At 46.1% G+C, this 57,671-nt stretch carries 42 protein-coding genes (1 of these 42 running past the window's edge); 21 read left to right on the top strand and 21 right to left on the bottom strand.

The window, feature by feature from the left end; translation table 11 throughout:
- Positions 1–373: 373 nt before the first annotated feature.
- The 3 genes from ileS to H8K55_RS19320 form a co-directional block, all read right to left on the bottom strand.
- The gene (gene ileS / locus H8K55_RS19310; protein ID WP_186943710.1) at positions 374–3,253 is read right to left on the bottom strand and encodes an isoleucine--tRNA ligase; all 2,880 of its coding nucleotides are present in this window, start codon (positions 3,251–3,253) and stop codon (positions 374–376) included.
- 177 nt (positions 3,254–3,430) lie between these two features.
- Positions 3,431–4,399 (bottom strand): bifunctional riboflavin kinase/FAD synthetase, encoded by a 969-nt coding sequence (locus H8K55_RS19315; RefSeq protein WP_186943711.1) that lies wholly within the window; start codon positions 4,397–4,399, stop codon positions 3,431–3,433.
- 291 nt (positions 4,400–4,690) lie between these two features.
- On the bottom strand, positions 4,691–6,943 hold the full coding sequence (locus H8K55_RS19320) for an HzsA-related protein (protein ID WP_186943712.1): 2,253 nt from the start codon (positions 6,941–6,943) through the stop codon (positions 4,691–4,693).
- 332 nt (positions 6,944–7,275) lie between these two features.
- Here H8K55_RS19320 and H8K55_RS19325 point away from each other — a divergent pair, with 332 nt between their 5' ends.
- Together H8K55_RS19325 and H8K55_RS19330 are read left to right on the top strand one after the other, a co-directional pair.
- The gene (locus tag H8K55_RS19325) at positions 7,276–8,922 is read left to right on the top strand and encodes a hypothetical protein (protein ID WP_186943713.1); all 1,647 of its coding nucleotides are present in this window, start codon (positions 7,276–7,278) and stop codon (positions 8,920–8,922) included.
- A gap of 407 nt (positions 8,923–9,329) precedes the next feature.
- Positions 9,330–10,724, top strand: coding sequence for an HD-GYP domain-containing protein (locus H8K55_RS19330; protein ID WP_186943714.1), 1,395 nt, complete (start codon positions 9,330–9,332; stop codon positions 10,722–10,724).
- 65 nt (positions 10,725–10,789) lie between these two features.
- On the opposite strand, the gene H8K55_RS19335 is transcribed toward H8K55_RS19330, so the two are convergent.
- Positions 10,790–12,169, bottom strand: coding sequence for a GGDEF domain-containing protein (locus H8K55_RS19335; RefSeq protein ID WP_186943715.1), 1,380 nt, complete (start codon positions 12,167–12,169; stop codon positions 10,790–10,792).
- Between the two features lie 307 nt (positions 12,170–12,476).
- On the opposite strand from H8K55_RS19335, the gene H8K55_RS19340 reads away from it, so the two are divergent.
- A complete protein-coding gene (locus H8K55_RS19340) occupies positions 12,477–13,226 on the top strand; it encodes a substrate-binding periplasmic protein (protein WP_186943716.1) in 750 nt (249 codons plus the stop codon).
- 23 nt (positions 13,227–13,249) lie between these two features.
- On the opposite strand, the gene H8K55_RS19345 is transcribed toward H8K55_RS19340, so the two are convergent.
- Positions 13,250–13,579: a DUF2322 family protein gene (locus H8K55_RS19345; RefSeq protein WP_186943717.1), complete on the bottom strand. Its 330-nt coding sequence runs from the start codon at positions 13,577–13,579 to the stop codon at positions 13,250–13,252.
- 281 nt (positions 13,580–13,860) lie between these two features.
- On the opposite strand from H8K55_RS19345, the gene H8K55_RS19350 reads away from it, so the two are divergent.
- Entirely contained in the window at positions 13,861–14,178 is a 318-nt protein-coding gene (locus H8K55_RS19350; RefSeq protein ID WP_186943718.1) for a hypothetical protein, read from the top strand.
- Positions 14,179–14,350: 172 nt separating this feature from the next.
- On the opposite strand, the gene H8K55_RS19355 is transcribed toward H8K55_RS19350, so the two are convergent.
- From H8K55_RS19355 to H8K55_RS19375, 5 genes are all read right to left on the bottom strand, one after another.
- Positions 14,351–16,474, bottom strand: a complete 2,124-nt coding sequence (locus tag H8K55_RS19355; RefSeq protein ID WP_186943719.1) for an amidohydrolase family protein — start codon at positions 16,472–16,474, stop codon at positions 14,351–14,353.
- 206 nt (positions 16,475–16,680) lie between these two features.
- Positions 16,681–17,193 (bottom strand): TPM domain-containing protein, encoded by a 513-nt coding sequence (locus H8K55_RS19360; protein ID WP_186943720.1) that lies wholly within the window; start codon positions 17,191–17,193, stop codon positions 16,681–16,683.
- A complete protein-coding gene (locus tag H8K55_RS19365) occupies positions 17,193–18,116 on the bottom strand; it encodes a TPM domain-containing protein (protein ID WP_186943721.1) in 924 nt (307 codons plus the stop codon). Before H8K55_RS19365 ends, H8K55_RS19360 begins: the two co-directional genes overlap by 1 nt.
- The gene (locus H8K55_RS19370) at positions 18,116–18,703 is read right to left on the bottom strand and encodes a LemA family protein (protein ID WP_186943722.1); all 588 of its coding nucleotides are present in this window, start codon (positions 18,701–18,703) and stop codon (positions 18,116–18,118) included. The genes H8K55_RS19365 and H8K55_RS19370 overlap by 1 nt, the downstream gene beginning before the upstream one ends.
- An 88-nt stretch (positions 18,704–18,791) precedes the next feature.
- A complete protein-coding gene (locus H8K55_RS19375; protein ID WP_186943723.1) occupies positions 18,792–19,247 on the bottom strand; it encodes a NanQ anomerase/TabA/YiaL family protein in 456 nt (151 codons plus the stop codon).
- Positions 19,248–19,501: 254 nt separating this feature from the next.
- On the opposite strand from H8K55_RS19375, the gene nhaD reads away from it, so the two are divergent.
- Positions 19,502–20,788 (top strand): sodium:proton antiporter NhaD, encoded by a 1,287-nt coding sequence (nhaD, locus tag H8K55_RS19380; RefSeq protein ID WP_186943724.1) that lies wholly within the window; start codon positions 19,502–19,504, stop codon positions 20,786–20,788.
- Between the two features lie 17 nt (positions 20,789–20,805).
- Here the strand turns inward: nhaD and H8K55_RS19385 are convergent, their stop codons facing one another.
- A complete protein-coding gene (locus H8K55_RS19385) occupies positions 20,806–21,138 on the bottom strand; it encodes a DUF3579 domain-containing protein (protein WP_186943725.1) in 333 nt (110 codons plus the stop codon).
- Between the two features lie 476 nt (positions 21,139–21,614).
- Here H8K55_RS19385 and H8K55_RS19390 point away from each other — a divergent pair, with 476 nt between their 5' ends.
- From H8K55_RS19390 to H8K55_RS19405, 4 genes are all read left to right on the top strand, one after another.
- Positions 21,615–23,090: a M20/M25/M40 family metallo-hydrolase gene (locus tag H8K55_RS19390; RefSeq protein WP_222612547.1), complete on the top strand. Its 1,476-nt coding sequence runs from the start codon at positions 21,615–21,617 to the stop codon at positions 23,088–23,090.
- Positions 23,091–24,197: 1,107 nt separating this feature from the next.
- Positions 24,198–26,831 (top strand): TonB-dependent receptor, encoded by a 2,634-nt coding sequence (locus H8K55_RS19395; RefSeq protein ID WP_186943726.1) that lies wholly within the window; start codon positions 24,198–24,200, stop codon positions 26,829–26,831.
- 194 nt (positions 26,832–27,025) lie between these two features.
- Positions 27,026–27,802 (top strand): hypothetical protein, encoded by a 777-nt coding sequence (locus tag H8K55_RS19400; RefSeq protein WP_186943727.1) that lies wholly within the window; start codon positions 27,026–27,028, stop codon positions 27,800–27,802.
- 30 nt (positions 27,803–27,832) lie between these two features.
- Positions 27,833–28,624, top strand: a complete 792-nt coding sequence (locus tag H8K55_RS19405; protein ID WP_230408727.1) for a helix-turn-helix domain-containing protein — start codon at positions 27,833–27,835, stop codon at positions 28,622–28,624.
- On the opposite strand, the gene H8K55_RS19410 is transcribed toward H8K55_RS19405, so the two are convergent.
- Complete coding sequence (locus tag H8K55_RS19410; protein ID WP_186943728.1) at positions 28,597–30,885, bottom strand: patatin-like phospholipase family protein; 2,289 nt, start codon at positions 30,883–30,885, stop codon at positions 28,597–28,599. The two genes, H8K55_RS19405 and H8K55_RS19410, sit on opposite strands and share 28 nt — an antisense overlap.
- A 116-nt stretch (positions 30,886–31,001) precedes the next feature.
- Positions 31,002–31,712 carry a histidine utilization repressor gene (gene hutC, locus H8K55_RS19415; protein ID WP_186943729.1) on the bottom strand — a complete coding sequence of 237 codons (711 nt, stop codon included), beginning with the start codon at positions 31,710–31,712 and terminating at the stop codon, positions 31,002–31,004.
- Positions 31,713–31,959: 247 nt separating this feature from the next.
- Between hutC and hutU the strand changes: the two genes are divergently transcribed.
- The 6 genes from hutU (at position 31,960) to H8K55_RS19445 (ending at position 39,679) form a co-directional block, all read left to right on the top strand.
- Positions 31,960–33,651, top strand: a complete 1,692-nt coding sequence (gene hutU / locus H8K55_RS19420; protein ID WP_186943730.1) for a urocanate hydratase — start codon at positions 31,960–31,962, stop codon at positions 33,649–33,651.
- Positions 33,652–33,819: 168 nt separating this feature from the next.
- Positions 33,820–35,361, top strand: coding sequence for a histidine ammonia-lyase (hutH, locus tag H8K55_RS19425; RefSeq protein WP_186943731.1), 1,542 nt, complete (start codon positions 33,820–33,822; stop codon positions 35,359–35,361).
- Between the two features lie 167 nt (positions 35,362–35,528).
- Positions 35,529–36,161: a HutD/Ves family protein gene (locus H8K55_RS19430; protein WP_186943732.1), complete on the top strand. Its 633-nt coding sequence runs from the start codon at positions 35,529–35,531 to the stop codon at positions 36,159–36,161.
- On the top strand, positions 36,148–37,377 hold the full coding sequence (gene hutI, locus H8K55_RS19435; protein ID WP_186943733.1) for an imidazolonepropionase: 1,230 nt from the start codon (positions 36,148–36,150) through the stop codon (positions 37,375–37,377). The genes H8K55_RS19430 and hutI overlap by 14 nt, the downstream gene beginning before the upstream one ends.
- 226 nt (positions 37,378–37,603) lie before the next feature.
- The gene (locus H8K55_RS19440; protein ID WP_186943734.1) at positions 37,604–37,996 is read left to right on the top strand and encodes a response regulator; all 393 of its coding nucleotides are present in this window, start codon (positions 37,604–37,606) and stop codon (positions 37,994–37,996) included.
- Positions 37,997–39,679, top strand: a complete 1,683-nt coding sequence (locus tag H8K55_RS19445; RefSeq protein ID WP_186943735.1) for a diguanylate cyclase — start codon at positions 37,997–37,999, stop codon at positions 39,677–39,679.
- Positions 39,680–39,829: 150 nt separating this feature from the next.
- On the opposite strand, the gene parC is transcribed toward H8K55_RS19445, so the two are convergent.
- The 4 genes from parC to H8K55_RS19465 all read right to left on the bottom strand — a co-directional run bounded on the left by parC (position 39,830) and on the right by H8K55_RS19465 (position 46,440).
- Positions 39,830–42,157, bottom strand: a complete 2,328-nt coding sequence (gene parC / locus H8K55_RS19450; RefSeq protein ID WP_186943736.1) for a DNA topoisomerase IV subunit A — start codon at positions 42,155–42,157, stop codon at positions 39,830–39,832.
- A gap of 251 nt (positions 42,158–42,408) precedes the next feature.
- Positions 42,409–44,400: a DNA topoisomerase IV subunit B gene (locus tag H8K55_RS19455; RefSeq protein WP_186943737.1), complete on the bottom strand. Its 1,992-nt coding sequence runs from the start codon at positions 44,398–44,400 to the stop codon at positions 42,409–42,411.
- Between the two features lie 240 nt (positions 44,401–44,640).
- Positions 44,641–45,810 (bottom strand): vWA domain-containing protein, encoded by a 1,170-nt coding sequence (locus H8K55_RS19460; RefSeq protein ID WP_186943738.1) that lies wholly within the window; start codon positions 45,808–45,810, stop codon positions 44,641–44,643.
- A gap of 24 nt (positions 45,811–45,834) precedes the next feature.
- Positions 45,835–46,440 (bottom strand): GNAT family N-acetyltransferase, encoded by a 606-nt coding sequence (locus H8K55_RS19465; protein ID WP_186943739.1) that lies wholly within the window; start codon positions 46,438–46,440, stop codon positions 45,835–45,837.
- A gap of 263 nt (positions 46,441–46,703) precedes the next feature.
- Between H8K55_RS19465 and rpsT the strand changes: the two genes are divergently transcribed.
- Positions 46,704–46,967: a 30S ribosomal protein S20 gene (gene rpsT / locus H8K55_RS19470; RefSeq protein WP_186890178.1), complete on the top strand. Its 264-nt coding sequence runs from the start codon at positions 46,704–46,706 to the stop codon at positions 46,965–46,967.
- A gap of 170 nt (positions 46,968–47,137) precedes the next feature.
- On the opposite strand, the gene H8K55_RS19475 is transcribed toward rpsT, so the two are convergent.
- Together H8K55_RS19475 and H8K55_RS19480 are read right to left on the bottom strand one after the other, a co-directional pair.
- Positions 47,138–47,569: a DUF192 domain-containing protein gene (locus tag H8K55_RS19475; RefSeq protein WP_186943740.1), complete on the bottom strand. Its 432-nt coding sequence runs from the start codon at positions 47,567–47,569 to the stop codon at positions 47,138–47,140.
- 149 nt (positions 47,570–47,718) lie between these two features.
- Complete coding sequence (locus H8K55_RS19480) at positions 47,719–48,264, bottom strand: pseudouridine synthase (RefSeq protein WP_186943741.1); 546 nt, start codon at positions 48,262–48,264, stop codon at positions 47,719–47,721.
- Positions 48,265–48,541: 277 nt separating this feature from the next.
- Here H8K55_RS19480 and icd point away from each other — a divergent pair, with 277 nt between their 5' ends.
- Positions 48,542–49,795 carry an NADP-dependent isocitrate dehydrogenase gene (gene icd / locus H8K55_RS19485; RefSeq protein ID WP_186890175.1) on the top strand — a complete coding sequence of 418 codons (1,254 nt, stop codon included), beginning with the start codon at positions 48,542–48,544 and terminating at the stop codon, positions 49,793–49,795.
- Positions 49,796–50,175: 380 nt separating this feature from the next.
- Here icd and H8K55_RS19490 read toward each other — a convergent pair whose 3' ends face one another.
- The gene (locus H8K55_RS19490) at positions 50,176–50,505 is read right to left on the bottom strand and encodes a hypothetical protein (RefSeq protein WP_186943742.1); all 330 of its coding nucleotides are present in this window, start codon (positions 50,503–50,505) and stop codon (positions 50,176–50,178) included.
- Between the two features lie 92 nt (positions 50,506–50,597).
- Complete coding sequence (gene cspE / locus H8K55_RS19495; RefSeq protein WP_126129050.1) at positions 50,598–50,801, bottom strand: transcription antiterminator/RNA stability regulator CspE; 204 nt, start codon at positions 50,799–50,801, stop codon at positions 50,598–50,600.
- Between the two features lie 464 nt (positions 50,802–51,265).
- Here cspE and clpS point away from each other — a divergent pair, with 464 nt between their 5' ends.
- From clpS to H8K55_RS19515, 4 genes are all read left to right on the top strand, one after another.
- Positions 51,266–51,574 carry an ATP-dependent Clp protease adapter ClpS gene (gene clpS / locus H8K55_RS19500; protein WP_186943743.1) on the top strand — a complete coding sequence of 103 codons (309 nt, stop codon included), beginning with the start codon at positions 51,266–51,268 and terminating at the stop codon, positions 51,572–51,574.
- Positions 51,571–53,871 (top strand): ATP-dependent Clp protease ATP-binding subunit ClpA, encoded by a 2,301-nt coding sequence (clpA, locus tag H8K55_RS19505; protein WP_186943744.1) that lies wholly within the window; start codon positions 51,571–51,573, stop codon positions 53,869–53,871. The genes clpS and clpA overlap by 4 nt, the downstream gene beginning before the upstream one ends.
- A 394-nt stretch (positions 53,872–54,265) precedes the next feature.
- A complete protein-coding gene (locus H8K55_RS19510; RefSeq protein ID WP_186943745.1) occupies positions 54,266–55,528 on the top strand; it encodes a dicarboxylate/amino acid:cation symporter in 1,263 nt (420 codons plus the stop codon).
- Positions 55,529–55,636: 108 nt separating this feature from the next.
- Positions 55,637–57,671 carry the 5' portion of a S9 family peptidase gene (locus H8K55_RS19515; protein WP_186943746.1) on the top strand. It continues 371 nt past the right edge of the window, so the window shows 2,035 of its 2,406 coding nt (coding positions 1–2,035); it begins with the start codon at positions 55,637–55,639; its stop codon lies off the right edge, out of view.

Genomic DNA, 57,671 nt, shown 5'->3' on the forward strand with positions numbered 1-57,671 from the left:
ACCATTTTTGCCGCGGTAGTAGGTGCCAACTCCAGTCGCACTACGCGCTCCTTACGCAGGCACCTACTACCGCAAAACCATACAACCAACTACAAGAACAGACAATCTATAAGACAGCATACAAGGGGCAGGGTGTCAAAGCATGCTTTGACGGGGATTCAGATTCGGATAGCGTCGATTGAGGCATGATCGCTAATGCAAAAAATCGATCAGCGTTTTCATTCGACTTATTCGTTTCTGAACTTCCCTCACCCTAGCCCTCTCCCGCTTGCGGGAGAGGGGACTTGTTCTTAAGCAGGGCGGGTGCAACCCGCGCGGATTCAGACTTTATTGCCTTCCGAGCAGCGCGGGTTTCACCCGCCCTACATTTACATCAAGCGTACTTACGTTTCTCACCCGCACCAAACAAATTGCTATTACAACGACCGCACAGTGTTGGGTGCTCTGCATTTACGCCCACATCAGCGCGATAGTGCCAGCAGCGTTCGCATTTTTGATATTTGGATGCGTTGACGACGACCGTTTCTGCTGCTTCGCTCGCGACTTGTTCTACGCTCGCGGCTGAAGTGATCAAAGCAAACTTCAAATCATCTTCCAGGCTACTCAATACGTCAAATTTGTCGCCGCTGGCTTTGATCAATACTTCCGCTTGCAGGGAAGAACCAATCGCGCCCGAGACACGCACTTCTTCTAGTTGCTTAGTCACGTCTGCACGTACCGCGCGCAAGCTTGCGTACTTCGCTTCCAACGCTTCGCTGTTCGCAATCGCTGGTAATTCGTAGTAAGTTTGCGTGAAGATGGTTTCATCGCTGCCTGCAAAGGCTTCTGCACTGGCGAAACTTTGCCATGCTTCTTCTGCGGTGAAAGACAAGGTAGGCGCCATCAAGCGCAATAAGCTTTGCGTGATGTGCCAGATTGCTGTTTGTGCAGAACGACGTGCGAATGAAGTTGTGCCGCTGGTGTACAAACGGTCTTTCAAAATATCGAGGTAGAAACCACCGAGATCTTCTGAACAGAATGATTGTAATTTGGCGACTACTGGATGGAATTCAAAGGCCTCGTAATGCGTCAATACTTCTTTTTGCAAAGCAGCCGTGTGTGCGATTGCGTATTGATCGATTTCCATCAAATCATTAACCGCAACCGCATCTTTGCTGAAATCAAAATCAGAAGTATTCGCCAATAAGAAGCGCAAAGTATTACGCATGCGGCGATAAGATTCTGTGACGCGTTTTAAGATTTCGTCAGAGATAGAGATTTCGCCAGAATAGTCAGAAGACGCCACCCACAAGCGCAAGATGTCGGCACCTAAAGTATCGAAAATCTTTTGCGGTGCTAAGGTATTGCCCAAAGATTTAGACATTTTTTTGCCTTCGCCATCGACCACAAAACCGTGCGTCAGCAAAGCTTTGTAAGGTGCGTGACCATCGAGCATGGATGCAGTCAATAAAGACGAATGGAACCAGCCACGATGTTGATCTGAACCTTCTAAATACAAATCAGCAGGGTAAGCCGATTGTGTTTTGTGTGAGCCGCGCAAGACTGTGAAATGCGTGGTGCCAGAATCAAACCACACGTCTAAAGTGTCGCGATTTTTTTCATACAGCGGCGCTTCATCACCGAGCATTTCTTCTACGGTGATTTTTTGCCAGGCTTCGATGCCTTCTGCTTCAACGCGCTTGGCGACGAGTTCTAATAACTCTGGCGTGCGTGGATGAATCTGGCCAGTTTCTTTGTTCAGGAAGAATGCCATCGGCACGCCCCATTGACGTTGACGTGATAAGGTCCAGTCTGGGCGATTCGCGATCATGCCGTGCAGACGGGCTTTGCCCCATGCCGGGAAGAAGGCGGTTTCATCAATCGCTTTTAATGCAGTTTCGCGTAAGCTGGCACCGCCATCGGCTGGTGTGTTGTCCATGCTGGCGAACCATTGTGAAGTGGCGCGATAGATGATCGGTGTTTTATGACGCCAGCAATGCATGTAGCTGTGGTCGAACATTTTTAGCGAGAACAAAGTACCGGCTTCGCGCAATTTATCGCAGATCGGTTTGGAGGCTTCCCAGATCGTCATGCCTGCAAAGAAAGGCAGCCAAGATGCGTAACGCCCATCGCCCATCACAGGGTTGAGCATGTCGTCGTCTTTCATGCCATGTGCTTTGCATGACTGGAAATCTTCGATACCGTAGGATGGGGCAGAGTGAACCACGCCGGTACCGGTTTCGGTGCTGACGTAGTCGCCTAAGTACACTGGTGAAAAGCGATCATAGCCTTCGTGTGTTGAAGACAATGGATGCTTGAATTTGATTTCAGACAGTGCTTCACCAAGGCAAGTAGCGATGATTTCGGCTTGCATGCCCCAATTGGTGAAGGCAGTTTCGATCAAGTCTTTCGCCATCAAAATCAGGCAAGGCTCGCCATCACGTTCGGTTTTGATCAGAGCGTAAGTGATCTCTGGATGCATGTTCAAAGCTTGATTCGATGGGATGGTCCACGGTGTTGTGGTCCAGATTACGCAATAACCTTTTTCCAGTGGCAGCTTGTCGAGACCGAAAGCTTTGGCTAATTTATCGTGCTCAGCGAAAGGAAAGCCGACATCGATGGAGGGATCGCGTTTGTTTTCGTATTCAACTTCTGCTTCCGCCAAAGCAGAGCCGCAATCGAAACACCAGTTGACTGGTTTCAAACCGCGATACACATAGCCTTTTTCGAATAACTTACCAAGTGCACGGATTTCATCGGCTTCGTTACCAAAGGCCATGGTTTTGTATGGATTGTCCCATTCACCCAATACGCCTAAACGGATGAAGTCGGCTTTTTGACGCTCGATTTGAACTTCGGCGTAAGCACGGGCTTTTTCTTGGACTTCGGCGACGGGCAAATTTTTACCGTGTAGTTTTTCGATCTGGATCTCGATAGGCATACCGTGGCAATCCCAGCCTGGTACGTAAGGCGCATCAAAGCCAGCCATCGTGCGTGCTTTGATGATCATGTCTTTCAAGACTTTGTTGACAGCATGGCCGATGTGGATATCGCCATTCGCATACGGAGGACCATCATGCAAGATGAATTGTGGACGGCCTTTGGCTGCTTTACGCACGCGTTCGTAAATTTTCTTTTCTTGCCAGCTTTTTACCCATTGCGGTTCGCGTTTAGCGAGATCACCGCGCATAGGGAAGGGTGTTTCTGTCATGTTGACAGGGTATTTGCTAGTAGGTTTTCCGGCTTCTTTTTTCGCTTGCTTTTCGTTAGACATAGTTTTCTTCGTTTAAATTAAATTTTGGAATTCTTTGGGTGAAGGTTCAAAAGCTTTGCCGCAGAGGCGCAGAGCACGCAGAGGTTTTTTTGAGGAATCTCTCTGCGTCCTCTGCGCCTCTGCGGTTAAGCTTTCTAGTTTTTCATCCTATATTTTTATGAACCTGCCGAGCGTTCTTCAAATTCGGTCAGTCGCAGAGCCGACACGTTGTTGAAAGTAGCTGCGTGCTTGATCGGCATCGCGGTTGATCGCGGCAGTTAAGGTCGGCAGATCGATATATTTTTCTTCATCGCGGAGTTTCTTTAAAAACTCAACTTGTATTACTTTTCCATAGGCATCGACCATGTGATCGAGGATGTGGGTTTCGAGTAAGACCCGACCGCTATCGTCGACCGTTGGGCGTACGCCCATACTGGCAACAGCGGGTAAAGGCTGCTCACTTAGGCCATGCACTTGCACCACAAAGATGCCCATCACTGCTGGTTTGTGATGAGCAATGCGAAGATTGAGTGTAGGAAAGCCAAGAGTGCGTCCCAACTTTTGACCATGTACAACATGACCAGAAATTTGATAAGGGCGACCAAGCAGATGTTGTGCTTCGGTGAAGTCACCAGCCGCTAGGGCAGTGCGTACTGCAGAAGAAGAGATGCGTTTGCCGTCACGTTCTACTGTGCTCAAAGTTTGCACTTCAAAACCATAACGTTGACCTGCCTCTATCAAGGTGTTGATGTCGCCTGCGCGTTTTGCGCCAAAACGAAAATCATCACCGACCATCACTAGTTTGACATGCAGGCCATCGACCAAAATCTTTTGGATGAATTCTTCGGGGCTGAATGCCGCGAAGTGGGCATTGAAATGTTCGACGATCACGCGGTCTATGCCAGCTTGATCTAGTGCGGATAAATTGTCGCGGAGGTTGGCGATACGGCTCGGAGCTTTCGACAAGTCACCTAGCATTTGCGCAAAGAAGGCGCGCGGATGCGGTTCAAAACTCATTACTGCAGCTTCGATGTTCAGGCGTGTGGCTGCTGCGCGCAAATGAGACAGTAATGCCTGATGCCCAAGATGTACGCCATCAAAATTACCAATTGCCAAAGCGCACGGTGCACGAGCGGCGGCATTTGGGAGTCCACGGAAAACCTTCATAGGTCAAAAAATTCTTATGTAAATTGCGAGTTGAGCTGTATTGTTTGATTCGACTTTATGCGCTAAGTCGATGCATTTCTGCAGAGCAAAAATAGAGCTTAACAAAAACCCTTGATTATAAAGGCTTTTCACAGTGAATTTAGGTGATTTTGTGTGCCTTATTGCAGTGCAGGTAAGGGAATTTTCAAAATGAGCCTTACATAGCAACGAGATATGTATGCCCGTTTCATATTTTTTGTTGGTTTTGCGGGCTATTTCTCGTCTTTTAATGGAAGATGGGAATATGTTCTCTTATTTATTAACTTTCTTCCAATGCTGCAATAGACTTCTTAGTGCTTCTGGCTGATTCATCGGCGCGGGGAAGTTTGCTTGGTCACGTTGGTTTACTCCATGGCAAGAAGCGCAGACCCGGATTTCACCTGCTTTAAAGCTGACCCAATTTCGTTCCCTGACGATGGGTGTGCCTTGCGGGTCGGTGGTTTGCCAGGTTAAAGCACGCGCCGCTGGTACGAAGGCCGCGGTCGATCCATCTTTGGCAATCACTACACTACTTGCCAAGGAGGGATTGAGCGTATTGTCAGGGTTAAATTGACCAAAGTTCTTGATGGTTTGCGCCAAATGACGTCTGCCGGGGCGATCCGCATAAGCGCGTATCTGCTCAGCCTGCAGTATCTGAAAATGTTGAATGGAATACACTTTGGCATCTGGCGCATTAATCGCCGTTTGTTTGACGCCGCCTGGCACTTGCAGATTGTAGGCTTGCTGCAAATCTGCGCGATCACGACTGGTTTGATTACGAGTAATGATGAGTGCGAGATTTTGTGTTTGTAGCCAGTGGCGTAGTTGCGTTTCATCGACTTGTTCTGCTTGCAGAATCGCACGTTCTGGTGATTCTAGGCTTGCCAGTTTGGCTGGCAATATGCTGCGCGGTCGTAATTCCACTGCTTCTAGTTCCCATAAGTCTCCACTGTATTGAACTAGTTTTCCTTGATCCCACCAACTCAATTTTTTATGTAAGCCCGCCGTGAGATAGTCTCCAGTGCTATAGAGTTGGCGTTCGTCATTCCAAGTCAACCAGCGCAAACGCAAATCGGGCAAACTGGCTTCATGTTCGGGAGGTAATGCGAGACTGGTGTGACTGGCGATCAGGCGTCCATCTGAGAGCGGTAAGGGATTGCGGTAACGGCCATCTTTTAGGTTGTCACTTTTGTCGATTTGCGTCACTGCCGTGACTTGCATTTGCTCGGGATTAAGACCAGGTCGTGCCGTTAATTTGACAATGCTATCGCTGGTGAATGAAGCTGATTCGCGTGCATTGATGCCAAAAAATACGCCAGGTTCTAATGGATCTTCACGCAAATGAAAAATGCCACCTTCGCGGCGTAGTGAAAGACGGTTCGCATGAAATTGTTCGAGAGTGCGATTGCTCAAGTTTTTATCGCTTGCAAAACTTGGCGTCAGGTAGCCAAAGGACAGCTCGTGTAGGCCGACGTGATTCACCGTTTCTTCGTTCGCACCGTCTTGATCAATTTGCCAGATCGTAAAGAAGTTGCTGCGAAATGCATTCACCTTACCGTAAGAATTAGTGCTGCCCACACGTGATTCCGGGAAAATTTCTTGTCTATGTGGCAGTTTGTGTGCGTTGACTGTTTCGTCCGAAAAATTGAAAGATCGAAACGGCAGTGCAACACCATTATGTTCGGCATCGCGGTCTCTATCTGCCAGCTGATCTTGTTGTAAGTGATCCCAGCGCGTGAAAATAACTCTTCCAAAGCTATCAATTAGCGGATTAAATGCGCCGCTCGGTGTGTGGCTGAGCAATTGCAATGCGCCGTTGGTGGGGTTGAGTTTCCAGATGCCGGTAATACTCGGTGTGGCCTCGTATTCATCTAACTGCGGATACAGATGAAGTTCGCCGTTGCGTGGGCGATCAGAAGTGAAAATAATATTGCCATCGTCAGCATATAAGGGCGACAAATTATTGAAGCGCGCATCCTGATGGGTAACTTTGGTGATCTTGGCGGCTTGATGCCGACCTAAACCTTCCACTTCATACAGTTGCCAGCGATAGGGGTTGTCGTTTTGATTCTTAGAGGGAGAACCAAGTAACAGACTGAAGATTGCTTTCTCGCCACTTGGATGCGCAGAAGGTTCGCGCACCGCGATAGCTTTGCTAGCTTGTAGCCCAGAGTTGCCAAGGCCAGCTTCTCGCGTCAGGTTGCGCACATGACCATCGGTGTAACGGAGCATTAAATCACCACCACGTGGTACATCCTGTACTGTGGTGCGGTGATTCGCGAACGCGGATAGACGTGTATTTCTGTCGTCCGCAGTTGGGACTTGCGTGACGAATAATATGGGATAACTAATTTTTTCTATAGCTTTTGGTGCAGGCGAAGGTGTGCTTGTATCTATATCTTTCGCATTGAGTGGCTCAGCCGTCGTTGCCGCAGCGCTGCCTTGTTGTTCGTTGCGTTGGCAAGAGCTTAGGCAAATTGTAAGTAAGAAGACGAAAGAAAAGTGGAAAGTAAAATTCTTGAGCATTTTGTGCAGAGCAAAATTAATTGGGTCAATCTCGATCAAACTGTGGCTGAGTTATCACAATAAGTCGCTTCGCTGTTATCGAAAAACGTGAATCAGAAAATTGATTGCGCCTATTTGCGATTTATTGCGCTTGATTTGTTCAGTGTGGTTGATCTTACTTGAGTTTTTTCGGATTTTGCGTCAATCTTGGCATTAAATATATAAATAGGACTTACGTAATATCTTTGTTGTGATTTTGCGTGAATCTTGAAAAAAGTAAGACAGCAAATTTTTTAAAGTGAATTTTTTAAAAATATTGACTGAATTATTAACGAGACTACCGAGAAAATATTATGTTTGAAACTAATTCAAAATTTCGTTCGCGCAAAGGCCTTGCGTTGACCAGCTTGGCGACCTTGGTCGTCGCTTCTATTGTGGTTGCTTGCGGCGGTTCAGGTGGATCTCCGGTGGTAACAAATCCTGGAAATGGCACTGGCACTGGTACAGGAAATGGTACGGAGACCGCTTCTGGTATAGGGAATACAACGGTCGTTGGCCCCCCTTGGTTAAATTATGGTGGTAACGCTCAGCATGATGCATTGTCCACTGTGGCGACGCAGGCGTTTTCGAGAATTGTGTGGCGGGCTCCAGTCGATCTCGCACCTAAGTATTCTGCTCAGGGTTATTTGCTGGTGCACTATGGCTCCCCTGTGATCACTGCAAAAAATACTGTAATTTTGCCAGTGAAAACGGCATCCGATCCAGTCTATCGATTTGAAGCGCGGAACGGTGCTGACGGTAAATTGATTTGGTCAGAAAATACCGACTACATCATGCCGTCCTCACGTTGGACTCCTACCTATAACGTTAATCTAACTCCGAACAATCGAGTCTATGCACCGGGTGCTGGTGGTAAATTGTTTTATCGGGAAGATGCCGATGCGGGTACCGCTACCTTAAAAAATATCGTGTTCTATGGCGATGCAGTGTACGCCGCGAATAAGTCTACATTGGATAATGCAATTGTCATTAATACTCCAGTCACTAGTGATGCGCAAAGTAATGTGTATTTTGGTTTTATTGCGAACGCTGGAAATGCTGCAGGTCTAAGTAGTGGCATTGTGCGTATCGGTGCTGATGGTAAGTCAACTAATGTCAGCATAGCGACAATCGCTCCGGGTGTGGGTGTCGCCAAGGTCGCTACCAATAGTGCGATTGCAGTCTCGAAAGATCAGAAGACTTTATATGTTGTCGTGAATGATAATTTTGCGCTGGGGTTACGTCAGAGCGGGTATCTGTTGGCACTTGATAGTACGACCTTAGCATTGAAGTCTAAAGTTCAGTTGATCGATCCCTACGAAAAAGGGGCTGCGAATATTTCGGATGACAGTACAGCGTCACCTTTGGTTGCACCAGATGGCGATGTCTACATCGGTGTCCTTGAGAAAACTTATGGCACTCATAATGCGCGTGGTTGGTTATTGCATTTCAATGCAGATTTATCGCAGACCAAAACACCAGGTTCTTTCGGTTGGGATGATACTCCATCAGTTGTTCCGGCTAACCTAGTTGCCAGTTATAAGGGGAGTTCCTCTTACTTATTGATGGTGAAATATAATAATTACGAACGTGCTGGGTCTGGTAACGGAATGAATCAAATTGCGATTCTTGATCCACAAGTGGAGCAAGACGATAAAATTTCTCCTGTGAAAACGATGAAGGAGGTTTTAACCATGTTAGGACCAACCCCAGATCCTAATGTGGCAGGTGGATTCATAGAATGGTGCGTGAACACTGCCGCGGTAGATCCCTTCACAAAATCTGTGATTGTGAATAGTGAAGACGGCATTTTGTATCGCTGGGACTTGACTACGAATTCATTGGTAGAAAAAATCCGTCTGACCAGTGGCATGGGAGAATCGTATACACCCACAGCAGTAGGTGCCGATGGCAAGGTGTACGCGATCAATAATGCGGTGCTATTTTCGATAGGTAAATAGTGAAATAATAAGTCTGAAGCAGTAGAAAATTTGCCGGGTCGATTTATTTCTACCCGGCAAATTATTGTGATTTGATGTATTCTCTACCGTGATCATGGCTTCCTGAGTGACAAGGGTCTGTTGACATATATTTTAGGCAAGCGAATGCGCGCAAATGGGCACAGGGCTAGGCGCAAGCTGCGCGGTAGTGCTGGCACTATAAGCAGATTGCAACAACGCCATGTGCCCATTTGAGCCATTCCCGGAGGGTTTCACTCAAAATGCACGATGGACTGCGTTACATCTCTTGCTGGGGCGGCCAGCCGCAGCGGCGAGATGTGCCTTGCCATCCTGCATTTTGAGTGAAACGCTTGACTAAAATTTATGTCAACAGACCCTACTCAGGACTGCACCAAAGGGGATGTCAAATGTCGGAAACGAGCTTGAATCAGGATGAAACCAATACCAGCGCGGTATCTGGACTAAAATTATCCGAACTGATCAGTGCACTGAGCCACGCACTCGATATCACAGAAGGGCAACCAGAAGGTCACTGCATACGCTGTTGTTGGATAGGTATGCACATAGGCAAAGAAATTCATCTGCCTGAAAATCAACTCTGGGATTTGTACTACACCTTATTACTCAAAGACCTCGGATGCAGCAGTAACGCCGCACGTATATGCGAACTGTATCTGGCAGACGATCTGCAATTTAAACGTGACTTCAAAACGGTGGGGGATAGCCTGCCGCAAGTTCTACATTTTGTACTTAAACACACAGGTTTAAAAGCAGGCCTCGCCGAGCGTTTTCGTAGCGTGCTAACTATACTGCGAGATGGTCGCGAAATTGCGCAGGAATTGATCGCGACGCGCTGTCAGCGTGGTGCCGAAATTGCGCGACTACTGCGTTTTTCTGAAGATGTGGCACAAGGCATTTATAGCCTGGACGAGCACTTCAACGGACAAGGAAAACCTGAGGGTTTGCAAGCCGAAACGATACCGGTTTTTTCACGCATTGCCTTGCTCTCACAGGTGATTGATGTCTTTCAAATTGCCGATGGTGCCCAAGCTGCCTTAAAAGAAATTCGTGAACGCTCGGGTGTTTGGTTTGACCCCTTACTGGTAGATGCTTTTGAACGTGTCGCGCAGAAAGAAGAATTTTGGCAGACGTTGCAAGCAAAGGATATTACTGCCCGTGTTGTCGCCTTAGAGCCGCATTCTTTCGTCGTGCCTTTAGATGATGATTATTTAGACGATATCGCCGCCGCTTTTGGACAAGTCGTTGATTCTAAGAGTCCTTACACCAGTGGTCATAGCGCAAGAGTTGCCTTGTATACCGATATGATTGCCGAGGCATTAGCGTTGAGTCCAGAACGTCGACGTTGGCTCAAGCGCGGCGCTTTATTGCACGATGTTGGCAAGTTAGGCGTTAGCAACAGCGTCTTAGATAAAGCGGGAAAGCTCGATATCTCAGAATGGGATGCAGTTAAGTTACATGCCAGTTATACCGAAACTATTTTGTCGCGTATTAACGCATTTTCTGAATTAGCCTTAGTCGCATCAGCTCATCATGAACGCTTGGATGGAAAGGGATATCCTAAGGGATTGAGTGCAGATCAAATTAGCCTTGAAACACGCATTATCACCACCGCGGATATCTTTGATGCGATTACCGCAGAGCGGCCTTATCGCGGAGCAACACCGATCCCGCAGACTTTAGAAATTATGTCTGAAAGCCTGCATACGGCGATAGACGAGCGCTGTTTTGAAGCGTTGAAATTAGCGATTGTGAAATTGGAAGCCGCTGGTCACGCTGCATAAGCCAAGATAGTGATCGGTAAAATTTGATTGCAATTGATTTTCACCGCGCTCAAATTTCAACGCATTTAGATTTCAACGCGATTGCGACCAGCTGCTTTTGCCTGATACATTTGCTTGTCTGACCTGACCAGCATCTCGTGGTGATCGTGTAAATCCTCCTTTGCGATGACGGCACCTATACTCACAGTGACCTGAAGAGTTTGATCGCCAAATACAAATGGCGTATTTTGAATTGCCGCACGCAGGCGTTCTAAGATGATTTTTGCTTCATCCAAATTCGTACCTGGCAACAATAGCGTGAACTCCTCTCCACCATAACGACAAACAATATCAATCTGGCGCAAAGATTGCGGCAAGACTTTAGCAATCGTGCGTAAGACTTCGTCACCTGCGGCATGGCCATAGACATCATTGATATGTTTGAAATGGTCAATGTCCAGCATCGCCAATACGAAAGTTCGGTGAAACTTACGATAGCGCTGCCACTCGTCAGCCAGAATATTTTCGAAATAGGCGCGATTATGCAGGCCAGTCAGATTGTCGTGCATAGCTTTTTGCTGCCAACTCTGGCTCTGTTCTATCGATAGATCAAGTTGCCGCTGCTGTATTGAGACGCTCTGTGTAGCGAGCGTGGTGAACATGATGAAGCTCATCAGTAATAAATGCGCTTGATCTTGATTCGCGATCGCAAATGGTCCCAGATTTTTTGTACTGAGGCTTAGCAAGACCACCGTGGCGGTTAAGAGCAAGAAGCTGACTGCGCTCGCTTTAGCGCGATAGGCGAGGAGCAAAGCAATCGCAGGGAAAAAATAAATCGCACCAGGGAACTGACGAAAAGCCAGCCAGACGCCGCCAAGCGCAATGAGTATGTAAGCGAAATTGGGTGCAATGTTGGCGTCAATAAAGCTTTCTTTGCCCTCAGATCCTGCACGCCAATCAGCATATAAGGGATAGATCAATAAAATACCTAAGCTATCTGCCGCAATCATTTTGGCAAGGAGCGTGAAAAAGTGATTCGCAGGCAGATAGGAGCCTATGACCAGATTACTGACTAAAATAATGCCGGAGCAAAGGGTAGGCAAAAAACACACTAAGAACACAAAGCGAAATAAGTCGGCGGCACGTTGCAAGCCATGTGTAAAGTATTTTCGCAATAAGCTGGCAGCGATCCAGGCGGCTAGAGTGTCGGCTATTGCTGCAATAGCCGTATGTAAATTGCTGTGCCACAAATCAGGCAATTGCATACCTGACCAGTTTGCCAAAAAGCTTGCGGTGAGGATTAGTGGAAGCGCCCGCGCTTTCCCTATCAGCACCATGATCAGGCCTATGCCCGCCGGCAACCATAGCAAAGTGATGTTGGTGGGCTGCAATGCAAATACCGCCATACCAAATCGGGCAGTTAAAAAATAGAGAATACTTAGTAAAATCAGGCTAAATGAAGGCATGTGTTATTGTTGAAATTTGTCTTCGTGGTGCTCGGTCATGGGTAGCTGTGTAAAACTCTACGAGGCTTTGTGCGGTGATTCAAGTTATTTTAGGTGAAGTGATGTTTTTTGGAATGGATTTGAATGCAGTGGCAAGCCTACGTACAGAAAGCATCGCAGAATTCGTCAAACAGCGGTATGCTCATCTTTGAAGCATGATGATTGAAATGCTGTGTTTATTGCATATGAACATTCGAGCACACCAGCACACGACGATTTTTCACTCAGAACGACATGGGTACATTTTGTTCTTAGAGCAAAAATGATTATGGCAAAACTAAGATTTCTAGGTCTCAGTTTATTGTTGAGCCTTATGACATTGAATGCTTATGCGACTACGGTGATTAAGGTGTATACCTATCACCTAAAACCGCCGTTTGTTGTGAGAGAAGCGACCAGAAATGGTTTGTATTTTGACGCCATAGATTACTTCAATAAGAGAAGTACACAATATCAATTTGAACTACATTATTTACCACGTCGCCGGCTTGACCTCATGGTGAATGCCGGAACCTTAGATGGTCTGGTAATTGGTGTAAACCCGCTTTGGTTTAATGATAAACAAGAACATAAATATTTGTGGACTGGTACTTTATTGCATGATGTCGATGAAGTTATTTCTACGAATGAAAAAGCCTTTGAATATACAGGATTAGAGTCGCTGACTGGCCTACGAGTTGGCTTAGTTCTTGGGTACTATTATTTTGGTGTGAGTGAAATGGCGGTTGCCGGAAAACTCATGCGTGATGACGCTAGTAGTGAAGACCATAACTTTAAAAAACTACTGGCGGATAGGATTGATGTGGCGATTATTAGCCGCTCTAATCATGATTTTGTCATGAAACATCAACCCGAACTTGTTGGTAAATTCTATATTTCCAGTAAGCCTCATGATCAATATGAACGTCGCATCATGATTCCTTTGTCGATGACAAAAGTGCATAAAGCATTGGCGGCTATCGTGTCGCAGATGCACTCTGATCCAGTATGGAAAGAGCGCATCGCAAGTTATCGCTAAGCCGGGTTGTTTTGAAGGTGTGCTTATTTTTGTATGAGTTTGACGGTGTAACTGAGTTTGACTTCATCCGGGCTATGGTTTTGTGTCAATGCAAATAGACGGTCAATATTGGGATGCTTGCCAGGAAACTCTATCGCATCTGCAGTGTGTTCGGCATAAATTTGCAATCCTTTATTGGCCGCCGCTGCGTTGATTTCTCCGAACTCTTGAAACAAGGCGTTATAGACCTTCACACTTCCTGCAGAGCCAGGCTTATTCTCAATGCGGGCCTTTAAGTCATTTCCTTCGTAAATTTCTATAGCCTCTAAGTGATCGATGTTGGCTAAGGCATCTAATATTTCTTTAAATTGCATGCGAAATTCCTTTAATTATGGTGGATATGTCGAATTGATTGGTGATCTTGAGTGAGCTTGATGCGTTCGATTCAGATTTTCGCCATGTTAATCGACCGCCGCAGTAAAACACAAGAAATCCGTAGCACGGAGCAAATAAAAATAGGGTCAACGATTTATTTGGCTAGGTGTGTCAACACATCTGGAGTTGCCTGCGTTGTGGAAGGGCGTAGTGATTTTCTACGGCAATCAAACTCTCTTAAGCTCATAAGCTTTTAAGCTAACATTGGATGGGAATAAAAATGAACAAATTCATGATGACTATCGCAGTTGCCACTATCACGATGGGCACTGCCTTCGCACAAACACCAGCAAAACCTGCTGTCGCAGTGGATGCCGCAGCAGCCAGCAAAGCCAGCTCAGCAAAAGTTGCGGCGTCAGCGATGGCCGAAAAAGCCAGTGCAACGGCTAGCGCAGCGGCGAGCGCTACGGCTGCACCAAGAGATGCGGCAACAGGTATGGCGAGCGGAAAACGTCAACATAAGCCTAGCGTCAAAGCGGCAGACGCTGCAGCTTCAACAGCAAGTGCGGCCGCAAGTGCAGCAGCTAGTAAGAAGTAAAAAGTAAACATCAAATAAGCACGAACGGCGGCACAAACAGCAGCACAAATAGCAGCACGAACAGCGGTCGTCGCTAGAAATAAAAAACCCGTTTCTGATCAATCGCAGAAACGGGTTTTTTGTTTGCGCAAAGTTCAGCGAATGTGTACCTCACGCTTCTTGCTAAGCTAAATTAATCGCGTCGTGCAGTACCAAAAAAGCGTTGCATCGCAGCTTCATTTGTGCCGATCGCATTGCTAGCTGATGCTGGTTGTAAGACTTTGAGTTCCGGTTTGTTTTCAACGAAGGGCTTGATTCCCATGTTTTGGTGAATTTCGCTTGGATACATTAAATAGCCACGACTAATGACCGCTGCGACTTTGCGTACGTCTTCGATGTTCTTCGTTGGGTCGCCATCAACCAACACCAGATCGGCCAGTTTGCCCACCGTGATTGAGCCGCGCTCTTGTTGAGTGCGAGTGTAAATCGCGCCATTACGTGTGGCAACTTGCAAAGCTTGTGCAGGCGTCAGACCTGCTTTTACCAAAAATGCTAGCTCTGAATGTAGAGTGAAACCAGCGATCTCATCCGTACCCGCGACAATGGGGACGCCAGCTTTATACAAACGACCAACAAATTCCACCATCTTGGTGTAGGATTTTTCGTAGCGTTGATGCATCGCCTCATCATCGATTTTCATAGTGCCGACTGAAAAACCACGTCGCACATCGGGTGGCATGTGATCCGCAATCGTAACGAATGGTTCATTCATTGTGCCATCTTGTTGGCGCAAGAAAGAGAAAGTCGCCAAGGTTGGATCAATCGCAATTTGTTTCGCTTTTAGCCGCGCGATGAAATCTTTGACAGGTTTGGAGTTGAAATCAAGATCCACCGTTTTGTTCGCAGGAATGATGAAGCGGTCTAAGGTGCGGGTATCTGTTTTGGGTGTCGCCAAGAAGTTCAGCATCACTTGATTGATATGCTGAATTTCATCGTAGCCAGCATCTAAAGCTTCAAAGGCGCGCAGACCGACCGGGATATGACCAGATACACGCAAGCCACGCTGATGTGCATAGGCGACCGTATCTTTCAAAATCTCTTTAGGAAATGAATTGTAGATTTTGAGTTGCGGGTAGCCGTGTTGTGCATACCAATCGATCGCATACTTAGCTTGCTCCAGATTTTTGATGACAAAGCCATTGTTGGCGGAATACGGACTTTCACCTTCTAAAAAGCCAGCTGGAACGATTTGTGGTCCTAACAAGTCTCCCTTATTCACTTCGTTTAAGATCAACTGCATTTGCGCATTGTCGTTACCCATATCACGTACGCTAGTAACGCCAGCGGCGATATTCAAGCCGCCATCCCAACGTCCAACGTGACCATGCATATCGAATAAGCCTGGTAACAGAATTCGACCAGCGGCATCGATTTCTGCTTCGGCGCCGCGTACTGGAGAACCAGCTGGCAAGATTGCCGTGATACGTCCGCGTAAAACATAGACATCGGAAGCCGTACCTAGTTTGGCTTTTTCACTGTCAAAAATGCGGGCATTGCGAATCACGGTTAAGCCAGATAACGGATGTTGTAATTTTTTCGCCCAGTCGACTAATACTTTTCCTTCTGCCACTTTTTGAAAATTTGCCAGCGCTTCACCATTGGCTTGCCATCCTTCTGCAATCACTTTCATATAACCGGGAATCACCACTGCGAACATTTGTGGATCTTTGCCAGTCGTCGCCCACACAAACTGTGGCGATAAACCGATGCCACTTTGCGCGAGCAATTGTACGGTTTGTTTTTTGTCGCCGTTGACGACTTCAATCTCTCCGATTTTGCTTTGTGTCAGTGTGCCGGAGGGGAGTAGCGGTAAACGTTTATCGGCTGAATTTTCAATGGCAGCTATCGACAAGGCACCGATTGCGAATGAGCTATTCAATGGAATGTAGAGCGCAGAACCTTTGACGGTTTTACTGCCTTTTTCAGAAGTGGATTTCCATTCAGCGAGGTCGCCCTGGCGCTGATACGTTTCGTTAATCACCGCGCCGAAAGTGGAATTTCCAGTGACTTTGTATTGATTGATTAGGCCATCTGCACCTACACGAAATTCTTCGTTGAGCTCTGGACCACGGCCATTATCTTTAAAGATAAAACGCACCTTAGTCAAACCGTTATCGTCTTTTTGTACGACTTGTTCACCAGCTTGTTTGCCGTTTTCGACGAAAATCAAATAGCGAGTCGTTTGAGTATCTGCGTAAGCGCTGGTACTTGATAGCGCGAACAGACTAGATGCTAGTATGGTTTTTACTAATTTCATGTAGGTGCTCCCTTAGTTTTTATGCTGGACTCGGATCGAGTCAGGTCGTTACGAAAAAATGCCTCGCTACTGTAGCATGTGGATTTCCAAGCTCGGCGTAGCTTTCAGATGAAATAAGGAAATCTGTGGTCAAAAAGCAAATGGGGCAGATCAATGACATGATCTGCCCCAAATTCGCAAATTGGCAAGGCTAATTAATTATTGCCTTAAGGAATGAAAATTAGCTCGTTACTTAATTCGTCAGGATTCGTATCAGTGTCTTGAATCGGATAGTGTTGACGCAACAAATTTCCTAAGTCTTGCAAGGCTTGATGCAAACCATCATGAATGTGATCGGCACCTAACTGTGTTTGCAATTGCGTGCATATGCGATCCCATTCTACTTGCTCCACCAGCTTGGCAATACCTCGATCTGCGACGATTTCTATCTTTCTCTCGGATAGCAATAGGTAGAGCAAGATGCCAGAATTTTCTTCCGTATCCCAGACACGCAAATCAGAAAACCACGATATCGCGCGTTGTCGTGCCGAGACGTGCTTAAGTATCAAAGTGATGGGTAGCTGCGTCTCTACGACTAGGCGGATTTCACCGCGATGCCCAATTTCAGCCGCGCCGATTTGTTGGCTTAATACCGTCCTGTGCTGCGATGTGAAATGTTGGCGATACGGATTACGCAAGAGTAAGGAACGCAAATTTTGCCAAAGTCGATTATTTTTCATCACCAATCTCCCGAGGCACCACCGCCACCAAAATCGCCGCCACCGCCGCTAAAACCGTCGTTACTGCTATGGCTACCGCCACCACTGCCACCACCAAAGCCACCAGCTGCACCACTTTGCAATATGGCTCCGGCAATATCCCAAAATAGTCTGCTGGCGAGCAGGCTGTAAATGAATACCATCAGCGCGCCAGCCAATAAGGCCATTAACAATGGTGTGCCGCCTAGCAAAGCCGCTGCTGCACTACCGGCAGCTAGCCCGCCACGTCCTAGCCAAGGTCCCATGATTTTACTGAGAATCATGCCCGCGACTAATAAGCCCAACCAGACCAATGGATGCAAGCCAAAGATATGAAAATCGTCCGCGTAATTCGCTGAGTGTCCTTGATTAGACGTTGGCGCTGGAGCTGGCAGTGGTTCGCCTTCAATCACCGCGCTGATTTTGTCTATACCGACGTTGATGCCGCCGTAGAAATCATTTTGCTTAAATGCCGGACGTATAAATTCACGAATAATCCTCGAGCTGGTGACGTCAGTTAATGCGCCTTCCAAACCACGCCCAACTTCGATGCGTACCCGTTTATCGTTTTTGGCGATGAGCAGTAAAACACCATCCGCAATTTTGGTGCGCCCCAATTTCCATTCGTCTACGACACGAATAGAAAATTGTTCTATGCCTTCTTCACCCGTGGTCGGTAGCATTAACACGGCGATTTGACTGCCCTTGGTTTTCTCCAATGCTTCCAGTTTTTTCGCCAGCGCCTCGGTTTGTTCGGGCGTCAGTGTTTGCGTTAAATCGGTGATGCGATGACTTAATTTGGGGATCGCGATTTGCTCGGCGTATGCACTACTACTGCTGATGATCAGGCATAGTGGCAGTAGGAGTGCATAACAAAAGAGCGTGAAGGATTTCACGATGCGCATTATTTTTTACCGAAATCGACTTTAGGTGCGGTAGAAATAGCTTTTTCGTTGTCGACTGAAAAGTTAGGTTTGACATCCATACCAAACATTTTTGCAGTTAAATTGCTAGGGAAAGAACGCACTGTCACGTTATAGGATTTGACATCCTGAATGTAGCGATTACGCGCAACGGTGATGCGATTTTCTGTTCCTTCTAATTGTGCTGATAAGTCACGGAAATTGTCATTTGCTTTGAGAGCAGGATAATTTTCTGAAATCATCATTAAGCGTGATAACGCAGAAGTCATACCTGCTTGTGCTTCTTGGAATTTTTTCAAAGCTTCAGGGTCTTTCGCTAATTCTGGCGTCATTTGTATGCTGCCTACTTTGGAGCGCGCCTCTGTTACGCCAAGTAAGACTTCTTTTTCATGACTAGCGTAACCTTGTACGACCTGCACCAGATTTGGCACCAAATCCGCACGGCGTTGGTACTGATTTAATACTTCTGACCAGGATGATTTCACGGTTTCATCTTGGGTTTGTAAAGTGTTGTAACCACAACCGCTTAAACTTGTAGCCAATACAGCGATGAATAACAAGCGCTTCATAACGATCACTCCTAAATATGAGAAATAAGACATAAGAAAAATAAAGAACCCGCGCAGCTTACTCCAAGTGCTTAGAAAAAATCTTCGGTTATTTGGCCAATATTTTGATCACGACTTTTTTGATGTGCATGGGGGCATGCAAAGCACGGCAAGGACGATGCAATTCACCTGGAAAAAATACCGCATACATACCCGGCGTTAATACGATACGTGTCTCATTCGCTTGCGGCGCGACAAAGGCGATATCGCGTTCTTCTAGAAGATCATCAATGGGAAGTAAGCTTGCGTTCGCGGGAAGAAATCCCAACACTTCTTCACCTGCCAAAAGATATTGGACATCGATGTGACGCGCATGATATTCAGGTCGACCAGTTTCCCAGTCTTGGGTCAGCGGATCTTGCACAAGCGCGAACATACGTTCTGCGTCAATTGGATATTTCCCAGGTGCGATATTGGTGTAGTCGGTGTCGCGCAAGTGTTGCAGCGCGGCCTCAATCATAGCTGGAAGGTTAGTGTTGGTTTGATGTAGATGACCGATCAACATAGAGGTCTCATGCTATTCATGTAAAAGTGGGATAGGGTGCCTGTAAGTCGAGTATCGTCGCATTTAGCTTGAATGCTGACATCAAGGGCCAGTTCATTTGATCATTATGGCAGAAATCATCATTGAGGCAAAAATAGAAAATTGAACGTGAAAAATCAGACGCACTAGATAGTTTATTGTAAAGTAAGCGTTTATATTTTCCTTGCTATTGTCATCGTTGTTGTTATCGCTGTTTTTTCAAAGGGTTTGATTCTATGTTGAGCGCACTCGTTATTGTTTTTGTTCTTACTTATGTCGCGATTGCGCTAGAGCACCCTCTGAAAGTCAACAAGTCCGCATCTGCTTTGATTGGTGCCGGTTTGCTATGGACAATTTATTCCTTATCGACAAATGATACACAGCAAGTAGTATCGCAATTGAGTGAATCCCTGATGGGAACCGCGCAGATTGTATTCTTCTTGATGGGCGCGATGACGATCGTAGAGGTCGTGGATGCTCACAATGGATTTGAAGTGATTACCTCACGCATTAAAACAGCGCGATTATCGAGTTTGATGTGGTTAGTGGGCTTTGTGACTTTTTTCCTCAGTTCGATTCTGGACAATCTGACGACGACTATCGTGATGATTTCTTTGATGAAAAAATTGTTGGCGCAACGTGAAGATCGTTTGTATTTTGCGGGTGTGATCGTGATCGCTGCCAATGCAGGTGGTGCCTGGACGCCGATTGGTGATGTTACTACTACGATGCTGTGGATAGGCGGGCAAATTACGGCAATTGAAATCATGAAGGGATTGTTTATCCCCAGCATGATTAATTTGTTGGTGCCTTTGGCAGTGACTGGCTGGGTACTGGGAAAACGTCCTGTGATTGCGCCACAAAGTAATGACGATGGACATGCTCAGACGAGTATTTTTGAACGCAATTGCATGTTCTATTTGGGGCTGGCAATTTTGGTTTTGGTGCCCGCATTTAAGACCTGGACACATTTGCCTCCGTTCATGGGTATATTGTTTGGGCTCGGTATTTTATGGATGGTGGGTGATTTGATTCATAAAGAAAAGCAGGATGAACAAAAAGAGCATCTGACTTTGGTGCGGGCATTAACGCGTATCGACATGAGTTCTATTGTCTTTTTTGTGGGTATTTTATTGTCGGTGGCAATACTCGAGCACACACATATTTTGCAATCTCTGGCGACTTGGCTAGATCACGCGGTGGGTCGTCAAGATGTGATTGTGATGTTGATTGGTTTGGCCAGTGCGGTAGTGGATAATGTTCCCCTAGTTGCGGCATCGATGGGAATGTATAGCTTGACCCAATACCCGGCGGATAGTTTTCTGTGGGAATTTATGGCGTATTGCGCGGGAACTGGCGGCTCCATCCTTATCATAGGGTCGGCTTCGGGCGTCGCCGCAATGGGTTTGGAGAAGATTAATTTCTTTTGGTATATGCGAAAAATCTCTGGGCTTGCTTTGATTGGCTATATTGCGGGGGCATTCGCCTACATCGCCCAATATGCTTTGTTGCACGCAACTTGAGCGTACGCAAAATACGACTAAGTGTTTGGTGGATCCGGCAATAAACATGCATCGACAATTTGTAAATCATTGTCTTTGGCAAAACTCATTACAAAATGAAATGCTAGTGGTTCGATTTCGCGCAAGGCCTCATTCACGACTACTGAGCGAACCCCGTTTAGTAAAATAGGGCGCACATAAGGGGAGTATTGCAGATGCGCATTGCGACCACCTTCGGGACGAAAGCATGACATGGCGCCGCACAGACGCTCAGCCCAGTCACTAGGACGGAACTGTTTACCATCGCTGGTGAGTCCTTGGATAAAGAACTCACTAGTAGGCGTCGAAGCTTGCTTGGCTGTATCGGTCATGTGGTTCGCGGGCAAAGACAGCATGAATGCATAGTAGAAAATTCAGGCGGAATTGAGATAAATTCCAGGTAAATTCCAGCGTTTGACGATTGAGTACAAATACGGAAGTCTTTAGTGATTGTACGATTGTTGATCTAAGGCCTTATTTTACCCTACCTATGTATTATATCTTATAGAAGACTTGAACTAAAACCTAAGCTGTAAAATTTCTTTAATGCAATGAAGCTAAGTATAGACGATATTTGTTTCCTGTAAAGTTTGCAAATGTATGCGTGTGTTTGAATAAAAATACTGTTTTATTTCAATGACTTATGATCGTACTTTGACTTTTTGTGAATGCTGTTTTGCAAAGTATTTTTGGTTTTATCGTCAATAGATGATGGAACTTTGTGCTTGCTCACTTGTCTCTCTAGCATGCCGATTTCTGCGGCATCTTTGTTTTGCATCATAAGAAAAACATTTAATAAGGGAAAAGCATGTCTAATCGCAAAGAATTAAAAAGATTAACGAAAACCGCTATGGGATTGCTCGTCGCAACAGTTTTGGGTGCTGTTTTTAGCTCGACGATGGCATTTGCAGCAGCTGCAAGTGATAAAACCACGACTGCCTCAGTATTTACTGAAAAGGAAATGCAAACTGCGGCCTGGATACGTGACGCTGCACGCAGTGATAACCTGAGCTACAAGATTTTGGAATCCTTGACCACCGAAGTGGGGCCAAGGATGGCTGGTAGCCCTGGCGATGCGCGTGCGGTTGCGTGGGCAGAAGCTAAATTTAGAGAATTGGGCTTTGATAAAGTATGGAAAGAGCCTGTGAGTTTTCCAAGCTGGAAGCGCGGTCATGAAAAAGCTGAAATTGTGGCGCCATTTCCTCAGCCTTTGCTGATTACCGCTTTGGGTAATAGTGTTGCGACTCCTGCAGAAGGTTTGACCGCCGATTTGGTGGAGTTTGCGAGCTTGAAAGAATTATCCTTGGCACCGGCCGATAAAGTGCGTGGAAAAATAGTCTTTATTAATCATAAGATGCAAAGTTCGAATGATTATGGATTAGTAGTACCAGGACGTTCAGCGGGGGCTTCTGAGGCGGCGCGTAAAGGGGCGGTTGCGATCGTGATTCGTTCAGTGGGTACGGACAGCCATCGTTTTCCACATACGGGCGTGATGCGCTATGAAGATGGTGTGGCACAAATTCCTGCGGCTGCCATGTCCAATTCAGATGCTGATATGGTGGCGCGTATGATCAAGCGCGGCAAACCAGTCTCATTAAAATTAGATATCGGTGCTGCAGCGACTGGCTCATACACCTCGTATAACGTGATCGGTGAAATCACAGGCTCTGAATTGCCGAACGAATATGTATTGATTGGCGGACATTTAGATTCATGGGATCTGGGCACGGGCGCAATTGATGATGGCGCTGGATGTGCAATCTCGATGGCAGCAGCAGAATTTATCAAGCGTAATGGGATTAAACCGAAGCGCAGTATTCGCGTGGTTTTATTTGCGAACGAAGAGCAAGGCTTATTTGGCGGCAAGGCATACTTAGCTGCGCATCAAGCGCAAATCCCGCAAATTCAAGCTGCCGCTGAAGCTGATTTAGGTCAAGGCCCCGTCACTAAAATGTCGTCATTTGTGCGCACTGAGGCCTTGCCTTTGGTCAAGCAAATGCATACGGTGTTGGCGCCATTAGGCATTGAGCCTGGCGACAATAATGCCTTTCCTGGACCGGACATGGGTGACTTACGTGTAGCTGGTGCAGCGAGTTTTGGCCTTTCCTTGAAAGCGGATGACTATTTTGATTTGCACCATACGCCTGACGATACTTTCGACAAGATAGAACCTGCCAGAATTAATCAGGCTGCTGCAACCTACGCAGTGTTTGCCTGGATGGCGGCGCAAGCGCCTTTGCATTTTGGATCTGGTCCAGAGTTGGCGAAAACAATGAAGAAGTAATTTGGTTTAAGCGACAAATTTAGGTGAGTCGCTGATCCCGTAAAAAAGCATCGTGACCCGATTACGATGCTTTTTTTTGCCTATTAAAACGCCGTTGATTTAAAGATTAATTGGCAATCGCCGGTGCGAGGACTAGCACAATAATGTTAGTGCCAAGGTCACACTAGCAATGAATCTCAGGTGTTTGAAACCGGCCGCTTCCATTGCCGCACCTAGCGCAAACGAGAAAACCAATTGCAAGTGCAAACGCAGTTTTTAGCACTCACCAAAACCTTCACCTCCACATTGTGTTGGTGATTGTGATTCCAATACAGCATTTTTCTTATTTCTCTACCTATGTCAGTCACTAGACCGGTTACTTGGGTAGTTTGAATTTCTGCATTTGAAATTTTGACGATGAACGCATTTTTGTAGAATCGTCATGTAGTACATCACTTTGCGTCAAGTTTGAATTAGTAAATATTTGCCAATTTAAAAATAAAGCTTATTTTAAAAAAGTCAATATTTTGTTGATATTTCTGTTGCTACATTGTTTTATGCGGGTTTTGGAGGTGAAATGCCAAATGAATACCTTTTTCTTAAATGGTATGTTGGATTGAGTCAACAGACCAAATCCAATATTTTACTATTATATTTTTCTTTAATCATTTAAAAACAATGACTTATAACTTATTTTTTGACGCTATATCTAATACCATTTGTGCGCTTACGATTGCCTCGATTAAATACATGTAATACCACATAGATACCGCTTGACAATTGGTATTGACAAATTTAAAGTGAAGACTCTTCGAAAATTCATGTGTTTGCTCTGCATTTGATCTCGGATTTGGAGATGTGATGTAGTCAATATTCCTGTGGGGGGAAGTTTCCGAAGGCGCATTAGCAGGTTGTAGTTTTGGGTAGTTGCGCTGAGTTTTATTAAGCGTTACTTCTTTACTTCAAACACTTGTTTCGTTTTCTTGATCAAGCATTTTCATGAAAACGGAACAAGTGCTTGGGTCTGTCTCATATCGTAGTAAATCGCGCAAAGCGGATTTTTCTTGGAAAAGTTAGCCGAGCATTACATGTCTTGAAGGTTTTTTTGGAAAGTCTTGGGGGAAATAAATGAAAAGTAATTTGAAGCCGGGTTTGACGCCTATCGCAGCAGCAGTTTCTGTTTTGGTGATGACAGTTGCGATGTCCGCACAAGCCCAGCAAGTGGATGCAAAAAAGGATGAAGCACAGCAAGTGACTGTGACGGGTATCCGTGGTGCATTGCAAAGCGCTGTTAACATCAAACGTAATTCGAATTCTGTTGTGGATGCAGTGTCCGCGGAGGATGTAGGTAAGTTGCCAGACACCGACGTTGGCGAATCTTTGGGACGTATTCCTGGCGTGACAGTTGGTCGTGCATTTGGTCAAGGCGCTTCTGTATCTGTGCGTGGTTCTGATCCACAAATGACTTACACTACATTGAACGGACAAACTGTTGCGTCTACCGGTTGGTACGATCAACAAGCTTTAGATCGTTCTTTCAACTACTCCTTATTGCCATCTGAATTGATTGGCGGTATGGACGTTTATAAATCATCTCAAGCAGATTTAACTGAAGGCGGTATCGGTGGTACGGTCATCGTCAAAACCCGCAAACCATTGGATTTAAAATCAGGTTCTGCTTATGTTGGTGTAAAAGCCGGCAAAGGAAGTGTCAGCGATAAAGTGTCGACTGATATCTCCGGTATGTTCAGTTGGAAAAACGATGCAAATACTTTTGGTATTTTGGTTGCTGGTGCGAATGAAAAGGGTGACTATATCCGTCGCGGTGTTGAGTCCGATTCTCGCTGGTCTGCTGACGTGGCGCCAACAACATTTGTACAAGATCGTAAACGTTCAGCATTGAATATCAATTTGCAAGCGCGTCCGGTTCAAGGCTTGGATTTAGGTTTGAACTATATGAAGTTGGAACTTGATGCGGATAACTCCAATACAAGCCACTACATTTTCCATGATCCAAACTGTACACAACGTAACACCAGTGTGAAATCTGATTTCAACCCAGATGGCGTTTGTTTGGCGAGTAATACTAGTGCAGCGAAAGCGACGAATGCCTTCCTGCAAACTTGGGCACGTCAAGGCAAGATGACTTCTGATAGTTTCACTTTGAATGGGACTTACAAAGGCGCAGGCTTCAAGCTTGACGCAGTTGCAGGTACAACCAAAGCGGATGGCGGTACGTCAATAACAACCAACTATCAATACTCTGGTGGTAATTTGCCGAAATGGACAGGCACAATAGATGCTACAGGTAAGCAAATCGTAATTGTTCCAGGCTCGAGTCAAAATGTTGCGGTCTCGAATTTGCCAGCAACTATAGGTCCTGCTGGTTCTTGGGCGACATCACGTGGTCCAAACGCCGATAAAGAAAATTTTGCACAAGCTGATTTGACCTTAAATGTGGATTGGGGCGCGATCAGTTCTTTCAAAACTGGATTCAGAGCGTCAAATCATACTTTCCAAAAAGCGACTGACCGCGCAGTGTTTACTACAACTGCGAAAGAAGCTGCGACGTCCAGTTTGTATGATGGCACGATGGCGATGGGAACCTTGGGTTGGGTTTCACCACGTCCAGATATTGCAGCAATGATGGCAAATACGAATCAAAATATTACAGGCTGGATTGAACAGCGCGGTGGCTATGGTAAGTTGAAAGAAGACAATACTGCCTTGTACGGTATGTTCAATTTTGAACAAGATAAATGGCACGGTAACTTCGGTTTACGTTACATCAGCTCTGACGTTACGGCAGAAGGTTACAAGTTGGATGGTACCGCGGTAGCGGCTGGTGATATCGCACAAAATGCAGGTTGGGGTCGTGCTAAGAAAACTGAAACTGCCACTTACAACGACGTATTGCCAAGCTTGAATCTGGCTTACGATGTCAATAACAGCGTAATTTTCCGTGCGACTGCAGCGCAAACAATCACACGTCCAAATTATGAAAACATGTTCATTGCAACACAATCTGGTTTCCAAGATACTGTTGCTGGCAATGAGACAGTGAGTTTTGGTAGTGCTGGTTTGAAACCAATGAAGTCAACACAGTTTGATCTGGGCTTGGAATACTACTACGGCAAGGGTGATTTGGTGTCGTTGATGTTCTTCCATAAAGACATCAATAACTTCATCACAACTGCAACCAAAGTCAATCAAAGCATCGGTGTAGTCAGCCCTGATAGTAAGAAAGATAGCTGGACTGTGAATCAATACATCAATGCAGGTGGCGGTAAGATTGATGGTATTGAAGCGCAAATCAACCATTCTTTTGATAATGGCTTTGGCGTAGTAGCTAACTACACTTTGTCAAATGCAAAAGCGCCATCGACTAGCTATCAAGATCAGTTGAATGTCTTTACTTTGTCGTCTAAGCACAATGCAAACTTGGTTGGCTACTGGGAAAGTGAAACCTTCTCTGCACGTTTGGCGTACAACTGGCGTTCTAAGTACATGGTACGTGAAACTGGCTGGTACGGTAATCGTATGCATGATGCGTATGGCACATTGGATGCAAGCTTTGGCTGGAACATCAACAAGAATCTTCGCCTCGCATTTGAAGCGACTAACTTGTTGAAAGAGGACGACGTGCAATACGGTGCAGCAGCTGCGAACTCGACAGTAAAAGATCCACTCAAGATGGGCTACCCAGCATGGTCTTTCTTAGGTGAATCCGTGTACAGAATCACGCTTAGCGCGAAGTTCTGATAGTGTTAGTAGTCCTATCTGCTGATTGACTAGTCAGTAGATAGGTTTAAAGGAAAAGCCCCGAAGCTTCGCAACGGGGCTTTTTTGTTGTTGGAAATCGTTGTAGATGCTGATAATCTGATTCACTAAGCAAGTCGCCGTTGAAGGCTATCTATCAGTTACAATCGTTGTAATTTTTCTCAACTATTTTTAACATGTTTCGAGCAACGCGTATTTTCATTTTGCTGTTCATTTTGGCAGCGGTCAGTTATTCGGCTTATCGTGCCAGAATTCAATCAGTAGAGTGGAAATACACTCTGATGGTGAATGTTTATCCCATCAATGGAGATAGTAGCGAATTATCTGAGGCCTACATCAATAGCTTGAGTGTGAATGAGTACCAGTCGGTTGAAAAATTTATGCTGACGGCTGCAGAGCAATACGGCAAAAATCAACATGCTTCCATACAAATCCGTTTGCAAAATAAACTAAAGCAACGCCCACCAGCGCCGCCAGAAAATGCGAATATGTTGGAAGTGATGTGGTGGAGCTTACAGTTCAGATGGTGGGCCTATCGTCATGCGAAGGTGCAGGGGCCGGGAACGCAAGTCCGTTTGTTTTTGCAATACTTTGATCCGCAACAATTACAGGTACATCGTTCGACAGCCTTGCAAGAAGGCTTAATTGGACAAGTAAATGTTTTTGCCAGTACCGAGATGCGCGAAAAAAATAATGTCGTGATTGCGCACGAGTTTTTACATACCTTGGGTGCAACGGATAAATATAATTTGAATACTGATTTCCCGAGTTTTCCCGATGGCTATGCAGAACCAGAAAAGACCCCGTTACACCCTCAGCGTTATGCGGAGATTATGGGTGGACGTCTAGCTTTGACAGAATATGATGCGGTGATTCCAAGTCATTTAAACAAAGTAGTGATAGGCCCCAAAACCGCACGTGAAATTAATTTCTTACCTGCACTGTCCAAGTAGTAATTTGATTGAATTAAACAGGAGTGAAGCATGAGTTCTCCCGAAATGTTGTTAGAGGTTTTACGTACAGAATTGCGCCGAGTCGGCATGACATATAAGCAGCTCGCGCACCTGATCGATATGAGTGAGTCGAGTATCAAACGTATGTTCGGCCAAAAAGATATGACTCTGTCGCGGATGGCGCAGATTTGTAAGGTCTCTGATATTTCTTTGGAAGATGTATTGCGTCAAGCCGCCGATGTGACACCGCAAGCAGACAATCTCACGTTGTCGCAAGAGCGTGCTTTAATGGACAATCCCAAATTATTATTGGTAGCGATTTCTTGTCTTGGACATTGGACGTTTGAGCAAATTATTGAGACCTACACGTTGACCGAGGCCGAATGCATATTGTGTATGGTCGAGTTAGACAAACACGAATTGATAGAACTTAAACCCATGAATCGTTATCGCTTGCGGGTGTCACCAGCATTTCGATGGCGCGCGGATGGACCTATACAAGCATTCTTTAAAGAAGTTGTCGTTGCTGATTATTTTAATGGACGCTTTGATGGTGCTGGCGAAACCTTGATGTGCGTGCCAGCGCGTTTATCAAAAAATAGTGCACAAGAAATTCAACAAAAGATTCAGCAGCTCACTGCTGAAATCGCTCGTTTGCAACACGATGACCGTCGTCTTCCAGCGGAAGATAGAGATGGTTATACCTTGATGTTAGGCTTCCGCTCTTGGGAATTTTCTGCGTTTACTGCCTTACGCAGACCGACGACTATGGCCTCGACTAAAGGGCGAGTGGTTCACCAGATTGGCCCCAAGAATAGATAAAAAGTAGAACCGTTACCCTGCGTAGAGCCAGCACCAAAATACAAGGGGCCAAAGCGGGTATCGAAGGCGACAAAGGTACTACCAGCGCGTTTGATTTTGCTGAATTTAACCGCCTCGCCTTCGCCAAAACCGCCGCCTAATTCGGCAGAGAAACCAAGGCGTACAGCGCCGCCCAAGGCTGCTGGCATACTGCCTATACGGTGTGCCATGACAACCCGTCCAAGTGCCACGGTTTTGCTAGATAGCGAATCTGCCGGCGTACCAGATAAACGTAAAAATCCACCGAGCGACAGTGGTGCAAAACTGCCCTGTGATCTGGCCCATTCTCCATACACATGACCTGCCCATTCGCCGCGCTGAAATGCACTCATGGCGATGACAGAGGAATTCAATATTGCCTTCTTGGTGCTATCGGGTGCCAGTGCGCGTTCCCAATTCATGGTTAAGTAATTGCCACGGCTAGGGTAGGCCAATGAATCTAAAGTATCGACTCTGAAACGTAAGAATTGTGTCGATTGAAATACGCGCAAATCTGGTCCTTCGGCTTCGGGAAGCAAAGTTTTCACTTCTGCGCGTTCGCGTCGGAAACCTAATTGCACATCGCCCCAGTTGCCGATTTGATGACCAATAGGGAAATTAAAGGAAGTAGCCTTATAGCCTAGCCGCATCACTTTTCGACCTGATGAAAAGATATCTCCTGACAGCGAATCACTCTGTGCAGCAGGCGCAATAAACCACTCGCTACCCGCACCTAAAGGCTGAAAAAATTGAGCACCAAAAACACGGTCTGAACCAATTTTTCCAGCTAGGCGTAATTCACCGCCCCAGCTATTTTGTGAAGCGGCAACATGCATCGCGCCGAGTGAAAACTTATGTGTATCTTTGAAGTCGCTAGAAAGTTCCAATCCGACTCGCAAGCGGTTCTTACCCCAAACCGCCTCGTGCGTTTTGATCGTGACTTCTCGTTCATCTAGGCGATCATCAATCTCAACCTCAACATGATCAATGTCACCGCGGCCATACAGCTTGCCAGTCACTTGCATGATTTTTTCTTCGCTCGTGACTTCGCCGACTTTGATGCCAGATTGTTTGAGCAAAATTTCTGGATTGATGTTTTGCGAGCCTTGAATATCGATGCTCGTAATCTTCAGGCTAGTGTCTGGCGCATTACCTTCAGCCGTGCGTAATTGCTCGTAGCGCTGATAATCGGCGACTGATGTGCTTAATTGCGTGAGGCGACTCTCCATTTGACGAGTCGCAATGTCTCCCGCCAGCATGGCATTGTGATGTTCACTGAAATCTAGGAAATTGATACCGTTCAAATTCGGCGCAATCAAGACATCTTTCGGACGCAATTCTTTGAGTGAACGTTGGACGTTTTGTTCGGTCAAAATCTGTATCATTTGCTGGGCAACACTGATCGCACTGCCAAGCTCTTTTTCTTCAGCTAATGGCGTGCCAACATTCACTGCGATGACGACATCGGCGCCCATTTTCTTCGCCATATCAATCGGAAGATTTCTGACCAAGCCACCGTCGACTACCAGACGGTTATTGACGTGCACCGGTGCAAACATGCCGGGTACTGCTAACGACGCACGCATCGTGATGAACAGTGGTGTGTCGGTCAGTTCCACCATATCGCCTGTTACCAGATCGGAAGCCACAGAGCGAAATGGAATCGGTAAATGATTTACATGTTCGCTCTTCATGCCCGCAGGTAATAAGCGCGTTAAGGCTTGTTCCAGCGCTGCATTGCCTGCTGCAGAAGGTGGCAAGGCAATTCCTGAGCGTGTTACTGCAAATTCTATGCGCGAGGGCAGTACGACATCTTCTTCGCGTCTGCGGAAATCCAGTGCGTCGCGCGCAGGGCGATCCGCTAATACGTTTTCCCATGAAGTCGAGCGCACGATTGCTTCGATATCTTCGACCGAGCGTCCGGCAGCATATGCGCCACCGACGACCGCCCCCATACTGGTGCCGACCACGAAATCAATAGGGATGCGCATTTCTTTCAATACGCGTAACACGCCAATATGCGCAAAGCCGCGTGCGCCGCCACCAGATAAAACTAATGCGACCTTTGGTCGTTCTTTGATTGCTGGGACGTTTTCTTCCAGTTTTTGTGTTGGCTTGGCGTCTTGCTCTGGAATTTGATTCTGAGTTGAGGCGGGAAACTGTGCGTAGGCACTCGATGAAATGCAACAGACAATGGACAAACTAATGATTTGCAAATGCTGGGTAATCTTAGTGCTAAACATAGTTCTCACTCAGTGTCCTTCATTAATGTGCTTTGATTGATGTGCTTTGATCAATATGCTTTATTGCGTAATCATCAGACTGGGAAACGTCGTCGGCTTTTGAAGCCAAATTCAAATTAGAAGCTGCCGGTAAATTGATAACGCGCACCTGGATGCCACATAGTGACGATAGTGGCAATCTGGTTTTGTGAGCGAGTTTTTCTATGTAACACCAGACACACTTCTTTATTAGAAATATGCAGCATATCAGCGATATGTTTGGGTGGCATCACCGCTTCTATACTGTAATCAACGCCTTGCAGTGGCGCTACTGCCACCAAGTATTCATTCGGCGTAATGCTGGCAAAATCTTGACTTAAATAATCTTGCGCTAAAGCCGAATTGACCCAACGATCTTCGACCTGTATCGCGATCTCGTTTTCAAAGTGCACAATCACCGAATGGAATAAACGATAGCCGGGCTCCACCTGAAATTGCTGCGCTAGCGATTCGCTGGCTTCGACCTCAATCAACTCGTGAAGTTCACTGCGATGCGCATGTCCGCGCGAGCGAATTTCATCCGCAATGCTCTTAATCGCTACCAGCGTGGCCTGATATTTTTGCTGTGCGACGTAAGTGCCTGAACCTTGAATGCGATTCAGAATTTGTTCGCTCGTGAGTTCGCGTACGGCACGATTGACCGTCATACGCGAGACATTAAATTGTTGTGCTAACGCTGCTTCTGATGGAATTGCGTCGCCTTCTTTCCAGGTGCCAGCTTGAATTTCGCGTAGCAGAAAGTCTTTGATTGTTTGAAAAACAGGAGTGGCAGAGGGTGGAGCGATCATAGATAAGCCTGCATGCCCGAAGGCTGAATATTGGATAAAAGCAAATTTTTCATATTTTCGCACAGAATCAAAAAAAGTCGCTTGCAAAAGTTGTATATACAACTTAAACTGTGTGACATAGTAAGTTTCAATATCATTTTTGCGTGACGACAGCTAAGCTGAATCGTGTGACTTAACGATATGCGGTGATCAGGCAAAGATGCGTTTATATTTATTTATTTATTAATCGATTCTTGAGGAGATGGCTATGAATAATGATCCACGCTGGGATGCAAGTCGTGAAATCCGCGCACCACGCGGTGCTGAAAAGGTTTGTAAAACTTGGGTAGCTGAAGCGGCTTACCGCATGATTCAAAATAATCTCGACAAAGAAGTCGCAGAAAATCCTAAGCATTTAGTCGTGTACGGCGGCATCGGTCGCGCTGCACGTAATTGGGAATGCTATGACCAGATTTTGGCCAGCTTGAAAGATTTGGGCGAAGATGAAACTTTGCTGATTCAATCGGGTAAGCCAGTTGGTATTTTTAAAACCACTGAAGATTCTCCACGTGTCTTGATCGCCAATTCCAACCTAGTGCCGAAGTGGGCGAACTGGGAACACTTCAATGAACTAGACCGCAAAGGCTTGTTCATGTACGGTCAGATGACAGCCGGTAGCTGGATTTACATTGGCACCCAAGGTATCGTGCAAGGTACGTATGAGACTTTTGCCGAAGCAGGTCGTCAGCACTTCGGTGGCGATTGGGGCGGGCGCTGGATCTTGACCGCTGGCTTAGGTGGCATGGGTGGTGCGCAGCCATTAGCCGCCAGCTTTGCTGGCGCAGTGTCTTTGAATATCGAATGCCAACAATCAAGTATTGATTTCCGTTTGCGTACGCGTTACGTCGATAAGCAAGCAAAAGACATTGATGATGCGATCGAACTGATTAAATATCATACCGCACGTAAAGACGCGATTTCGATTGCTTTGCTGGGTAATGCTGCAGAAATTTTGCCAGAATTGGTGATGCGTGCGAAAGCGGGTGGCATCAAGCCGGACTTGGTTACAGATCAAACCTCTGCACATGATTTGATTAATGGCTACTTGCCTATCGGTTGGAGCGTTGAACAATGGAAGGCAGCGCAACATGATGCGAGCCAGCACGCGAAGTTAACCGCAGATGCAGCGCAAGCTTGTGCAGTACACGTACAGGCAATGTTGGATTTCCACGCGATGGGTATTCCTACCGTCGATTACGGCAATAATATTCGTCAGGTAGCATTTGATACAGGCGTTAAGAATGCTTTCGATTTCCCAGGTTTTGTGCCAGCGTACATCCGTCCTTTGTTTTGCGATGGTAAAGGTCCATTCCGCTGGGTGGCTTTGTCAGGTGATCCGGAAGACATTCGCAAGACCGATGCCAAGATTAAAGAATTATTCCCAGAGAATAAAGGCGTGCATAAATGGTTGGATATGGCGGGTGAGCGTATTGCCTTCCAAGGTTTGCCAGCACGTATTTGCTGGTTAGGTTTAGGTGAGCGTCATATTGCAGGTTTGGCCTTCAATGAGATGGTAAAAAACGGCGAGCTGAAGGCACCTATCGTCATTGGTCGTGATCACCTTGATACGGGTTCTGTTTCTAGTCCAAATCGTGAAACTGAAAGCATGAAAGATGGTACCGATGCGGTATCTGATTGGCCTTTGTTGAATGCATTATTAAATACAGCAGGCGGTGCGAGTTGGGTTTCCCTGCATCACGGCGGTGGTGTAGGTATGGGCTACTCGCAGCATTCAGGGATGGTGATTGTGGCCGATGGCACTGAAGCAGCTGCGAAGCGTTTGGCGCGTGTATTGGTCAACGATTGTGGCTCAGGTGTCATGCGTCATGCCGATGCCGGTTACGAACAAGCTGTGGCATGTGCTAAGCGTAATGGCTTGCAATTGCCGATGATTAAGTAAATTTCGTTGAATTGAATAGTTAAAACCCCTCAACGCCGAGACGCGGAGACGCAGAGGAGCGCAGAGAAAAGCATGTGTATTTTTGCTTCTACGCTTCCTCTTTTCTCGAATTTCTCTGCGACTCTGCGTCTCGGCGTTGAGGGGTTTTGAAAAAATAGAGGATAAGATATGAGCACAATTTTCACCATCCAACCAGGTCAATTCAAACTCGCTGACTTACGCGCGATCTGGCAAAAACCATTTAAATTAGCCTTGGCAGAATCTGCCTATGCCGCGATCAATGAATCTTCTGCAACCATCGATCGTATCGTCGCTAAAGGTGATGCTGCTTATGGTATCAATACCGGTTTTGGTAAACTCGCGAAGACACGTATTCCAGACGAAGATTTAGAATTGCTGCAAAAGAATTTGATCTTGTCGCATTCAGTCGGTTCAGGTGAATTGATTGCTGACGAAGTCGTGCGCTTGATTATTGCGATGAAGATCGCGAGTTTGGCACGTGGTTTTTCGGGCATTCGCGCATCCGTGATCGATACCATGATCGCTGCCTATAACGCGGGTATCATGCCAGCTATTCCAGTCAAGGGCTCAGTCGGTGCGTCTGGCGATTTAGCACCTTTGTCGCACATGACTTTAGCGATCATGGGTGAAGGTCAGGTACGCGTTGACGGTAAGATGGTTGATGCCAAAGCGGCGTTGGCTCAAGCTGGCATCACACCAGTCGTATTAGCGGCGAAAGAAGGTTTGGCGCTGATCAACGGTACACAAGTGTCAACTGCGTTAGCATTGAATGGTTTGTTCCTGGCTGAGCGTTTATTGGAAGCGGCAACGATCACAGGTGCCTTGTCCGTAGATGCAGCGAAGGGCAGTGATGCACCGTTTGATCCGCGTATTCACGCAGTGCGTGGTCAGCCTGGTCAAATTGCGACCGCGAATATTTATCGCACGCTGTTGAATGGCAGTGAAATCCGTCAATCGCATTTGGTCAATGATGAACGTGTGCAAGATCCATACTGCTTGCGTTGTCAGCCGCAAGTAATGGGTGCGTGCTTAGATATCATCAATAATGCCGCACGTACTTTGCTGACTGAAGCGAATGCGGTGACCGATAATCCTTTGGTGTTTGTCGATACGAATGAAGTGATTTCTGGCGGTAATTTCCATGCCGAGCCAGTTGCTTTTGCCGCCGATACTTTGGCTTTGGCAATTGCAGAAATCGGTTCTATTTCTGAACGTCGTATCGCCTTGCTGATTGATGCTTCTATCTCTGGTTTACCGCCGTTCTTAGTGCCATCATCTGGTTTGAATTCTGGCTTTATGATTGCACACGTGACAGCAGCAGCCTTGGCATCCGAAAATAAATCGCACGCACATCCAGCTAGTGTCGATACGATTCCAACTTCAGCTAATCAAGAAGATCACGTCAGTATGGCAACGTTTGCAGGCCGTCGTCTGCACGAAATGGCGCATAATACCGCTACCATTGTCGGTATAGAATTATTAGCAGCAGCACAGGGGGTGGACTTCCATCAGCCTTTGAAAACGTCGGACAAATTAACGACAGTGCACCAGTTGCTGCGGTCTAAAGTCGCGTTCTACGACAAAGATCGTTTCTTTGCGCCAGACATTGAAGCAGCGAAATCCTTAGTGGTTGACGGTGCTTTGAGCGCACAATGTGCAGATCTGTATTCGCATTTGTATTTGGCTTAAGTTGCGGCATAGTTGTAGCTTAGTTGTAGCGTAGTTGCAGCACAAGTTGTAGTGTTTTTTGCCGCAGAGGCGCAGACTATGCAGAGAAATTTTTTAAAAAACTCTGCGTACTCTGCGCCTCTGCGGTTTACTATTGATTTTGAGTTTACTTATTGTTGAGAGAAGCCATGCGTAAATGGACCGCAAAAGATTACCGTACTATGCCGTGGAAAAATGGTGGTGGTAGTACCACCGAATTAGCGATTTTTCCGGAAACGGCGGGAATGGATCACTTTGTCTGGCGTTTAAGTACAGCGACCGTCGCGCAGGATGGACCGTTTTCGCACTTCGCACAAATTGACCGTAGCTTGGCAATATTGACTGGTGCAGGTTTGATGTTAAAAACGGATGCAGGTAGCACAGCAGAAAAAAATGTCACGCTAACGCAAGAGAGTTTGCCACATCGTTTTTCCGGTGAAGACAATATTCATGCTGAACTATTAGGAGGCACTGTCGTTGATCTGAACTTGATGACACGGCGTGATGTTTGTCAGCATCACATGCAACGCTTGAGTGCAGGTGAACATCTGATCAATGCAGAAAACGCGCAACAGATTTTAGTGTACTGCGAAAGAGGCCACGCGCAATTGATTAAACATACGCAGCTGGAAGCGGGTGACTTGGTCTTACTGGAAGAAGAGCATGAAGCCAGCGGCATACGTTGTCACATCGAAGCCGAAGAGGGCAGCCTTTTGTATTTAATGCGAATCAGTTTCTTGAACCATCATGAGCAACAGGGAGGCACGCATGTCCTTGCTTAATTGGGATAGTCTGTGGTTGAACGTCCATCTCGCTACTATGGAAGCGGGCGCTGATTACGGCATTATTCGTGATGCGGCGATTGCGGTTAAAGATGGCAAGATTGCGTGGTTAGGGGCAACTCAAGATTTGCCAGCCGACTATATAGCGCAAAGTACGCACGATGGACAAGGCTGTTGGCTGACGCCAGGTTTGATCGATTGCCATACCCATATGGTGTATGCAGGCAATCGCAGCAATGAATTTGAGGCGCGTTTAAACGGTGTCGCTTACGAAGAAATTGCTCGGCAAGGTGGCGGCATCGTGTCGACCGTCAAAGCAACACGCGCCGCGACTGAACAAGAATTAATGCTAGCGAGTTTGCCACGTGTACTCAGCAGTTTGCGTGAAGGCGTGACGACACTAGAAATCAAATCGGGTTATGGTCTTGATACCGCAACTGAAGCAAAAATTTTGCGCGTCGCCCGTCAGATACAAAGAGATTTGCCGGTCAAAGTCACCACCACATTCTTAGGTGCACACGCCTTGCCTCCTGAATTCGCAGGTCGCGCCGATGCATATATCGATGATGTTTGTGAACGCATGCTGCCTGCGATTGTGGAGGAAGGATTAGCCGATGCGGTTGATGTCTTTTGCGAGAAAATAGGTTTTACACCAGCGCAGACTGAGCGCGTATTCCAAGCTGCGCAGCGACATGGATTGCCTGTCAAATTACATGCAGAACAGCTATCCGATCAAGGTGGTGCCGCATTAACGGCGAAGTATCAAGGACTCTCGGCCGATCACCTAGAATACCTGAGTGATGAAGGCATCGCGGCGATGCAAAAGCACGGTACAGTCGCGGTCTTATTACCAGGGGCATTTTACTTTTTACGGGAAACCAAATACCCACCACTAGCCGCTTTGCGTGCAGCGGGCGTTCCTATTGCTTTGGCGACCGATTGTAATCCTGGCACATCACCCATGACGTCGCCATTATTGACGATGAATATGGCTTGCACACTGTTTCGTATGACACCCTTAGAAGCTTTGCAAGGGGTAACGCTGCATGCTGCTCGCGCCTTGGGTTTGCAATCGGAAGTTGGTAGTTTGCGTGTGGGAAAACAAGCTGATTTTGCCTTATGGAGAATAGAACGACCAGCGGACCTCGCGTACATGATAGGTGTTAATCCTTGTATGCTCAGTGTTTTTGCTGGAAAGCTGCGTAAGCTCGACTAATAATTCGCAAAGCCGAAGCTTAGGTGCGACGACTGTTCAAAATTTTAACATTTTAATAAAATTTCTGAAGTTTCTTGTTGGAAAAATTTCACGACTTTGTGAAATTGCTTTGACAACATTTGCCTGCGGGCTATGATGACTATATTCAGTAATCCGTCCTTGATACTTTCTGTGAATGTGATTGTGAAAGTCTCCACTGGGATGATATTTTGTTAAAAGGATGGGTATGTCAGAGAAGTCATTGAGCAATATTTTATATGTGGAAGATGACCTGGATATTCAGGCCGTCGCGCAAATTGCCTTAGAAGTGGTGGGCGGATTCACATTGAAGACTTGTAGTTCAGGTGCCGAAGCCATTGCGGCGATTGAGCAAGGTTTTGTGCCAGATCTTTTGTTATTGGATGTCATGATGCCTAACATGGATGGACCAACCACTTTAGCTGAACTACGCAAACTACCTGCAACTCTTCAAACGCCTGTTATTTTTATGACGGCGAAAGTTCAGTCTAGCGAACAAGATTACTATTTCACTTTGGGTGCGATCGGCGTCATTGCGAAACCATTTGATCCTATGGCCTTGGCGGGGCAAGCGCGCGCCTTGTGGGAAAAGGTGAGTTAAGTGGATGATAGGGATCAGGAATTAAATGATGCTTTGCAAGCATTAGCGCAAGTGTATATAGCCAAACTCCCTGCCAAACTTGCTGAGATAGAGACGTCCGCTCAACGTTTTCAGGCAGATCCCACTGATCGTGAAAATTTCATTGTACTGCATAGACTTTTACACACGATGGCTGGCTCTGCGGGTACTTTTGGATTTCCTGATGTCGGTGATCAAGCACGTGATTTAGAAGTTAGATTAAAAAACTATATCAGCGGCGAGACTTGGGATACTGCGCTTCACAATAATTTTGGTCTGCAAATAAATCACTTTTTGCAGGAAACTAAGATCGTGCACGAGTCTGCGTTAGCTGCAAAGTCCGAACTCGCAAGTAGTGTAGGGGTGGCGGTAAATGACCAGGCGGACGCGCCAATTCCACCAGAAAAAAAATTGATACTATGGGCAGATGATGTAGATCAGGAAAATAAAGACATCATCCAAATCTTGCAGCAATTTGCATTCGATATTCAGCATGTCCAAGATCTGCCTGAGTTAGAACTCGCGGTACAAACTCAACGCCCAGCCTTGTTGGTTTTGAACGTTGACTTTAAAGATCATGCCTTTGCTGGATTGAACGAAATCATGCGTTTGAAAGAGAATGCAGTCGAGCTTCCTCCAATTTTGTTCACCTCCAAGACAAATAATTTTGAATGCCGCCTGCGTGCGGTTCGGTCGGGGGCTGAGGCTTTTTTCTTAAAGCCGCTAGACATACTGGCATTGACTGAACGCATAGAAGAAATTTTTGATCGTCATAACCCACGCCACTTTCGCATTATGATCATTGATGATGATGTCGATCTGGCACAGTACTATAGTCGCGTTCTTCAAGGCGCGGGCATGGTCACGGAAGTGTTAAATAATCCTGAGTGTGTACTTGAGAAAATGGCGCATTTTCGGCCGGAGCTGATTCTGATGGATGTTTACATGCCCGATTGTGATGGCGTTGAATTATCGCGTGTGATACGTCAAGATATTTCATACTTAGATGTGCCGATTGTTTTCTTGTCGAGTGAAAATAATTTGCAGAAACAAATAGCCGCGGTGAAGGTTGGTGCGGATGATTTCTTGAGTAAGCCAATTTCTCCGGAGCTACTGATCTCATCTCTGACCACAAGAGCTGAGCGATATCGGGCGTTGCGTACCTTAGTTATGCGTGATGGATTGACAGGTTTATTCAACCATTCTGCGATAAAAGAAGATTTGATTGCAAAGATGTCCAGCGCAAGTCGAAGCGTAAGCGCGGTGTCTGTTGCAATGATTGATCTAGATAATTTTAAATTGGTGAATGATACGTATGGACATCAAATTGGCGATCAAGTGCTGCGGACTCTATCGCATTTGTTAAAGCAGCGATTACGCAAGAGTGACGTAGTTGGACGTTATGGTGGCGAAGAATTTATCGTGATTTTTCCAAACACAACAGCAGAAGGCGCTAAAATTGTATTGGATAAGGTGAGATTGGCATTTTATCAAATTCACCATATCGCCGAAAAAGGTGAATTTTGCGTAGGATTTTCGGCTGGTATTGCGGACTCACGGCAAACTACTAGCCCTGATGATCTGTTATCGATTGCGGATGCCGCCTTATATCGTGCCAAGCATAGTGGCAAGAATCAAATTGTTTTGGGTGACCAACAAAGTTGAGGTAGTTCAGTAGTCAAACAAACCGTAGTAAGAATTTGAAAATTTGATGAATCAAAAAAGCCTGCGCAAAATCATTTGCACAGGCTTTTTTTATCACTGATTTAGCTCGCGAGTCTCACAAGCCTTATGTCAATTTGCAAATCGCAGTTCTTAATTTTTACTCAAGTGCGTTGCTTTGATTTTTGACTCCAGCGCCTTGCCTTTGCGCGCGCGTTTGCCGATATGAATGGCAAGCCCACTAGCGCTCAGGCTTACTTCTTGTGGTTTGGCAGCGCGACCTATGCCGCTGACTTTGACACCTTTTTGACTGATTGCCGTCGCTGCAATCAATTTTTCTTTGGCTTCCAATTCCATCAAAATCACACCACGTCCACCGCTGGATAATTGCTTGATTTCCGCTAATCCAAATACCAGTAAGCGACCTTTTTCAGACAAGCATGCAATCGCACTAGCATCGTCTGCGACGGCAGTTGGTGCTAATGGTTCATCGCCATCTTCCAGCGTCATAAAGGCTTTACCAGCCTTCATACGACCGACCATGTCACAGAGCTTTGCTGTAAATCCATAACCGGCAGTCGATGCCAGTAAGAGCGAAGTTTCGGCTTTACCTGCGAAGTAATGCAAGATGCGTGTGCCGCTGGCTAAGTCGATCAATGTCGTGACCGGCACGCCATCACCACGGGCGCCGGGCAGGGCAGAAACCGGCACGGAATACACGCGCCCATTTGAGCCAAATACCAAGAGTTGATCCACGGTGCGGCATTCAAATGTACCGTACAAACTGTCACCGGCTTTAAACGTGAATTGTGCAGGATCGTGCTCATGCCCAGTACGAGCGCGTACCCAGCCTTTTTCTGAGATCACCACTGTTACTGGTTCGTCGATGACTTTCTGTTCGATAGAAGCGCGCTGAGCTTCTTCGATGACCGTGCGGCGCGCATCGCCAAACTGCTTAGCGTCAGCTTCGATTTCTTTGATGATGCATTTTTTCATCGCTGAAGGATCATCTAAGAGGTTTTGCAAACTGGTTTTTTCGTTACGCAATTCTGCCAATTCTTGTTGAATCTTGATGGCTTCCAAACGTGCCAATTGGCGCAAGCGGATTTCTAAAATATCTTCGGCCTGGCGATCCGATAAGCGGAAGGCTTCGATCAAAGCGGGCTTAGGTTCGTCCGATTCGCGAATGATCTTAATGACCTTGTCGATATTTAATAGTACCGCTTCACGGCCTTCTAAAATATGAATACGGTCATTCACTTTTTTTAGCTTGAATTGGGTGCGACGCGTGACGGTTTCAAAGCGGAAAGTGATCCACTCGGTCAAAATATCGGAGAGCGGTTTTTGGCGCGGGCGACCATCACCACCTATCATCACTAAATTCAATGAAGCAGAAGTTTCGAGCGAAGTATGTGCCAACAACATTTGCATGAATTCGGCTTGATCCTGATTTTTGGATTTTGGTTCCAAGACCAGACGCACGGCGGCATCTTTGCCAGATTCGTCACGCACAGCATCGAGTACCGACAACATGACTTGTTTTAAGCTGACTTGTTCTGGCGACAGAGATTTTTTACCCATTTTGATTTTGGGATTGGTAATCTCTTCGATTTCTTCCAACACTTTTTGTGAAGATGTACCTGGCGGTAGTTCGGTAATGACGGCCTGCCATTGACCACGCGCCAGCTCTTCTATCTTCCAACGTGCACGTACTTTGACGCTACCACGACCACTGGCATAAATGTCACTGATTGCTGCGGCTGGCGTGATGATCTGCCCGCCGCCCGGAAAATCTGGGCCAGGGATGAACTCCATTAATTCAGCATGCGTGGTTCTCGGGTTGCGAATCAAGGCGACAGCTGCCTTTGCCACTTCCGTTAAATTGTGAGAAGGAATCTCAGTCGCCATACCGACCGCAATACCCGATGCGCCATTTAATAAAACGAAGGGCAAACGTCCCGGCAATAAAGTTGGTTCTTCATATGAGCCATCATAGTTAGGCTGAAAATCGACTGTGCCTAAATCAATTTCATCGAGCAATAATTTAGAAATCGGCGTTAAACGTGCCTCGGTATATCGCATCGCTGCCGCACCATCGCCGTCGCGTGAACCGAAATTACCTTGTCCATCAATGAGTGGATAGCGCAGAGAAAAATCCTGTGCCATACGCACCATCGCGTCATACACAGACTGATCGCCATGTGGATGGAGCTTACCGAGGACATCACCGACCACCGTCGCCGATTTGCGCGGCTTTGCGGAGGAATTTAAACCTAGTTCATTCATCGAATACAAAATCCGACGCTGCACTGGTTTTTGTCCATCACTGACATCTGGCAAGGCACGACCTTTAACCACAGAAATCGCGTAATCGAGATACGCTCGCTCAGCAAAAGTTGCCAATGTCAAAGTCTCGCTATCACCACCATTGCCACCGTTGTTGTTCGGGGCTTCATCAAATAAATTTGCTTGTTCGCTCATAGTCTTGCAATCTAACTCTTAAAGTCTAATTTTGGGCGGGTGTGGCCCGCGTTTTCTTTTGTGCTTCTTGTGACCTAATGGCGGGTTTCACCCGCCCTACATTTTTTAAGCAGCATATTTTTAAGTAGTATAGGGAGGCTCAGAAATTCGATTACGCGGATGCAGTACAAGGCGCAAACCGGAGCAATACGTCGGTATTGCGAGGATTTGCAACGCCGTAATGCGCCGCGTAATCGGATTTATGCGCCTCCCTATATGTCTGCTTCGACTTCGTTACCATGTTCTTCTAGCCACGCTTTTCGTGCGGAGGCTTCGCCTTTGCCCATCAGCATATTGAAACGACTCTCCGAAAATTCTTGATCGAATTCACCGAGAGACACAGGTAACAAACGGCGTGTATCAGGGTTCATCGTCGTTTCCCAGAGCTGGTTGGCATTCATCTCGCCCAAACCTTTAAATCGGGAAATCGCCCAAGCACCATCTTTGACGCCATCTTTACGTAATTTGTCTTCGATGGCGGTTAGTTCGCCTTGATCTAAGGCATAAATCTTTTGCGCAGGTTTTTTGCCACGTGCTGGTGCATCAACGCGGAATAGTGGAGGGCGGGCGATGCAGATATGGCCGCGTGCAATTAACTGTGGAAAGTGTTTGAAAAACAGCGTCAATAATAAAACTTGAATATGTGAGCCATCGACGTCCGCATCAGACAGAATACAGATTTTTCCGTAACGCAGATTCGTTAAATCAATCGTGTCGTTGACGCTGTGTGGATCGACACCAATGGCGACGGCGATGTCGTGAATCTCATTGTTCGCGAATAGACGATCACGCTCAGATTCCCAAGAATTTAAGACCTTACCGCGCAGTGGCAGAATCGCTTGAAATTCTTTGTCACGGCCCATTTTTGCCGAGCCACCTGCTGAGTCACCTTCGACTAAGAACAGTTCATTGCGCGTGATGTCATTCGATTCGCAATCCGTCAATTTTCCCGGTAAAACCGCTACACCAGAGGATTTTTTCTTCTCGACTTTTTGCAAAGAACGCAGACGCGATTGTGCTTGCTTGATCACCAGCTCAGCGAGTTTTTTGCCTAACTCTACATGTGAATTGAGCCAAAGTTCTAAAGGTGGTTTGGAGAAACTGGATACTAAACGCACGGCATCGCGTGAATTTAGACGCTCTTTAATTTGCCCCTGAAATTGCGGGTCTAAGACTTTCGCGGAGAGTACAAAAGAAGCGCGGGCGAACACGTCTTCAGGTAATAACTTCACGCCCTTCGGTAGCAAGGAATGCATTTCGGCGAAGCTTTTCACCGCGCCAAATAAGCCTTCACGCAAACCGGATTCATGCGTACCACCCGCTGGTGTCGGAATCAAATTCACATACGATTCGCGCACTACGCCACCGTCTTCGGTCCATGCGACGACCCAAGATGCGCCTTCGCCTTCAGCAAAACCATCCGCATCGGCATTCGCAAATTGCTCGCCTTCAAACATAGGGATCACTAAGTCGCCATGTGAGGCTTGTGTAAGTGCTTCGGTCAGATAACCGCGCAAGCCTTGATCATATTGCCAGGTTTGACTTTCGCCCGTTTTGGCATTGGTGAACGTGACTTTAACGCCTGGTAGTAAGACCGCTTTGGAGCGCAGCAAGCGTTGCATTTCTGGGATGGAAATATTTGGTGAATCAAAATATTTTCCATCCGGCCAGACGGATACACGAGTGCCATTTTTTTTGTCACCACGACTTAAAGGCTGGGTGCTTAATGGCTCGACGACGTCGCCATTGGCGAATACCAGATTATGCAAACCACCTTCGCGCCAAACGGTAATTTCTAAGCGTTTGGATAGCGCATTCGTGACCGATACGCCGACGCCATGCAAGCCGCCAGAAAAGGCATAAGCACCGCCTGAGCCTTTGTCGAACTTACCGCCGGCATGCAGGCGAGTGAAGACGATTTCTACCGTAGGCACGCCTTCTTCTGGATGCAAACCAACAGGAATACCGCGGCCGTCATCTTCCACGCTGATACTGCCATCGGCATTCAATGTGACTTGGATATTTTTGCAATGACCACCCAAAGCTTCATCTGAGGCATTGTCGATAACTTCTTGAATAATATGTAGCGGGTTTTCGGTTCGGGTGTACATCCCAGGTCTTTGTTTGACCGGTTCCAGTCCTTTCAGGACACGGATGGATGATTCGCTATAGTCGGATGGGGTTGTGGTTTTTTTAGTTGCCATGCGATGAAATGGGTGAATAAGTTGATGCTAAATATGTTTGATTTTAGGAATACAAGCGACTAGCTCAGGGATGCCAAGCCAGCTTCTTTTTTTATCCTACACGGAAATTTGACGAATTGAGAAATTATTGTAGCTAGAAATACTGGATATGCATACAGTTGATTTAAACTTTGATGTCTGATTCGGGAAATTTATTTGATCGGATGTTGGTTTTATTTAAATTTTTATTAAATAGAAAATTTATTTGCTCAACAAACGCATTCCTTGTTCCAATCCCGATAAAGTAATCGGAAACATGCGATTACTCAGCAACTTGCGCATGATATCGATCGACTGTCGATATTGCCAGATGCCTTCAGGTTCTGGATTGAGCCACAAATACTTAGGGAAGTGTGCCGTAAAGCGTTGTATCCAGGTCGCGCCAGCTTCTTCATTGTTATATTCAACCGAACCGCCAGCTTGTAAGATTTCATACGGACTCATGGTGGCATCGCCCACAAAAATTAATTTGGTATCGGGAGTGTATTTGCGCAATACATCCCAGGTGGGGAATTTTTCTGAATGACGTCGGTGATTATTTTTCCACAGATAGTCGTAGACGCAATTGTGGAAATAATAGAACTCCATGTTTTTGAATTCGGTTTTGGCGGCAGAAAACAATTCTTCGATCTGTGCGATGTGGTCATCCATGGTGCCACCGACATCTAATAACATCAGTACCTTGATATTGTTTTTGCGTTCGGGCTGCATTTTGATATCGAGGTAGCCCGCATTATTCGCGGTAGCTTTGATCGTCGCATCCAGCGCTAACTCTTCTTCTGCACCTTGTCTGGCAAATCTGCGCAAGCGACGCAGAGCGACTTTGATGTTGCGAGTGCCGAGCTCGCGCTCAGTGTCGTAATCTTTAAATGCGCGGGCTTCCCAGACTTTGACCGCAGAACGGCGTTCGCTTTTACCGCCTATGCGTATGCCTTCAGGATTGTCGCCACCATTGCCAAAAGGCGAGGTGCCGCCCGTGCCTATCCAGCGATTGCCACCCTCGTGCCGTTCTTTTTGTTCTTCGAGTAATTGTTTGAGCCTATCCATCAGCTTGTCGTAGCCGAATTTCTCTAATGCGGCTCGTTGTTCATCCGACAGTTCGCGCCCTAGGCGTTTCTTAAGCCAATCGAGTGGAATGTCAGGATGTTTCTCAAAAATCGTATTGATTCCTTTGAAATACAGGCCAAAAGCGCGGTCAAATTTGTCGTAATTCGCTTCATCCTTCACCAAGATAGTGCGCGACAGAAAATAAAATTCGTCGACCGAAGTGCCAACCACACCTTGTTGCATGGCTTCTAATAAGGTCAGAAATTCTTTAATCGATACCGGGATTTTGGCGTCTTTTAAGGTGAAGAAAAAGTCGATTAACACTGTGCGGTTCTCTCAAATTAATATTTAGCTTGAAACTGCGGAAGGGGTGCGTTTAAGTTTGAATTCCAGATTCGCCTTCACACCTGCCCATTCATGCTTGAGTATGCTGTACACCACAGTATCGCGTACCCGTCCATCCGGCAAAATCATGTGGCTGCGCAATACACCATCACGTTTAGCGCCTAGGCGTTCTATGGCTTTTTGTGAGCGTTGATTAAACCAGTCTGTGCGAAATTCCACTGCGTTGCAGTCTAGTGTTTCAAAGGCATGTGTTAATAATAAAAGTTTGCATTCAGTATTGATGGCACTGCGTTGATACGACTGTGCGTACCAGGTGTAACCAATTTCTAAACGTTTGTTAGTGCTATCAATGTTGCAATAGCGTGTCGCACCGATTACCTTGTTTTGAATCCGATCAAATACGGTGAAGGGCTGCGCCAGACCTTTGTCACGTTGCTCGTTTGCGGTTTTGAACCAGGTCGCCAGATTTTCGGGCGAAGGCACCGAAGTGAAGAATAATTCCCACAGGCGCCCATCGTTGGCGGCTGCCTGTAAGTCGCTCAGATGATCTTGCAAGAGCGGAGTAAGTCTGGCGTGTTGACCTGTAAGTGTGATGTTGCCTTGTGACATGGCGATTCCTATCGAATGCTTGGTTGCGTCAAGCTTAAGCGCTTATTGTAATGCTTTAGAGGGCGTAGCAAACTGGTGGTAGGCTTCGGATTATTGTTGATTTTGCAGCCTTGTGACGCTTGCTGCTAATAAAAGCAAGAAGCGGCTTGCGCATGGTTTTAAAACCAGTTATACTGCAAAGCTGTACAGAATTTTGCGGCGCGGCCATGTAGGTAGGAACTTACATCTTGAACCCGTCGCGTTGACCACGTTTAGGAAATCTCATGGCAAATACCGCACAAGCACGCAAACGTGCTCGTCAAGCAGTTAAACAAAATGCACACAACTCTAGTCAGCGTTCGACTTTGCGTACAGCGATCAAAGCTGTTCGTAAGGCAATCGAAGCTGGTGATAAAGCTGCTGCTGCAGTGATCTTTCAGAACTCTGTTTCTACGATCGATCGTATTGCTGACAAAAAAATCATCCACAAAAACAAAGCAGCTCGCCATAAGAGTCGTTTAGCTTCTGCTTTGAAAGCATTGGCTTAATTGTTTTTGCTTTGCGCTGACTTGGTCGGCGCAAACGTAGTAAATAAGCTGCCTACCTGTATATCTCGTAGTCAACTTACGACATAAAAAACCGCAATTTTTATTGCGGTTTTTGTCTTTTCTAAAGCCTTAGATTTTGTTCTTGTGTGCAAGAATTTGAAGGTCTTTACTTATTGCGCGCTTTCGGCCAATGGGAGTCCTTCTACTTCTTGCCCGACCATGATCTGACGTTGACTGTACCAGCCAGCATTCATTTCTAAAGCATATCGCGCTTTGCTTTTTGCGCAGGTGGTTTGCTCGTTATTGGCTTGCATTTCTTCAATATTAATAATTTTGCCTTGCTCATCGATAAACGCGATCGATAGTGGGATCAAGGTATTTTTCATCCACATGCAGTAGTAGTCTGCGTGAGCAAACTGAAACATCATTCCCTGATTTTCAGCAAGCGACTCTCGAAACATCAAACCGCGTTGACGCTCCTCGGCACTAAGTGCCAATTCTGCTTCTAATTTTTGAGTGCCAATTTGAAACTGTTGACGCTTTAGATTCGATTCTGCGTTCGATTTTGTGTTCGATTCTGCGGCCGTAGCTAGAGTAATCATGGCGGCATCGGTGTACATTATTGCGCAAAACAGTACAAGCAATTTTTTATGAGTAATCTTAAGCATATATAATTTTTGACTTATGGTAAAAATGGCTTGTAGTCTGACTATCTCTGTTGAAAATCGTTCAATTTAAATGTCAACAAGCCCTAGCCAACAATCTCCATCGATTCACCTGGTAATAATGGGTGGCTAGCAAGGCTGTATTCACCGATGCCACTGCGGATTAAACGCAAAGTTGGCAAGCCGACTGCGGCAGTCATACGCCTGACTTGACGATTTTTACCTTCAGATAAAATGATGCAAAGCCAACTGGTTGGAATGTTTGCTCGCTCACGTATCGGTGGATTCCGTGGCCAGATCCATTCTGGTTCTGCGATTCTTACTGCTTTGCAGGGGAGAGTAGTGAAATCACCCAAATCTAGTGGTTGTGCCAAGCGAGCTAATTGTTCAGGTGTCGCATCGCCCTCAACTTGCACTAGATAGGTTTTGGATTCTTTCCAGTTGGGATGGCTGATCTTATGCTGCAACTTTCCATCGTCCGTTAATAACACCAAACCTTCACTGTCGGCATCAAGTCGACCCGCTGGATAGACATTCGGCGTTTTGATGTAATTGGCTAATGTTTCTCGCGTCGGATGTGATGAAAATTGACACATCACATCGAAGGGTTTGTTAAATAAGATAAGTTTCATTGATCTAATCGGTAAAACCGTAAAAATGCGCGTTAAAAGAGCGCGAAAAGTGGGATCGCGAGTGTCGCAAAATTATGGCATCAAGTAAAATAGTAGTGCATAATACGAAATGGTGGTCTTCTGTCTTATATAAGAGTTTGCGCGTTTGATGTTGTAGTGATGTTGTTGTCGCGTGAATTTTGTATCTGGCATTGAGACATGTTAACAGTAAAGCGCGATTCTATAATTTACAGAATGCTAGTGTAGCGCTTGATCGCACGTATCCACGGAGAAAACGATGTATCAACATATTAAAGTGCCTGCAGAAGGTCAAAAAATTACCGTCAATGCAGACTTCTCATTGAATGTTCCTGAAAATCCAATCATTCCTTACATCGAGGGTGATGGTACTGGTGTTGATATCAGCCCAGTCATGATCAAGGTTGTTGATGCAGCGGTAGCAAAAGCTTACGGCGGCAAGCGCAAAATCAGCTGGATGGAAATCTATGCTGGTGAAAAATCCACCAAAGTATACGGCCCAGACGTCTGGTTGCCAGAAGAAACTTTAGGTGCGTTGAAAGACTACGTCGTTTCTATCAAAGGTCCTTTGACTACGCCAGTAGGCGGCGGTATCCGCTCTTTGAACGTGGCTTTACGTCAAGAGTTGGATCTGTATGTTTGCTTGCGTCCAGTACGTTATTTCAAAGGCGTGCCTTCACCAGTGCGTGAGCCTGAAAAAACTGACATGGTCATCTTCCGTGAAAACTCAGAAGACATCTATGCAGGTATCGAATTTGCACAAGGCTCTGAACAAGTTAAAAAACTGATCAAGTTCTTGCAAGACGAAATGGGCGTGAAGAAAATCCGCTTCCCAGAAACTTCAGGTATTGGCGTGAAACCAGTATCTATCGAAGGTACAGAGCGTTTGGTACGTAAAGCGATTCAATACGCGATCGACAATGACAAGCCATCTGTGACTATCGTTCACAAAGGTAACATCATGAAGTACACCGAAGGTGGCTTCCGTGATTGGGCATACGCTTTGGCACAAAAAGAATTCGGCGCAGAATTGATCGATGGCGGTCCATGGTGCAAATTCAAGAATCCAAAAACAGGTAAAGACATTATCGTTAAGGATTCCATCGCTGATGCATTCTTGCAGCAAATCTTGTTGCGTCCAGCAGAATACAGCGTTATCGCGACATTGAACTTGAACGGTGATTACATTTCTGATGCATTGGCAGCGCAAGTTGGCGGTATCGGTATTGCTCCAGGTGCAAACTTGTCGAACTCTATCGCCATGTTTGAAGCAACGCACGGCACAGCACCGAAGTACGCTGGCAAAGATTACGTGAACCCAGGTTCTTTGATCTTGTCCGCAGAAATGATGTTGCGTCACATGGGCTGGTTGGAAGCGGCAGATCTGTTGATTTCTGCAACAGAACGTGCGATCACAGCGAAGAAAGTCACTTATGACTTCGCCCGCTTGATGGAAGGTGCTACACAAGTGTCTTGCTCAGGCTTCGGAGACGTAATGATAGAGAATATGTAATTTTTTAAGCGTCGTTAAATCCAATTCTAGGGCGCATCGCGTTGTAGGTGTTGAAACTGCGATCCTCACAATACTCGTGTATTGCTGCGGGAAGCGCCTAGCGCTGCATCCCTATAATTGAATTTTCCGAAGCATAAAAGTGCCGTTGAGTATTGATGTGAAAAAGCCGACTTCGTGTCGGCTTTTTTGTTTGTTACCCCTCGCCCGCAAGCGGGAGAGGGGCTAGGGGTGAGGGCGGCTCAGTAAACCTTGCATGCGCTGGAAGAACCATAACGCAAAGGAAAGCATTCAGCCTGTGGTAGCGGCGAACGTAGTCAAAAAAATAATAAAATGTCATTTTCTTCGAAGTAAATTTAAAATACGACCAATCGATTCACCAGTTAAATTTTGCTATTCAGTAGTTTTCGACGGGCACGCAGACTGTGAGCGCTCCACATTAGCAATGCTGGAAATAGCGGCAATAGGCCAAATCCCAGAACACTGACAAAAATATTATTTTCCAATGCGATAGGCAAAACGCCAAAGAAATAAATTGCAAACGTTAGGCTAGCAAATAGAGTAAATACAAAAAACCAGAGAGTTCGATTTCCAGAACCAGCTACCGCGAGACAAATACCGAGTGCAAGAACCGGTACTCCACCTAAGCGCCAAAATAAAAAGTTCGCCAACAACACGAAAATGAGTACTCCAATACCCTTAAAAATACGCACGATCAAGCCACCAATTTTCTATATCTAACATTAAATTACGCCCACAAAAAAACCCGCCGCAGCGGGTTTTTTTAAAACATGACAAAATCGGATTAAGGATTTTGGATGTTAGAAGCTTGCTTGCCTTTTGGACCCTGTGTTACCTCGAACTGAACTTTTTGACCTTCTTTCAAAGTCTTGAAGCCATTCATTTGGATCGCGGAGAAGTGGGCGAACAAATCCTCACCGCCATCATCAGGAGTGATAAAACCAAAGCCCTTGGAGTCATTGAACCATTTTACGGTACCTGTTGCCATAATACATCTTTCAAATATAAACTAATCACACGAGCCGAAAAAGCAAGAAAACTCTATAAAGCTACCTTTCTTAACCTGCCCACTTCATATTGATAATAAGAACTGAAGAACAGAACTGAAGTTACATATCAATAAATATCATTCTTGGCGGAAAAAAAACTAAAGTCAAGAAAATTAGCTTGTCCTAGTAGTATTGTTGTTTTTTTACGTGAAAAGTGTTGCTCTTGATCTGAGTCGAATGATCTCCATCTATGTACTCAATTACCGAGCATCATTAAATGGTAAAAAGTTGGATCGCGAGCTTAGTAAGGAAAAATTCATTTCTGTTTGCGATATTGTTTCGTCAAATTGTTAAATTTTTGCATGTCTCTGCAGAAATTCGCTCAGCACCTTACAATGAACAGAAGCACTTTTATTTGTCTAATGATTGACTTCGACTATCATCAAGGTACTAGAATAGACGTATGGGAATAAAGCATGAAAATAATACGGTACTCGAGAAACAGGCGCAGAAACTAAAACCGCCATCGATGTATCAGGTTGTGCTACTAAATGATGATTACACACCTATGGAATTTGTGGTGGCAGTGATTCAAGAGCACTTTAATAAAGATAGAGAAACCGCAATGCAGATTATGTTGAAAGTGCATGTCGAAGGGCGTGGAGTTTGCGGTGTATATACGAAAGATGTCGCGTTGACAAAGGTCGAGCTGGTTTTAACACACGCTAAGCATGCGGGTCATCCGCTGCAATGTGTGATGGAGGAAGTATGATTGCGCAAGAATTAGAAGTCAGTTTGCATATGGCCTTTGTGGAGGCACGGCAAGCTCGTTATGAATTCATTACGGTCGAGCACTTGTTACTCGCGTTGCTGGATAATCCATCAGCAGCCGAAGTGATGCGTGCCTGCGCGGTGAATATTGAAGACTTGCGTAAAACCCTATCAAATTTCATTGCCGATAATACGCCTACGGTACAAGGCACGGGTGAGGTTGATACGCAACCGACGTTGGGTTTTCAACGCGTGATTCAACGTGCAATCATGCATGTACAGTCGGCATCCAATGGCAAGAAAGAAGTGACAGGTGCAAACGTGCTGGTCGCGATCTTCGGTGAAAAAGATTCGCATGCTGTGTACTACCTGCATCAGCAGGGCGTAACACGTCTCGATGTGGTGAATTTCATTTCCCATGGCGTGCGTAAAGATAATCACAATGAGCCACAAAAATCACCAGAAGGTGCGGAAGATGCACAAGGTGATGCGCAAGCCAAAGAAAATCCGCTCGAACAATTTACGCAGAATTTGAACAAAGCTGCCGCGGAAGGCAAGATTGATCCTCTGATCGGTCGCGATAGCGAAGTTGAGCGCGTGATTCAAATCTTGTGCCGTCGTCGTAAGAACAACCCTTTGTTGGTCGGTGAAGCGGGCGTCGGTAAGACCGCGATTGCGGAAGGCTTAGCATGGCGCATCACACAAAACGATGTGCCGGATATTTTGAGTCAGGCAATTGTGTATTCGCTCGACATGGGCGCTTTGCTCGCTGGCACCAAGTATCGTGGTGATTTTGAATTGCGCTTGAAAGGTGTCTTGAAACAACTAAAAGAAGCGCCAGACGCGATTTTATTCATCGACGAAATTCACACCATCATCGGTGCAGGCTCTGCTTCTGGTGGAACTATGGATGCGTCGAATTTGTTGAAGCCAGCTTTATCGAATGGCCAGTTGAAGTGCATAGGTGCGACGACATACACAGAATATCGTGGTGTGTTCGAAAAAGATCACGCACTCGCTCGTCGTTTCCAAAAAGTGGATGTGAATGAGCCAACGGTTGAGCAAACTGTGCAGATTTTGCGTGGTTTGAAATCGAAGTTTGAAGAGCATCACAATGTGAAATATTCTGCAGCCGCTTTAACAACAGCAGCGGAATTGTCAGCGCGTTTCCTGAATGATAGGCATTTGCCGGACAAGGCAATTGACGTCATTGATGAAGCTGGTGCCGCGCAAAGAATCTTGCCGAAGTCCAAGCAAAAGAAAACTATTGGTAAAGCAGATATCGAAGACATTATTTCTAAGATCGCTCGTATTCCGCCGCAAACCGTCAATCAAGACGACCGCAGTAAATTGCAGACGATTGATCGCGATTTGAAAAATGTGGTGTTCGGTCAAGATCCTGCAATTGAAGCATTGGCGTCTGCGATTAAGATGTCACGTGCTGGTCTGGGCAAAACGGATAAACCTATCGGTTCATTCTTGTTCTCAGGTCCTACAGGTGTCGGCAAGACCGAAGTGGCAAAACAACTTGCGTTTACTTTGGGCATAGAGTTGATCCGCTTTGACATGTCCGAGTACATGGAACGCCATGCAGTTAGTCGCTTGATCGGTGCGCCACCGGGTTACGTGGGCTTTGATCAAGGTGGTTTGTTGACTGAAGCAATTACCAAGAAACCGCATGCCGTTTTGTTGCTCGATGAAATTGAAAAAGCACATCCCGACGTTTTTAATATCTTGTTGCAGGTCATGGATCATGGCACGTTGACGGACAATAATGGACGCAAAGCGGATTTCCGTAATGTGATCATTATCATGACGACCAATGCCGGCGCAGAAAGTTTGCAAAAAGCCTCGATAGGCTTTAGTAATAGCAAACAAGCTGGTGATGAAATGGCGGATATTAAGCGTATGTTTACGCCTGAGTTCCGCAATCGTTTGGATTCGATAATCAGCTTCCGTTCTTTGGACGAAGAAATTATCCTGCGTGTCGTAGATAAATTCTTGATGCAGTTGGAAGAACAATTGCATGAGAAAAAAGTGGAAGCGACTTTCAGCGAACATTTACGTAAGTTCTTGGCGAAGAAAGGTTTTGATCCATTGATGGGCGCACGTCCTATGGCGCGTTTGATTCAAGATATGATACGTAAAGCTTTGGCAGACGAATTGTTGTTTGGTCGATTGGTGAGCGGCGGACGAGTTGGTGTCGATCTTGATGATAAAGATCAGATCAAGTTGGAATTTTCAGAAGGTGACGCACCACCTCCAGTCGCTTCGCAAGAAGTGGTTGAGGTGGAATAGCAATACTGCAATTGCCAACACAATATATAGCAACACGGCAGTCACGCTCTAGCAAGTAAAACCCGGATTCACTATCCGGGTTTTTTTTGTCCACGGCCATGGAGTTTTCGTAGTGGTACAAGTTAGATGAGGATAATTGATACCAGCATGAGTTTTCAAAAGTGGGCATTTAAGGATTGAAAATGAAAAATTTTTTACGTGTGATTTGAATAAAAGTGGTCTGTGTTAACATCCTCCAGTATACTGAGCCACCATTTTTCGACCTGCATCGGGTGAAAATTGGCAGTATGCATAAGAATCAAAACAGAATCAAAACAGAATCACAACAGATTCAAAACAGAAATAATAGGAATGAAAGCTCAGTGCTTTCTTTACCAATAAGGACGCAAACAACATGAAAAAACGCCTCAATCTGACGACTTACATCATTCTCGGACTTTTACTGGGCATCATCGCCGGCTATTTTGTCAATACGAACATGGCAAAACCCGGTGATTTTGCTGACACGATGTCCCTAGTAACGACGATGTTTTTGCGCCTGATTAAGATGATCATTGCGCCGCTGGTATTTTCTACCTTGGTGGTTGGTATCGCCAAAATGGGGGATGTCAATGAAGTGGGGCGGGTCGGCGGTAAGGCCTTAGCGTGGTTCATTATTGCTTCTTTGATTTCACTGACCTTGGGCTTAATCATGGTCAACTTCTTCCGTCCAGGTGACGCGATGCATGCCATGTTGCCTGCAGCAGATGCGGTGTCAGGAATTACCACCACCAATTTGAGTATGAAAGAGTTCATCACGCATTTGGTTCCATCGTCAATTGTGGATGGTATGGCGAAAAATGAAATTTTGCAGATTGTCGTCTTCTCTATTTTCTTCGGTACCGCTGCTGCGGCAGTTGGTGAACGTAGTAAGGTTGTGGTCGAGGCAATTGATGGTGTGGCGCATATCATGTTGAAGTTGACAGGCTATGTAATGAATTTCGCACCGGTGGCGGTATTTGCAGCAGTGTCGGGTGTTGTGGCTAAGAGCGGTTTGGCGGTGCTGGGAACTTACGGCGTGTTTATGGCAGAGTTCTATTTCTCGATTCTGTGTTTGTGGCTGGTATTAATCTTTATTGGTTATTTGTTCCTGAAAAACAGAGTGATTGGCTTGTTGCGTGAATTGCGTATGCCAACTTTGTTGGCGTTCTCTACGGCTTCGTCTGAAGCTGCTTTTCCTAAGACTTTGGAAGGCTTAGAGCGCTTTGGTGTGAAAAACCGTATCGCATCTTTTGTCTTGCCTTTAGGTTATTCATTTAATCTCGATGGTTCCATGATGTATTGCACTTTCGCGACTGTATTTATCGCCCAGGCTTACGGCATAGAATTGTCTTTAGGTACGCAAATCACCATGATGTTGATTTTGATGCTGACTTCAAAAGGTATGGCTGGCGTGCCACGTGCTTCTCTCGTGGTGATCGCAGCAACGCTGGCGCAGTTCAATATCCCAGAAGCAGGTCTGTTGATGTTGCTTGGTGTCGATCATTTCCTGGATATGGCACGTTCCGCGACTAATGTGATTGGTAATGGACTGGCAACCGCCGTGGTGGCTAAGTGGGAAGGTGAACTTGGCGAGCATATTGAAGGCGATATTGCCGAGCAAAAACTGCCCGAATAAGCTAATTTTCGAGGAATTTTTTCCCATTAGCCTTGTCCAAGAAACGCTGAACTCTGCAAAGATTCAGCGTTTTTTTATTGACCATCTTACCCGATGAGGGAAACAACAATGAGAACGAACAAGCATGGTGCGCTGTTAATGCTGGCAGCGGGGGTATTTTCTATAGGTTTCATGCCTATAGCGCAGGCTCAAGTAAGTGATAAATTGAGCATGGAACAAATCATGGCGCATACCGATTGGATGGGTATTGCACCGGAGTGGGCTTATTTTAGCCAAGATGGTAAAAATGTTTATTTCCAGCGCAAAGCGGTGGGATCTGAAATTCGAGATTTGTACAAAGTATCTGTATCCGGCGGCAACGCACAAAAACTCAGTGCTGCCGAAGTCGTGGTGGCAGATGGTGAACAGAGATTCATCAGTCCTGATCGACATTACACCGTGTGGCTACGTAATGGCAATTTGTTTGTGATCAATGATGGTAAACGCCAGCAATTTACCCGTACCGGCGAGTTAAGTGGCTTGCTTGGTTTTGTCGGTAATGAACAAATTGCCTTGCGAAATGACGGCAAAGTAAGCTTGCTGAACTTGCGTACTGGGGAACAAAGTCTATTAGCGAATATTAAGAATGACGATGATCCACTGAACAAAAAAGACAGCCCAGATTATCTGACAGCACAGCAAACGCGCCTGTTCGACATCATCAAAAAGCGTGAAACTGACAAGAAAGAAGCAGAAGCCTTACAAAGAGAATTGAACAGCCAAGCTGCGAGCGCACCGCTGCCTGTGTATTTGGGCAAAGGACGTGAATTCCGTAGCTTTAGTGTTTCGCCCGACGGTAAATTTGTTTTTGTGAGCACAGCATTGCCACGTAAAGATGGTCGCGGTGACAAAATGCCTCACTATGTGAGTAGTGATGGTTACGTCAAAATCGAAGATGTCCGCAGCAAGGTTGGCACAGCAGCTGAGAGCAATGAACAACTGTATGTCATCGAGGTTGGTACTGGTAAAGCACATCAGTTAAATCTCGATAAATTAGCTGGAATTAATGAAGATCCATTATTGGCATTAAAAACAGAAGCCGCAAAACGCTTGGGCAAGGCAGCGCCTAAAGCGGCGATACCGCGCGCTGTCTATGTGAATTTCCGTGGCGTGCGTTGGAGTCAGAGTGGGCAACAATTAGCGCTCAGTTTATTGAGTGCAGATAATAAAGATCGCTGGATTGTAAAGGTCGATTTGCAGCAATCAGAAAAAAACAATTGGCAGCTAGCACATCGATTAACGGATCAGGCCTGGGTCAACGATGGTAGTTTCAATGAATTTGGCTGGAGCCCGGATGGCAAGGCTTTGTGGTATTTATCGGAAGAGAGCGGCTATAGTCAGCTATACGTACAACGTGATGCGCAAACTCGCGCTTTGACCAACGGAAAGTTTGAAGTCAATAACGTGCAATTAACACGTGATGGCAAATGGTTCTATTACCGCGCCAACAAAAAGCATCCGGGTATGCATGAAGTGTATCGGGTTGCAGCTGACGGGCAGCGTGATGAAGCCTTGACCGATATGAATGGCGGTATGGAGTATGAACTGTCGCCAAATGAGGATAAGTTATTGTTGACGCATTCGACTACGATTCGTCAGCCAGACTTATTTGTGCAAGCCGCTACACCGGGTGCTAAGGCGACACGTCTGACCGATTCTGCATCTAAAGAATTCGCACAAATTAATTGGATTAAGCCAGAGATCATTGCCGTACCGTCCAAGCATGGCGCTGCACCGATTTATTCCAGAGTTTATCGCGACAATAAGACTCAGGCGGGAGAACGTAAACCCGCAGTCTTATTCGTACATGGTGCAGGCTATTTGCAGGCTGCACATCATGGCTGGTCGAATTATTTCCGTGAAATGATGTTTCATAATCTCTTGGTACAACAAGGCTATGTCGTGATCGATATGGATTACCGTGCTTCAGCCGGCTATGGACGCGACTGGCGCACTGCAATCTATCAGCGTATGGGCACTCCAGAATTGGAAGACTATGAAGATGGTATTGACTGGCTGGTCGATAATGCGAATGTCGATCGTCAACGCATAGGAATCTACGGTGGCTCCTACGGTGGATTTATGACGTTCATGGCGATGTTCA

This window comes from Affinundibacterium flavidum, assembly GCF_014284175.1.
Taxonomy (GTDB): Bacteria; Pseudomonadota; Gammaproteobacteria; order Burkholderiales; family Burkholderiaceae_D; genus Undibacterium; species Undibacterium flavidum.

What these genes read in the sequence shown, in the direction of transcription:
- H8K55_RS19335 (WP_186943715.1), bottom strand. Translation starts at nt 12,169, where the DNA reads ATGCCTTCATTTAGCCTGATTTTACTAAGTATTCTCTATTTTTTAACT.
- parC (WP_186943736.1), bottom strand. Translation starts at nt 42,157, where the DNA reads ATGAGCGAACAAGCAAATTTATTTGATGAAGCCCCGAACAACAACGGT.
- H8K55_RS19465 (WP_186943739.1), bottom strand. Translation starts at nt 46,440, where the DNA reads ATGTCACAAGGCAACATCACACTTACAGGTCAACACGCCAGACTTACT.
- H8K55_RS19340 (WP_186943716.1), top strand. Translation starts at nt 12,477, where the DNA reads ATGGCAAAACTAAGATTTCTAGGTCTCAGTTTATTGTTGAGCCTTATG.
- icd (WP_186890175.1), top strand. Translation starts at nt 48,542, where the DNA reads ATGTATCAACATATTAAAGTGCCTGCAGAAGGTCAAAAAATTACCGTC.
- hutH (WP_186943731.1), top strand. Translation starts at nt 33,820, where the DNA reads ATGAGCACAATTTTCACCATCCAACCAGGTCAATTCAAACTCGCTGAC.
- H8K55_RS19395 (WP_186943726.1), top strand. Translation starts at nt 24,198, where the DNA reads ATGAAAAGTAATTTGAAGCCGGGTTTGACGCCTATCGCAGCAGCAGTT.
- clpS (WP_186943743.1), top strand. Translation starts at nt 51,266, where the DNA reads ATGGGAATAAAGCATGAAAATAATACGGTACTCGAGAAACAGGCGCAG.
- nhaD (WP_186943724.1), top strand. Translation starts at nt 19,502, where the DNA reads ATGTTGAGCGCACTCGTTATTGTTTTTGTTCTTACTTATGTCGCGATT.
- H8K55_RS19375 (WP_186943723.1), bottom strand. Translation starts at nt 19,247, where the DNA reads ATGTTGATCGGTCATCTACATCAAACCAACACTAACCTTCCAGCTATG.
- H8K55_RS19315 (WP_186943711.1), bottom strand. Translation starts at nt 4,399, where the DNA reads ATGAAGGTTTTCCGTGGACTCCCAAATGCCGCCGCTCGTGCACCGTGC.
- H8K55_RS19410 (WP_186943728.1), bottom strand. Translation starts at nt 30,885, where the DNA reads ATGTTTAGCACTAAGATTACCCAGCATTTGCAAATCATTAGTTTGTCC.
- ileS (WP_186943710.1), bottom strand. Translation starts at nt 3,253, where the DNA reads ATGTCTAACGAAAAGCAAGCGAAAAAAGAAGCCGGAAAACCTACTAGC.
- H8K55_RS19370 (WP_186943722.1), bottom strand. Translation starts at nt 18,703, where the DNA reads ATGAAGCGCTTGTTATTCATCGCTGTATTGGCTACAAGTTTAAGCGGT.
- H8K55_RS19390 (WP_222612547.1), top strand. Translation starts at nt 21,615, where the DNA reads ATGTCTAATCGCAAAGAATTAAAAAGATTAACGAAAACCGCTATGGGA.
- hutI (WP_186943733.1), top strand. Translation starts at nt 36,148, where the DNA reads ATGTCCTTGCTTAATTGGGATAGTCTGTGGTTGAACGTCCATCTCGCT.
- clpA (WP_186943744.1), top strand. Translation starts at nt 51,571, where the DNA reads ATGATTGCGCAAGAATTAGAAGTCAGTTTGCATATGGCCTTTGTGGAG.
- H8K55_RS19325 (WP_186943713.1), top strand. Translation starts at nt 7,276, where the DNA reads ATGTTTGAAACTAATTCAAAATTTCGTTCGCGCAAAGGCCTTGCGTTG.
- H8K55_RS19400 (WP_186943727.1), top strand. Translation starts at nt 27,026, where the DNA reads ATGTTTCGAGCAACGCGTATTTTCATTTTGCTGTTCATTTTGGCAGCG.
- H8K55_RS19440 (WP_186943734.1), top strand. Translation starts at nt 37,604, where the DNA reads ATGTCAGAGAAGTCATTGAGCAATATTTTATATGTGGAAGATGACCTG.
- H8K55_RS19510 (WP_186943745.1), top strand. Translation starts at nt 54,266, where the DNA reads ATGAAAAAACGCCTCAATCTGACGACTTACATCATTCTCGGACTTTTA.
- H8K55_RS19345 (WP_186943717.1), bottom strand. Translation starts at nt 13,579, where the DNA reads ATGCAATTTAAAGAAATATTAGATGCCTTAGCCAACATCGATCACTTA.
- H8K55_RS19355 (WP_186943719.1), bottom strand. Translation starts at nt 16,474, where the DNA reads ATGAAATTAGTAAAAACCATACTAGCATCTAGTCTGTTCGCGCTATCA.
- rpsT (WP_186890178.1), top strand. Translation starts at nt 46,704, where the DNA reads ATGGCAAATACCGCACAAGCACGCAAACGTGCTCGTCAAGCAGTTAAA.
- H8K55_RS19330 (WP_186943714.1), top strand. Translation starts at nt 9,330, where the DNA reads ATGTCGGAAACGAGCTTGAATCAGGATGAAACCAATACCAGCGCGGTA.
- hutC (WP_186943729.1), bottom strand. Translation starts at nt 31,712, where the DNA reads ATGATCGCTCCACCCTCTGCCACTCCTGTTTTTCAAACAATCAAAGAC.
- H8K55_RS19405 (WP_230408727.1), top strand. Translation starts at nt 27,833, where the DNA reads ATGAGTTCTCCCGAAATGTTGTTAGAGGTTTTACGTACAGAATTGCGC.
- H8K55_RS19455 (WP_186943737.1), bottom strand. Translation starts at nt 44,400, where the DNA reads ATGGCAACTAAAAAAACCACAACCCCATCCGACTATAGCGAATCATCC.
- cspE (WP_126129050.1), bottom strand. Translation starts at nt 50,801, where the DNA reads ATGGCAACAGGTACCGTAAAATGGTTCAATGACTCCAAGGGCTTTGGT.
- H8K55_RS19480 (WP_186943741.1), bottom strand. Translation starts at nt 48,264, where the DNA reads ATGAAACTTATCTTATTTAACAAACCCTTCGATGTGATGTGTCAATTT.
- H8K55_RS19475 (WP_186943740.1), bottom strand. Translation starts at nt 47,569, where the DNA reads ATGATTACTCTAGCTACGGCCGCAGAATCGAACACAAAATCGAACGCA.
- H8K55_RS19360 (WP_186943720.1), bottom strand. Translation starts at nt 17,193, where the DNA reads ATGAAAAATAATCGACTTTGGCAAAATTTGCGTTCCTTACTCTTGCGT.
- hutU (WP_186943730.1), top strand. Translation starts at nt 31,960, where the DNA reads ATGAATAATGATCCACGCTGGGATGCAAGTCGTGAAATCCGCGCACCA.
- H8K55_RS19385 (WP_186943725.1), bottom strand. Translation starts at nt 21,138, where the DNA reads ATGACCGATACAGCCAAGCAAGCTTCGACGCCTACTAGTGAGTTCTTT.
- H8K55_RS19365 (WP_186943721.1), bottom strand. Translation starts at nt 18,116, where the DNA reads ATGCGCATCGTGAAATCCTTCACGCTCTTTTGTTATGCACTCCTACTG.
- H8K55_RS19430 (WP_186943732.1), top strand. Translation starts at nt 35,529, where the DNA reads ATGCGTAAATGGACCGCAAAAGATTACCGTACTATGCCGTGGAAAAAT.
- H8K55_RS19350 (WP_186943718.1), top strand. Translation starts at nt 13,861, where the DNA reads ATGAACAAATTCATGATGACTATCGCAGTTGCCACTATCACGATGGGC.
- H8K55_RS19320 (WP_186943712.1), bottom strand. Translation starts at nt 6,943, where the DNA reads ATGCTCAAGAATTTTACTTTCCACTTTTCTTTCGTCTTCTTACTTACA.